The organism is Trichodesmium erythraeum IMS101, from assembly GCF_000014265.1.
GTDB lineage: Bacteria > Cyanobacteriota > Cyanobacteriia > Cyanobacteriales > Microcoleaceae > Trichodesmium > Trichodesmium erythraeum.
On record NC_008312.1, the window covers coordinates 7,137,548 to 7,195,218 of the forward strand.

Below are 57,671 nucleotides of genomic sequence, written 5' to 3' on the forward strand. Positions count from 1 at the left end.
TGCTAGCTTCTAAGTAAAATAATTTATAACACTAATCATGAGACTTCTCTTCCAAAAGGTTCTCAAACCTTTATGCTCCATTTCAAAAACTGGTGTTTTTGGAGAGGTCTATAGATAAAAATGAAGCTTTGTAGGAGTTTGTCAAGCAAACTCCCACCATATTTAATTAATTATCAGGAAATACCCAGGTAGGGGCAAAAAAATTGGGGTCTGGAAACCAAACCCGCTTTTCAAATTGATGAACTACATCACTATAACCAAAGCCTTGTAGGAACGTTGCATTCAACGTCCCTACTGTGCTCTGCCGACATGAAAACTGCTGTCAGTAGCGATCGCCCAACTCAAGTTATTCCCAGTCATCTTGAAGAAGACTTCTGCTGTGAGCCGAGAAATTTATTTATGGAGGGAAACACAGTACGCTATATATAGCGTAACTGCGTAAGTCCTGGACTATACAAAATTGAACTGATTTGTATCTAAATCCATACCTTTTAGCCCTCTAACAATAGCAATTAGTTCATTATCACCGTTGTCATTGTTACTATAAATAGCTTTTCCAGTAGGTAATCCAGAAACATTGTTCTCAATAGTATAGTCAGAAATACTACCATATAGTTGAATCCGATCCCCTTGAGCACCATTAAAACCAAGAATCATAGCGTAATCTTCTGTACCATTATCATCATAGTAAACCTGACCAACCTGAGCATGACCTAAGATAAATGAATCAGCACCAGAACCGCCATGCAAAATATCTATCTCACTATTGCCAGGTTGAGTAGCAGTTAAATCGACTCCTATAAGAGTATCTGCACCCTTTCCACCCTTAAGAATATCGTTACCAGTACCACCAGTGAGTACATCGTTACCAAGTTGCCCGTATAATTCGTCATTGCCTGCATCACCGTTCAGTGCGTCGGCATCCTTTCCTCCTTTAAGGGTATCATCATTATCTCCACCATTGAGAGTATCAATACCATTACCACCATTGAGGGTATCATTACCATTGCCTCCGTTCAGTTCGTCGGCATCGTTTCCTCCTTTAAGGATATCATCATTATCTCCACCATTGAGAGTATCAATACCATTACCACCTTCGAGGATATCATGACCACTACCTCCGTTAAGTTGATCGTTACCAGGTTGCCCGTATAATTGGTCATTGCCTGCATCACCGTTCAGTTCGTCGGCATCGTTTCCTCCTTTAAGGATATCATCATTATCTCCACCATTGAGAGTATCAATACCATTACCACCATTGAGGGTATCACTACCGCTACCTCCGTTAAGTTGATCGTTACCAGGTTGCCCGTATAATTGGTCATTGCCTGCATCACCGTTCAGTTGGTCGGCATCTTTTCCTCCTTTAAGGGTATCATCATTATCTCCACCATTGAGAGTATCAATACCATTACCACCTTTGAGGGTATCATTACCACTACCTCCGTTAAGTTGATCGTTACCAGTGGAGCCCATCAGTGAGTCATTGTCCACTTCACCATTGAGAACATCGTCACCAGCTCCACCATTAATAGTGTCCTGGCCGTCGCCTCCAGACACAGTATCATCACCTGCTAAAGCTTTAATGTTGTTAGCAGTAGAATCTCCAGTGAGGTTATCGTCACCAGAAGTAGGAACATTTGGAGTAGGCTCTGGTGTAGGTGCGGGAGTAGGCTCTGGTGTAGGCGCGGGAGTAGGCTCTGGTGTAGGTGCGGGAGTAGGCTCTGGTGTAGGTGCGGGAGTAGGCTCTGGTGTAGGCGCGGGAGTAGGCTCTGGTGTAGGTGCGGGAGTAGGCTCTGGTGTAGGTGCGGGAGTAGGCTCTGGTGTAGGTGCGGGAGTAGGCTCTGGTGTAGGTGCGGGAGTAGGCTCTGGTGTAGGTGCGGGAGTAGGCTCTGGTGTAGGTGCGGGAGTAGGCTCTGGTGTAGGTGCGGGAGTAGGCTCTGGTGTAGGTGCGGGAGTAGGCTCTGGTGTAGGTGCGGGAGTAGGCTCTGGTGTAGGTGCGGGAGTAGGCTCTGGTGTAGGTGCGGGAGTAGGCTCTGGTGTAGGTGCGGGAGTAGGCTCTGGTGTAGGTGCGGGAGTAGGCTCTGGTGTAGGTGCGGGAGTAGGCTCTGGTGTAGGTGCGGGAGTAAGCTCTGGTAATTCGTCACTGACTACATCTAGTTTGACGTTTTCGGAATTAACTTGAACTTGATAAGTTGCTGTATCGCCTGCCTGACCATTCTGATCTAGATCACCAGAGAAGGTGACATCGTAAGTTACATTTGGGTCTACATCTAAACTATAACCACCTGCATCTAGAGTAGTGGTAGTAAAAGTATTAGCACTATTAGTAGTATCAACTGCCGTAACTGTTATCCCTTTTATTCCTTCACCGACTGTATAGAAATCGTCATTATTAACAGCATCAGTATAGGCCACACCTGTAATAAATGGGCCACGATCCCCAGAAAAAGCAAATTTTTGGGTAGTCATGACTGCGTTGTAATTTTCGAATTGTCCCTGTAGCGAAGAGATTCCGACTTCCTTAAAGTTACCACTCATCAGGTTTCTCCGATGACCCGGACTGACGAATAGGTTTTTGTGGTTACCCTCCACAAAAGTGGTTAAGTCTGGCGTACCTGTTGTTCCCCTGTAAGCGATATTTTCCCCAGTAGACCAGGGAGGTGCGAGGACATACCCCGCAGCCTGCATACGTTGGGTGGGGCTGCTACCACCTTCTCCTGTGTGACTAAATACGTTATTATTTAGCATCCATTGACTATGATCTTGAGCAGCACTATGGAGTTCGAAATTAAATACTAGAGGTTGTTTGGCATCGGTGGAAATTGTATTTGAAGGAAGTCCTTGATTTAGGTCTCCATTTAGATATAAATCAGCTTCTCCTTGAGGATTTGCTCGACCTCTGTTTACCAATTCGAGCATATATTGGTCTTGAGCAGTGGGTTGTGTCATGGTTTGTATTTAAATATAAACGATTGTAATTGACAAAGCAGGAATTATTTTCCAATAGACTCGCAGAACTAAATCACATATATAGTAGGGGCTTTTTGGCGTTTGCCCTCTACAGATAGGTTATTATTTATAAGTTTGAGTAGACCCCGATTAATTTAATGTTAGCATTTGAATCAACAAAAAGTCAATGAAAAATTACTTAATTTCAGCTAAATATTCGGAAAATGCCAAAATAGCCGTACCCTAGTCCCTTATTATCTTGGGCTAATTGGAAAATGCTAAAAGAGGCGATCGCTAATCCCTCATCACCTTGCACTCCACTCACCGATGATAAGGGAGAAGGAGGCGATCGCTAGTTCTTCTCTTCTGTACAGAAGCAAATTTATGAGAGTTTGGGTGGTACAAAAGAACAGGACTTACGCAAATTCACCTTAAAAACACCAAATGTAGGGGCTTTCTGGCATTCGCCTTCACTAGATATAGTGCCCGTGCGTAAGTCCTGAGGAATATGATTACGAGGTTTAGAAAAAGTTCGTAGACTGGCAGAAGATGGCATAAAGGGGGGAGTGGTTCTCCGGTGTTAACTTGTAATGATAAGCTTGTATGGGGAACCTGCCCAGTTTATTTCAGTTTGTATTTCGGTTTGGAACCGCGCGGATAGATGTTGGGCGATCCTTCTTCTTTCGTACGTGGGCTTGTAGCTACTAACATATAGTTATAGTAGTTGTCAATGAAGAAATTTGGGTTATGTTTTTTCCGGAAGTTTCCTTAACTCTACAGAAAAGAATTTTAAAACTAGTTTGAGTTTGAAGACCTCAAAAATTATCGTGACAACCAAAACCTTGTACAGACATTCCATGGAACCTACCTACTGTACCCGACTAAAATGAAAAACGCTGTAATTATCGGGATATTTTTCAGGTTCAAGCCCTACTACAGACTAGATTTTTTTGTAGGGGGTTTGGAAACTAAACGCAAACATTCAGCTATCAGCAGTCAGCTCGAACACTTTACCTAGGTCATGCTGGGAAAAAAACACATAAAAGTAACAAAATACTTGCATAAAGCTGATCATCTTTTTTGTGTCCGACCTTTAATTATTCAGGACTTACGCAAATTCACCTTAAAAACACCAAATGTAGGGGCTTTCTGGCATTCCCCCTCACTGGGTGTAGTGCTCGTACGTAAGTCCTGTTATTATTGGAGGCATTTCACCTCCTTCTAGCTAATAGCTGAATGCTTACAACTAAACCCCTAAAATTTAATCTACTAATTCGATAGCCCGCTTAGTCAAAGTTTCAGCAGTAATACCATTAAAAGCCATCACCTCACCAGCACTAGAAGCAGTCTCCCCTCGACGCCAAGCAAAGGTATCCCGCTTAACCTGACTCCGTAACATAATTGGTTCTAACATCAAACTGGCGCCACCAGTCACAGCAATTAAAGCATCACCACCGAATAATTCCTCAAAACCAGCATCATCCAAAAAACCGCCATCAGCTTCAGAACAAGTATTCCAACCTGTATCCTGGGGACGGTACAAGCGCCGGGGATTAATTACTGAAACTATCCGTACCCCAATACCTTTAGTTTCCAAATAGGCAGCAGCTTCAAATACTGGAATTAATGGCAGATCTCCCAGTACTGCAAACACAACAGTCTGACCCCCTTTAACCTCTTGAAGAATAACAGCACCATCCTTTAACCCTTGTCTTGCCTGTTCAAAAGTAGTCCGAATAGGTAAAGGTGACTTACTAGCAGTAATAGTCACACCCTTATTTTTAGTACTCAGCGCCCAGTCATAACAAACTTGAATACTATTAGCATCAGGTGGGAAAAGGGCGAACACATTTCCATTCCGCATCATCGCAGCAAAATAAGCTTCAATTTCCGGGCGTTGGTGAGTCCAACCATTGCGCCCCTGTTCCAATGCTCCAGCAGTAAATAATGTAATTGTCGAAGGAGTCAGGTGACGTAACTCCGCCATTGCTTGAGTAACAGTTTGCCAAATAGGTACCCCGTTAATAGCAAAAGATTCATAAGAACACCAAACTGTCCGGGCTCCCATCAATGCTAAAGCAGCAGCCATTCCAGCACAAGCGTCTTCGCTCAAAGGTTCATAAACCTGACCTCCTGGACCTTGGAAATAAATATCGTCAGGGGTGGGGTGAATAATTTTCAATGCTTGGTTAACATTATTAATACCTGATGCAGCGTTACCATCAGCATTTGTTAGCAAGAAATGAGGGTCTTTTTGACCGACATGAGCTATTAATGCTCCCATGGCAGTTGTGGCAACTTTGGGGTCCCCACCAACTGTATATTCTTCTAAAGGTAGTTGACCTAATTCTGTTAGTGGATACTCAAATTCAGTCACAACAGTCTTAGATGCCGGACCTCCACCAGCACGTTCGCAATTTTTTCGTACTAACTCCCAAGCTGCTACTGATAAGGCACGTTCTTTGAGAGTATTGATAATTTGGGGACTATCGAGGGTGTCTTTAGGATAGAGGTTGTGAGATTTTGAACCTCTGGCGTGAACCCCGGCCCCCTTGAGTTGTTTGATAATAAAAATCGTGAGTTTACCATCAAGAGCAGATTTTGCTGCTTTGTCAACATTTTCTAATACCGCTTTGGTAAATTCTAGGCGTTTTTCTAAAGAGAAGGCACTACTGTCAATATAGTCTCCTGGTTGGTTTTGGTCGTCGAAGTCCTTAGCATCTACCAGTATGACTTCTGCAAAACCGTTGCCTTTCCAGTAGCTAATCATTTCTGCATTACTTTTTGTGGAAACCATGCTGTGGTGTTCTTGACTATAACCGTTCCATACTAATACTGGTAAAAAGTTGGTAACATTAGGATAGGCAGTGTTAAAGTGCATCATACTGCTGACTGGATATGGTTCTCCCATACCACCGTCCCCTAAGGTGAAAGGAAATAGGGTGTTTTGATGTAATAATGCTGCTGCCATGGCGAAATGTTGACCTTGTCCCAGTGGCCCGGCAGGGTTGAGTAAACCAGGAATATAGCCAGATAGGTGTCCGAGGAGTCCGTGCATTTCCCGGAAGCGATCGCGCATTTGTTGGACACTGAAGATTTTCATATCTTCTAGGGAGCGGTCAAGAAATACAGCGCTATAAAATCCGGGGGCGTGGTGTCCGACCTCTGTGAGAATATTTTTGTAGCCTAACATTACTAGGGCTGCATAAGCTTCGGCTTGACTGGCAAAACCGCCTGGGTGTCCTGATGCTTTGCTGCCTGTTACTTGTAACATTAAATAACGCAGAGCATCAGCGTAGAGGAGGGTTTGATATATGCCAGTAGGGTCACTTGGTGAAGCGATCGCTTTACTTCCTTCTGCTATTGCTGGTGTTTTACCGTAGGTTTCAAAATCAGGCCAAGCTTTTCCAAAATATTGGATACCTTCACAAAAATCCGGGACTGTTGTTGGTTTTGGAGTTGTTGTAGTCATAGCAATTTTCCTGTATTTTGCTCTTTTTATCTCAATTTAACATCTACGGGGATCGATTTTAATTTCTTTTGACTAATTATTTGATGTAGTAATAATACTAATTCACTTTTAATATGTCACAAATAAATAGTTTGCAACTTTAAATTTCAAATGATTTCCTGAAAGTAGTGTATAATTAAGTGTTTGAGCAGATATAACCCCTACAGGTATCTTTTCGGTCCAAGGTTATACTAAGTAGCAATATAGCTGCCGCCACCATCCTCCGCCAAAGCAAATTATTTAACTAAGAGGTTGGTCAATGCCATATTCTGGTAGTTTAGCAGATAAAGAATGGGTTCTGATTGAACCATTGTTGCCAAAAAAAAAGAAAACTTGCCCCATACATAGGGAGTAAAAGATAAATATTGGACGGTATACTTTCTTAACTGAAAAACGGTTGTTATTGGTCTAATAGAATAAAGATTTAAGTCCTTACTCCATCGTATTTTGGCATTATAAACAGTGGCGAGAATCAGGAATAATAGAACAGACTAGAGATGTATTACACTCTCAAGTACATCAACATGTAGAAAAAACGCTCCGGGACAACTCTAATAAATTAATTCCCAGATAGTAAAAAAATACCTGTAATGTTAGTGTCAAGTTCAAGGGATTCAGTTTCAAGTAGACTACTAATGGAATTTATAAGGCACTTAGCAGAAAATATCTGGGCTTTCCTTTTTTTGCTTCGTAGCACATGCATCGTCAAAAACTGATAATATGGATTAATTGAAATGTTGTCAGACAACATTGACTACTTTAAGTCCAAACCTGTAAAAATTCGTAAAATCACTATTTTACTTGATAATTGATACTACCTCGAAAAAATTATACAGTAGTTAAAGACAGTTTATCCAGCAATTATGACCAAGATCAGGTTTCAACTTTCCGCTCAACCATCAAAAGTTGAGAAAGAAAAACAAGGAAACACGATATTTGTTACAATTCAAGCTAGATGGGTCATAGAAAGAACTAACTCTTGGATGGAAAGATATAAAAGCTTGACTAAAAAAATTGATGCGAACCCTAGAAAATACCACCGCCAAGATTAATCTTTGTTTTATCCAAACTAATGCTCAAAAAATTGGCGTTAGCGGAGGATGGTGGCAACAGCTATATCGCCTAATTCTCTAGAGAAACCTGTAGGGGTTCTATAAAATCTAGCTTTTAACTTTTAACTTTTGAGTTTTGACTTTCGTGAAACGGTTAAGTCTGGGTAATATTGGTAAAGTTGTAGACAATCAAATAAAAATTAATACTTATAATAATTAGTATAAGTAAAAAATCACTCAATTAAGAATATGACAATGAGGCAACTGCCAGGTCCAAAAGCTCCTACTGTGATTAAACTGCTCCAGTTGGTTGCTTAACCATTGACATTTATACAAAAATGTGCATAGCAATATAGCGACATATTTGAAGTAAAATTGGATTACCTAACAGTATTTATCAAGCATCCAAAGGCCATTGAATAAATTTTCCAGGCTAACCCAAAACAGCTCGACTATGGTGTAGAAAATCAATTGTTGCTAGCATTGCTAGGAGAGCGATCGCTCTCGTTGCTAGACATTACTCCAAAACTTAAGGTTAACTATTGATGCCATCTTTTCATGGGGAAAGGATGCAAGCTTGTAGGTAGAACAAATCGCACTTTTTTATCCTTATTAAACCATTTTTCTGCCATTCCCCCTACTATTCTCAAACGGTCTGTATTTTGGATAAATAAGGCAACTAATAGTTCTTTTATTCTTTTTCTTTTTGTTTACTTGATTCTTATTATTGTACAAATAAAAACCCTTAAATGATTATCTGAAAATTATTTAAGGCTTGAGGGTCAACAAAATTAACTCTGGTATAAAATGTTCTTCAAGATCTGCCCAGTGTGAGCTATAATTAAATTATATTGTGGTTTATATGTTTGAGGATAATGCTTCAATTATGGAAATGTAAATGGTATAATATTACTTATATTCACAAATAATTATAGATAGTACCTATACTTTGCATAAAACAAAAAATACTTGTGGAGAGATGTACTAAAAAAAATATGAAACTTAATCAAGATTCATTGCTAAGGAGAGCTTTGAAGCCTACTTTTTACAAAAAGTATTGGCTCAATTTGGCAGAGTATGCTAGTGTAGCCTTCTCTGTATTTGGTGCTTTTGGAGTAGCAGCTTCGGGGCAAGCATTTTATGCAGTTGCCCCTATAACATTAGCCTTATCTCTGAATATGGCTAACAGATACAGACTTGAACAGCAAATGCAATTATCTCAAATCTCTGAGATAGAAAAAATTCAAAGCTCAGTAGAAAGGTTAGAAAACAATGCTGTAAAGGTAATAGTTAAACTTCGTCAACAGCTTTCTATCGAAATTGAATCAGTTCGTGAACAATTTTCTACTGAATTAACACAAGCTGTAAATTCAGAAATACAACAGCAACTAACTGCACTAGAATACTCAGTTTCTTCTGTACAAAAAAGTTTAGCATCTGTGGATCAAAAATCTCTGAGTAAATCTGATTGGGAAATAGTAAATGGACGTATTTTGGTGATTGAAGAAGCGATGGCCAATCTACAAAGGGATACGGAAATATTGGTTAAAGAAGCATCTGTAGATATATCCCAGCTTCACACCAAAATTGACGATCTGGAAACACAGAATACACAGGTAATAAAACCTCACTTGAAACGCCTAATTATACTTATCAGGCAGTTACAACAAAAAAATTATTCTAGCCCATCATCTCATCATCATTCTATAATTTCAAAACAACCCATTAGAGAACATACTGGGGAATCAGTAAAACAATCTGAAGGTATATTTTAAATATATAATAATTTAATATAAAATTTCCGGCTGGAAAAATAATAACAGTTTATAGCTTATAGATATTAAATAAACTTGACCAGAAAACAAGGTTAATTTTTTCCCTTTCCAGGGTATAAAAAAAATAAAATTTAGTATTTCAACCCTCCTTTTTCCAAAAGGTAATTTTTCGCGACGGGATGTGAAAAACCCAGTTTCCCCTCTGGAAGCTAACTGATAACTCAAATCCAATCTGAAGGTAGGTTTTAAGTATATTATGATTGCATTTAAAATTTGCTTTATAAAAAATAGTAATAGCTAATAAATATCAAATAAACTTGACCAGGAAAGAAACTAAATAATCTTCTATTTAAAGGTAATAAAAAAAATAAAATTCAGTATTTAAATACTCCCTATTCCAGGAGTTACTTTTTGACTGTGGGATATAACCCAGTTATTACTCATAAGGCTTATAATATTTATTAAAACAATTTAAACTTGACTATTGAGTAGTAGATTAAGGTCGGGACTTGGCATGCAAGATCCATAAAATATAAGAATAATTAAGATTGAATTATCTTAATTGTGCGAAAAAGTAATTCACTTTGTGTTAATTATTTAATAACTAATAACTGAAGTGACAAACTAATATGAAAATTATTACAGTTTTAACTAAATGATTGAACAGTTTACCCTAATATTTGATGTTGATGGCACAATAGCCGATACAGAAAGAGATGGCCATAGAGTAGCTTTTAATCAAGCTTTTGCTGAAGCAGGTTTAGATTGGGAATGGTCAGTTTCCTTATATGGAGAATTACTGGCGATCTCTGGTGGCAAAGAACGAATTAACTTTTATATTAGTCAGTATAAACCAAAGCTTAAATCGTCAATTCCACTGCTAGAATTGATTTCTAATCTACACTCAAGTAAAACAAATTATTACCGAAAATTATTAAGTACAGGTGCTATACCATTACGGCCAGGAATAAAAAGATTATTAACAGAGGCACGAAATAATAAAATGCGTTTAGCGATCGCTACTACTAGTACTATTACAAATGTGACAGCATTATTAGAGAATACCTTGGGAAAAGAAAGTATTTCTTGGTTTGAAATAATTGCGGCAGGGGATATAGTTCCGGCTAAGAAACCTGCACCAGATATTTACTATTATGTATTAGAAAAAATGAATATTCAAAGCAATAATTGTATAGTATTTGAAGATTCACACCATGGTTTACAAGCTGCTTTGCAAACAGGATTAAAAACAATTGTAACTGTTAATAATTATACTATTAATCAAAATTTTACTGGCGCAACTCTAGTATTAAATCATTTAGGAGAACCAGAAAAACCATTTACTATTTTGGCTGGAAATGCTCTAGGTAGAAATTATTGCGATCTAAAGTTAATAGAGCTTCTCCAAGATTGAAAAAATGTTTTATCTAAATGGTTTTGTTCCTAATAATTTTTACAAAATACAGCTGTACATAATCTGCTCTGTATCTGCTATAAATATAAATAGCTGGGAATAGATGCTTATATCAACTAGGAAACTTTTGTCACATAATCAGTAAAAAAACATGAGATAAGAGAGAATAAAATTATATAATTAATTTTGTTAACCACTTCAAAATGTCCCCTTGAATAAATAGTTATAATTAAAGTTTCTATTGGGGTAATCTCTCTATCTGTATTGTTGATCAAGCTCTACTACAAACGGTATACTTATTTCTCTAAACATGATATAATTTAGTACTATATATTGTAGTTAAGCTACAATATTTTTAGACAAAAAAATGATGAGGATATCAAGATAATCAGTCTATGAGCCCTAATACAACAGTTACAAAAAAAACATTACTAATTGGTAAGGGATTACCCCCTTTTGAATCTATAAAACCAGAAGATGTAGTACCCGCAATAACAGAATTACTGACAGAATTAGAAAAAGAACTAATCAACTTAGAATTAATAGTTAAACCAACTTGGAATGACCTAGTAGAACCTCTACAAAAATTAGAAGATCGTTTAACCTGGAGTTGGGGAATAGTAGGACATTTAATGGGAGTTAAAAATAATCCTGAACTACGAAAAGCTTATGATCAAGTACAACCCAAAATAGTAGAGTTTATTAATAAACTAAATCAAAGTAAACCTCTTTATCAAACCTTTAAAAATTTAAGTAATAGTGATAGCTGGCAAAACCTAGATTCAGGACAAAAACGTATAGTTGAAGCTGCCATCAAAGATGCAGAACTTTCAGGAGTAGGTTTAAAAGGAGAAAAACGAGAACACTTCAATGCTATTGAACTAGAACTAGCAGAACTTTCTACTAAATTTTCTAATAATGTTCTTGATGCTACCAAAGCTTTTAGCCTAATTTTAACTGAAAAAGAAGAAGTAGACGGTTTACCACCCAGTTTGTTAAGTCTAGCTGCTCAAGCTGCCAGAGATAATGGATCCGAGAATGCTACACCAGAAAACGGACCTTGGCGGATAACCCTCGACTCTCCCAGTTTTTTACCCTTCATGCAACACTGCAAAAGACGGCAGTTGCGAGAACAACTTTATAAAGCCTTTATTAGTCGTGCTTCTAGTGAGAAGTTAAACAACTATCCTTTAATTGAACGTATTCTGGAGCTACGTCAGCAAAAAACAGAAATTTTGGGCTTTAATAGTTATGCAGAATTGAGTCTTGCCAGTAAAATGGCTCCTAGTGTGGAAGCAGTAGAAAAGTTATTAGAAGAATTACGCAGTGTTAGTTATGATGCTGCAGTTAAAGACTTAGAAGAACTAAAACAGTTTGCTGCCAGCCAAAATGCACCAGAGGCCAAGGAGTTTAAACCCTGGGATATGAGCTTTTGGTCAGAAAGACTGCGAGAAGAAAAATTTTCCTTTACTACAGAAGAGTTGCGACCATATTTCCCCCTGCCACAGGTTCTTGATGGGTTATTTAGTTTAGTCAAGCGTATATTTGGCATTAATATTACTGCCGCAGATGGGGAAGCTCCAGTATGGCATGAAGATGTGCGCTATTTTAAAATTAGTGATGAAACAAACAGACCCATTGCCTATTTTTACCTTGATGCTTATAGTCGTCCTGCTGAAAAACGAGGTGGTGCATGGATGGATGACTGTATAAATCGTGCTAAAATTGTAGAGAATGGTCAAACTACTTTGCGTTTACCTGTAGCTTATTTACAATGTAATCAAACACCGCCTGTAGATGGTAAACCTAGTTTGATGAATTTTAGTGAGGTAGAAACTCTGTTCCATGAATTTGGACATGGTTTACAACATATGCTGACAACAGTTGACTATGGAGGTGCTTCAGGTATTAATAACGTAGAGTGGGATGCGGTAGAGTTACCTAGTCAGTTTATGGAAAATTGGTGTTATGACCGCTCCACTTTATTCGGAATGGCGAAACATTATGAAACAGGGGAGGTTTTGCCAGAACATTATTATCAGAAACTTTTGGCTGCTAGAAATTATATGAGCGGTAGTGCGATGTTGCGCCAGTTGCATTTTGCTTTAGTTGATATTGAGCTCCATCACCGTTATCGACCAGCTGGGGAAGAAACAGTGCTAGATGTGCGTAAGCGTGTTGCTGAAACTACTACTGTTTTGGAACTATTGCCAGAAGACTCATTTTTATGTGCATTTGGGCATATTTTTGCTGGTGGTTATGCTGCCGGTTATTATAGTTATAAGTGGGCGGAGGTATTGAGTGCTGATGCTTTTGCCGCTTTTGAAGAGGCTGGTTTGGAAAATGAACAGGCGATCGCTACTTGTGGTCAGCAGTTTAGGGATACAGTTTTAGCTTTGGGCGGGAGTCTGCATCCGATGGAGGTATTTAAAACTTTCCGAGGTCGAGAACCTAGTACTGAACCTTTGTTAAGGCATAGTGGTTTGGTAGCTACAGCTTAAATTATAGAGCTTAAGAGCAAGTTTAGAACACACTCCTAAGAACAAAAACCTTTATAGAGATTTTCAATAGAACGTCTCTACTATAGTTTACTTCAGTGAAAACTGCTATAATTTAAAATTTATAGGGTGTGTGACGGCATCTTTTGTTAGATGTTGGTTTTTTTAGCTGTCTTTAACGTCACACACCATTAAAATCATTATGTGTCAGGGTTTTTCAATTAAGTTAACTATAAAACCTTTATTGCTTTAGGGAGACCTTAAACTTTTTGTTTGTAGTAGGGTCTTAGTCCTCGAAATATCTATCTTAGGGTTAAAACTTTATTTGAGCAGAGCAAGTGCAGCAGCTATATCGCCACAGAGTAGTCGCGATCAATTAATAATTTTATAGTTATTCTATTGTAACAATATTTTGGGAAATTGGTATAACAGACAAAAAGAGACTGAATTTTTTCGTGTAAGGTGAACCATAGTTTGGAGGTAATTTATATTTAAAAGACATATTATTGGTTCCAAGCGATCGCTCCTTCAATGTAGGAATTTTTAACCTTTGGCTGAGAATTTTCAGGACTTTTGCATGCTACACTATATTTGGCGGATAACAATTTGACAATTTTATAACTTTATGGGTGCCCTGCTAACGCCACTGGGAGTTAATACTTAACTATTTTTATTCTAAAAACCTTCAGTTATTCAAGTTAAAATTTATCTCATTTTAATTCAAAGACATTTCAATTCTGAGGTCAGAGCGATATAATAAGAATCCTTTTTATCATGTTTTTAAAGACTCTTTAGCAGTTGGCAACAGTTGAAATAGACACCTCTGAAAACTAATTGTCAACAGAGGTAGTCTAAGGGTTTGAAATTAATTATCGGACATATCTAATAGTCTTAGGGTAGACTTTACCTTAAATTTAACAAAATATTAACAGTCTCATCTAAATCTTTTCCAAAACAAATAATCCCATCCTCATGACCAGCCATTACTAATATTTTTTCTACTCCTAAATTCTCTTCATCAAATAAACGAAATATTTCTTTTGCCATTTGTGGAGTACCATAAGGAACATCTGGACTAGAAGTAGGAACTTTAAACATAAGTTTTTGCCAAAGCTGATAATTATGAATATGAATAATACCCATAATTTCAGGTTTATAATAATATATAGCGGCATGAGTTAAAGACTCAGAAGAAGCCTTAATAGGTCCGCAACAAGTTAGGCTATTTTCCTCTATATTAAAATCAGTAACAACTGTATAATATTCCGGTTTTAAAGTTGAGATATGACCAGTTTGAGTCCCAGAAATTATAAACTGATTGGAATTATTTATTCTCTGACTAACATTACCAAAACCAATGCCATTGTCATAAATACCAATTAATCCTAAGGAATGCATTAAGTCGCGTTTTTTCATTAAATCAGTGATAGGAGCGATCGCCACAGATTCTCCTTTTATCCAATCACAATGATATTTAATTACTCCCTCATCCATAACCATAAACTTAATAATTAAAATAATGTAGATTTGGTCTCAGAAAAAAACCCAATAAATTCGAGTAAAAAGCCAGCTTATAGTTAGGTTTTAGCCCACTTTAATGTATCATATCAATTGTTAGTATAAACGAAATATAATACTTGTTAGATTAATAAGCTATTTTATAGTTTAGCTTTAACCAAGTCTAGTGTATCATATTAATAGGGATATCTATTAGCCTGATTTTTTATTAATTAGGAATTTTTAGTTATTTATGCATAATTCCTTTCTTTTAAGAAATATTTAAACTACTCTAGAGTTAAACTTTTGAGCCCATAATAAAATCTTAAAATTTTAAATTTTGACTGTTAACTTCCGTGAAATGAGATAAGTCAATGTTCTTCACCATTGTGAGAATTGCTATATAACAGTTTTAATTTAGAATATTTTCTACTCCAACTACATTTTTTATTACTGCCTGAACAATAATTATTCTATACTGTAATCTCCATTATAGAGCATTAGAAATATTAATATAACCCTGCTGTGGAGGTTGCCTAATTATTTTCTCAGCTAGAACTTTACGTCCTATTTAATCTAAAGGGAGATTACTATATTCCAAAAATCCTATTACATCATCTTGATTACCATTACCACTGATAATTTCTATTAAACCCCGTATAGTTTGATAATTTCCCGTTCTTGCCTTTGCTACAAAAATCGCGTTTTGAATATTAAAACTTCCTGCCTGTAATTCGCAATTATCTATTTTTTTAGATACAAAAATAAGTAAATTATAACCTAACCCATAAACTTTTTGACTAGCATCTTAAAACGGACAAGATGATTGTGGTTGTCCTATATATTTTACCTTTAAATCTACTTCTAATTCCGGAAAATCTATGCCACTAGCTGCACTGCCTGGAGTATATAAATACTTCTTTCCTAAATAGTTAGTTCCCACTGCTTTACCATCAGTAATACCATACAAATCAAAAATTATAGTAACACTTAAATCTCTCACAAAAGTTATGGTCTCCGTTTTAAATAATAATAGAGTAAGTTCTTTCATATATTGATAAATATTGAATTAACTAAATAACGTTAACTGTTGCCAAGTTTGAGGCTTAAATCTAAAGTTTTGTCTGCCAATTCTTTTACATATCCATTCTACACAATCAGGCACAACCGAATTACCATATAAAGCATATTGGTGATAAATTTTAACAACTCGACACCAATTATCAGGAAATCCCATTAAACGAGCATATTCAATATTAGTTAAACGACGAAATTTATTACCTACTTGATATCTTTCATAATGCCTAGAAGTAGAAGAAGTTAATGTAGAAGTAACTCCATTAATGCCAAATATTGTATAGCCAAGACGCGCTCCTCCACCTTGATTATATAATATTTCCACACCATTATAATATCTATTTACTGCTTTACTCTGTTTGATTCTTTCTAGGGTTTCAGAAGTAAAATAAAATTGTGGGTTTATTTCTGATTCATATTGTAGAATATCTTTAAGTTTTTGTCTGGGTTTTATATCAGCCATTAAAGGCAAAGATTGACTATACATTTGATTTTGATAAGCAATACCCCAGTGATAGTTTTTACTACTAAAATCAATAATAGCCTTCATATATTGTTCTATTTCGCTATTTTCATTCCAAGGTAAACTCTGAATATCATTATCTGTTAAAAATACAGAAAGGTTTTCTAGATCGAGAGTTTTTTGTGTAGACTTAATACAAGTACCAAAAATAAAAATTCTGTCTCGGTTCTGGGGAATACTAAAATTTATAGGGTTAATGATTCGCCATTCAATAAAGTAGTCTAACGAAGCAAGGGCATTTAAAATAATTCGGAAATGATACCCTTTTTCCATAGTCAAAATTCTTTTAACATTTTCTAATAAAAAATATTTCGGCTTTTTAGCTTGGATAATTTCAATAATTCGTTCAAAAAGTGTTCCCCTGAGTCTATCTCTAATTCCCATTTTTTTACCAGCTTGACTAAATGGTTGACAGGGAAATCCCGCTGTTAAAATATCGTGTTCTGGAATTTCTAATAAATTAATTTTATTAATATCATCTAAGACTATTGAACTACTACCAAAATTACTTTGATAAACTTGACAACAAAGTTTACTAACATCATTCGCCCAAATAGTCTTAATATTCGCAGCCCTCATTCCCAAACAAAAGCCACCTATTCCAGCAAATAATTCTATGGCTTTTAGTCTATTTTGAGTCAACTTTATTCTCCCTTTTAGCCAGACAGAAATATAAAAAGCCCTGTAAATGTAGAGTATAAATTTCTCCATTTTTTACACACTTTGATACCAACGAGACTTACGGACTCCTCCAACAAAGTGTTCATGAGCTTTGTCCTTATATACTTCAGTAAAGGTGCTAAGAGCAAGGATTGAAATGCTTGATCATTTAATCAGAGTTAATACCCTTAGTAACTTATCCTGTTTTAAGGCCCGTTCAATATTTAGTATTTCTAAGCGCTAATTTTTTCTTGACATATGTTACTTTTTTTCCAAACAATTCTATTATATAGAACCTGCTTAGGAGCTATGTAAAATTTGAAATAAATTGTTAAATCTAGCTTCTATCAAAAAAACTTTTCAGGTTATTTTGATACGATTCCTTATATAATATATATTTATAACTCTATAGTAATTTCAATATTTTATCTCCTTAACTCCCTCTTTTCCCAGGATCTCCAACAACTCTAATAAGTATTAAACAAATTTGAGTCAGAGATTACTTCTAAGTTATGAGTTATAAGTTATGAGTTCTCAATTCTAATTCTATTAAAAGCGCTCACCAATACCAAAGTGGAAACGAGTGTCACCTTCATCATTAATAGCATAATCAATTCTAATCGGACCCAGAGGAGAATTCACCCGGAGACCACCACCATAACCTATGCCATCTCCTGGCTTCTCCCGCACACCTCCAGGATTACCAATAACAGATCTTTGACTATCAAATACTGTTGCAGCATCAACAAATAAAGCACCACCAAGAAATTTAAATACAGGAAAGCGATACTCAACAGTTCCTAAGACAAAAGTACGACCTGCTGCCACCGAACCCTCATCATATCCACGGACTGTATTAGTACCACCCAGAGCAAAAGCTTCATAAGGAGGTAAGTCTCCTATTATATGGCCTGCTTGTATATTAAAAGCTAAAGCTTGAGGTCCATCAGTAAAGTTAATAAAACTTACTGGAATAAAATAACTGAAATTACCCCGCAAACGATTCAAACCAATTTCTCCTGAGCCTACAGGAATAGACTGTTCTGCACCAAACCGCAACAAACTACCAGAAGTAGGTTGTCGGGGATTATTGCGTCGATCATTGACAATACCAAATTGAATAGTGAATAGATCATCTTTCCCAGAATCATCGACTGTCAATTTATTGCCCAACTCATCTCTAGGTTCAACTTCACCATCACGATCCTGAATTTCCACCCGTTCATATTTTAATCCCAGAGAAGCAGTCCAATCTGGATCAACAAATGGATTAGGGATAAACGGACGAGTAAAACTAACCCCACCTCCTGTACGAATAACTCGTGGGTTATCACCATTAGGCAAATCGACATCACGCTGATCGTCATCATCGGAATCAAAAATCACTGAAATAGTTCGCCGTCTGAAGGCATTCACCGTGTAAGAGAGTCGATGATCGTCTCCACCGATCCAAGGATCTGTAAAACTAACATCTGCTAATACTAATCGTTCACCAACCTGAAATTCACCACCTAATTTTTGGTTATTACCACCAATATTTTGTTGTTGATAACTTACTGTACCAAACAACCCACTTGCAGAACTAACCCCACCACCAAATGCAAGAGAACCGGTACTTTTCTCTACAATATTCACAACAATAACTGCCGTATTAGGATCATCTGGTGCTGGTTCTAACCCCAATCTCACATCTTCAAAAATTCCTAAATCAAACACTCTTCTAATGTCTTTTTCTGCAGTCTGTCGCTGAAATATATCTCCTGTTTTCAGTTCAATTTCTCTAGTGATAATATATTCACGAGTACGACCTTTTATGACATTACCTTCTTCATCTACTGTTTCTCCTTCTGAATTTAGGAAGCGTACCTGAATATCTTTAATTTTTCCCTCTGCAACTTCTAAGGTAACTGTACCATCATCACCAACTTGGGGCGCACCAATAACTTGTCCAAGAACATAACCATTGTCTTGATACCATTGGTCGACTTGTTCAACACCTTGTTCAAAAACTTTCAAGTTCAAAGTTTCACCATATTGCTCATTGAATATTCTCTCTGTTTCACTCTCAGGAAATACTTCTGCACCCTCTATTATTACAGAAGTCAATATAGGGTTTGGTTCGACTTTAAAAATAATTCTTACACCTAGAGGAGTATCTTCAGGTATTGCTTTCACATTTTGGAAGAAACCAGTAGCAAAAATAGCGTTAATATCTTTTTGTAGTTGAGAGCGAGTGGTTGTTTCTCCTGGTTGAGTGTTAATGACTCGGTAAACTTCATCTTGGAGTTCTCCGTCTACTCCAGTAACTACAACTTCGGCTACTAGCACTAGGGGTTCTTCTTCCTCTGTAGAGGTTTGTGCTTGTTGTGATTGAGGGGAAATATATTTTTCTGATTCTGTAACTATTTCCGTAGTGGGAATATTGGCAGTAAACTGTTTATTTACTAAAGGTTCAGATTTAGTTTCTGTTGATTTTGACAAAACCACATTCTGAGAATCAAGACTCTCCTTCTCAACTATTTTTCCTTGAGGAATATTGGCAATAAACTGTTTATTTACTAAAGGTTCAGATTTAGTTTCTGTTGATTTTGATAAAACCACATTCTGAGAATCAAGACTCTCCTTCTCAACTATTTTTCCTTGAGGAATATTGGCAATAAACTGTTTATTTACTAAAGGTTCAGATTTAGTTTCTGTTGATTTTGACAAAACCATATTCTGAGAATCAAGACTCTCCTTCTCAACTATTTTTCCTTGAGGAATATTGGCAATAAACTGTTTATTTACTAAAGGTTCAGATTTAGTTTCTGTTGATTTTGACAAAACCATATTCTGAGAATCAAGACTCTCCTTCTCAACTATTTTTCCTTGAGGAATATTGGCAATAAACTGTTTATTTACTAAAGATTCAGATTTAGTTTCTGTTGATTTTGACAAAACCACATTCTGAGAATTTTGACTATTATTCTCAACTATTTTTCCTTGAGGAATAGTTGCAGTAAATTGTTTATTTATTAAAGGTTCAGATTTAGTTTCTGTTGATTTTGACAAAACCAATTTCTGAAAATTTTGATTCCTATTGTTAAACATTTCCAGATTAGAAATGCTGACAGAAAATTGTTTATTTACTAAAAATTCAGATTTAGTTTTTGTTGATTTATTAGTTAGGATTAGTTGAGGATTTTCTAGATTTTCCAAAACATACAAATCCCAAAAATTAGCCAATTCTTTCTTATAAATAGAAGATGATTTTGTAATTTCTTTGATCTTTAATAAATTATCAAAATCTAACTTTATTTCTGCCTCCGACCAAGACTTACTCAACAAGTTATTCCTACTAACAAATAATTTTTGTGAAGGGAAACTTGATCCTAAATCTAAAAAAGATTTGGTAGAAAAAAGTTTAGCAAACTGTGTTTTTGAATTAACTGATATAAAAACTAAATCAGTATCTACACTACTCCCAAATATTTGAGCATTAGCAGACTTTGAGATTCCAAAAGTTGTTAAAGCCGCAAAAATGGCCACTAAAAACGGATACAAGCACATATAATTACTATCCCGTACAATCCACACACCATTGACATCCTCCCAGGCCTAAAGACACGGGAATTACTACTGAGCCCTAGCTCCTCGGGAGGTTGACGTTTCCTTGACTGCTTCACTCACCCTTTTTGGGGGTAGGTTAAGCTGACCTCCACGTCCATTTAATACCTCGGACTGCCCGCCCGCGACTAATATATCTATTGCTTTATGTTTATCTACGGTAGTTTTTGTATTAGTTGTTTAAGAAATTCCTATTCTCTAACTGAAAGGTCTAACTTATCGCCTATAAACCTAAAGTATAAAAAAGTTTGAGATTTTAATTCTCAACGACTAATTACTTTTAAATCACGACCGTATTTTTTTGTTTTTCCTTCCTTATAAAAAATTCCTACATGTTATTCAACATATCATCAGATACCTAACCCTTTTGCTCCCCTTCTAGAAGGAGATGGGAATGGGTTGCAATGTTTACCATACTAAAAATATTCCAAGATTTCAAAAAAATTGTTTAGTTTTTACTGGTTTTTACCAATTATTTCAGTAGATAATTTATGCAGAAATTCTGTCCTTATCTATTTTGATTTTGTTTTAAATTTATCCCTCCTAATTCGTGCATTTTCATATTATTTAGACACCCTAGTTTCGTGAGAAAAAGACTTGCTTAATGTTCAACACTTCTCAATCCGTTTTTTCAACAGTTTTGGGGTATCAATTTTTTGATCATGTACGGACATTTTATGCAATATCCCTACCGTAATCTATACCTACTGAATTATCAGTTTGAGGTAAGTTTTCTGGATTTATTTATACTATAAAAATTCAGAAATATCTATCAGCTTAGTTTTTAATAATAGTAGCTTATAATGGTTCACTAGGCAACTCAAAAAAGCCAAATATTTTGAGTTTGTCAACTTTAGCTACATAGACTTTATGTTGATTAAACTTAAACCCTCCTTTTGTAAACATTGGCGTTGGTGCATGACTTTCTAGTTTTGAATTTAGGAGGTAAAATATATCTACTTTTCCTCTCACCTTTGGTTGACTTAGAAAAGCTTTTATCAGCTTAGTTTAAATCATTCAAAGATTGCTACAAAGGCGCTGCAAAGATGTAGCAGAAACTTCTGATAACCATTCTCTATTTTCAGTCTTTTTAGTTTGAGTAATAAACTGTTTTTGTGGCGAGGGAGTTAGCAGGTTTTTTCTCTCCTAAATTGTGTTTTTTCAAGCCAGAAAGCTAAACTGTCATTCCAGAAAACACGAACAGAACCAAATAGCTTGGCCAATCGGTATTTTTGTCCCATTATTTGGATATGTGCAATGCTTAAATTTAGCTTTCATCATAAGAATTTAAGAATAACATTTAGAATGACATATTTATTCAAACAGAATCAACTAAAAAGTTACCCTAAAAGGGCAATGCTTCAGACCCAGTTTTTATGTAGAATTGTACACTGTTGAGGGTTCTCTCAACCTTGATGAGCTAAAATCCTTTCTAGGACTTGTTGATACCCAGTTTCTACTTTACCAAGATCCCGACGAAATCGGTCTTTGTCCATAACTCGCTGGTTTGGGTCGGTTTGATATTGGTCCCAAAGTCGGCAGCTATCTGGACTTATTTCATCCGCTAGAATTAGATTCTCATGCTTATCTAGGCCAAATTCGATTTTGAAGTCCACAAGAGTAATTTGGCACTGGTTAAAGAAATTTATCAGAATATCATTAATTTTCACCGCAAAAGTTCGTATTTGCTCTAATTGTTCTGGGGTAGCTAATTCTAGTATTAAGAGGCGATCGCGTGTCAGAAGTGGGTCTTGTAGAGTATCATTTTTGTAACAATATTCTACTAAGGGAAATTTCAAGATAGTTCCTTCTGTTAAGAGAGTTTGTCTGCAAAGACTACCAGCAGCAATATTTCTCACAATGACTTCTATTGGTAGAATTTTCACCCTTCGGACTCGCATTTTATCTGATGCGGGACAATCAATAAAATGAGTAGGTATCTCATTAGTTTCTAATAGTTTAAATATATGACTGGAAATAGTACAGTTAATCTTACCTTTCCCTGTTATTGTGCCTTTTTTTTGAGCATTAAATGCTGTAGCATCATCTTTAAAATAAGTTAGCAATATTTCTGGATCGTCAGTAGTATAGAGAATTTTAGCTTTACCTTCGTAAAGTTTTTGATGAGATGACATAAAATTTTTGACTAAAGAATAAAAATAGAGTAGTGATAAAAAATTAGTATGAAGCTATCATATTATGAATTTAATGTCAATATTTTGACAGAGATTTTAGAGCCACATAATGTTTTGATTTTGATGTAGAGTTTATGTAACAAAGAATAAGTTAGAGAAAAAAAATACTATACCCCATTAACTTGAGTTCCACTATTTATAGTAAGCACCATTACAGTCATTATTTAACTATACAAGGTTTGAGTTGTGGTATGTAGTGTAAGAATTTAAGGCCTATACAAAATATGTAATTAATTATGTAATTAATTCTGTGTACTTGTTTAGTTTATTGCTAAGTTATTTTTGTGGGTCCATTATGACTAAAATAGGGACAAAAAAACATAGATGACAGCATCAAAAGAAAATATCTTGTTCAATGGACAGATAACAACATTTGATTAAATAAAATTAATATTAAATGTCATGTCTTAGGTCATCTTTTCTGAGAGGATAAATAAGAAAAGTAAGATATTGTGAAATCATAATTGAAGAGTAGAAAATGAAACACATGATGAGTTGGACAAAATCTGTAGCAATGAGTACTATTATATCTATTGCTGCTGTTTCTGGTATTAGTCTTACTTCTACAGCAGCAGTATCATCTCAAAAGACTCCCATTGTTGATGAGTCAGTAACTAAAGTTCCTGCTGAAACTAAAGCAGAAGATAAACTCGCTCACCGATATCATGGTAGGTATCATGGCGGGTCTTATAGGAGATCTTATGGCAGGTGTCGTCGAGTAACAACTCGTTACAAAAATTTGCGGGTGAGAACATATCCTTGGGGTCGGGTTATAAATGCATTATATCCTGGTACCCATGTCCGTGTTACTGGTTACCATGATGGTTGGGCAAGAATTTCATATCCTTGTTATGGTTATGTATATGCTAGTTATTTGAGACATTGCTAGACATTAATTATCTTATCTATCTTAAAAAGAGGCGATCGCGGATGAGTGAGAGATATTAGAAAAATAATCTGCATCTTTACCGCGATCACTTAACTATTGTTAATTTCCTAAATCAAAACAAAAGTAGTTAAGCATTAATCAAAACCATAATTTTCTATCTTTAATACAGAAATAATAACTCAATATAAATCAAAAAAAATACCTGTAACTGTGCCAAAATTTTTCACAAAAAAACAGGTAAAGTTTACTGTATCTAAATTAATTAGGATTTACGCAAAGAAACCCGGTTTCTACGATAAATCCTTGTTTTGAGCAATAGATGTCTACGAGAAACTGGGTTTTTGGGTTCACCTGCATAACTGCTGTTAATCAAATAATTTCAGAATGCTAAGAATTCTATCAAAAAAACTTTGCTGACAAGACCAATATACAATCAATAATAATAAAGTAGCTCAAATGCAAACTATTAAAAAAAAAGAAAGAAGTGAAAAATGAGCGATTCAATTATTGAATTACTGAATGAACTACCAAGTGATAATTTAACGGTAAAAACACTCAATGCTCTAGATTTTGTAGTTCCGGGAGAGTGGGAAAACGTAATAGGTTTTCACCAAACTATTGAAATAATTACAGGGGAGTCTGATGCAGACAGAATTCTAGATATCGGCAACAAAGCGCTCGAACTATACAATGACGGGGATAATGGATACCAGGGAGCTATGTGGTATTACAACCTAGTTGATAATGTAGACAGCGCCCTTGCTGCAGCAGCTATGGCCGAAATAGTCAGTGAAAAAATCCCCTTTTTAAGCTTTTTAGGTGGCTTAACTCCCAAAGCTGACACCATTCAATCTGTTGACCTGTGCCTAAAAATTGTAGCAGAATTGATAGCTTATAGTAAACTTAATGGCCTGCCCATTCTTCAGCCAGGAGAATTTGTCACAAACCTAACTGAGGAATATAGTGGTCCATCTCTAATGCGAATGGCAGCTTTAGTTTCTCTTGATGGTTTAATACCTTTGGGTCCAGACTTCCTGCAAAAAGTACAAGATACCCTTGACGGAGAGGGTGAAAGTGCTTTTGCAGGTAATGCAGTTTTTGGAGCAATTAGCGATGCTATTCCTGGAGATGACAAATTTGGCTTTATTACTAATACTTTTGGAGCTGTTCAAGGATGGATGGATAACTTGGTCGGGTCAGTTGGTTTAACGCCAGAAAGTATTTTTGGCAGTATTGGTGGCTTTATCGACTTTTCCGATGACGCTTTAGATATTGTAGCTGCATTTCTAGATAAGACTACAACCTACTTCAAGCATACAGGCACTCAGTCCGTTGCTCGAAAGTTGATGCAGCGTGCAGCAGAAGAAGTATAGATTTAACGAGGTTGTATCAAAGTTGGTTTCATAATAGTCAAGACTTATGTAAACAACCAAAAAACCGGGTTTATTGCCCTAATTATTACGCGGTTTGCAGCTTTATCTGAAAATACCAAGGCTTATAGATATAAGGCTAAAAAGGTTATTTTCAGAACTCCCTAAATTTCGTAAGTTAGGAAAAGTTGTACATCGCGTTAATTATTGTCTGTCAAACAACAAATTTTGGTGGATAAAACTGATTTCTGTCTAAGTCGTGACTATTTTTTGTAATTTACTCATTCAGTTTATAGAAAGGAAAATGAGCAATCAATATACGGGGTTCACTGAGTATTACGATATGTGGGTTACTTCTGGTTATTATGACTACCAGAATATCGCTAAGGAAATACATTCTTGTATTGGGAATGGTTGTCAGACGCTTCGCCATTTACAAAAAGCAATAGTTAACTTTTATCCGGAAAACTTCCTTGCTCAAGCTTAGTAATGTAAAAAGACTATCCATGACCATTTCCATTCAGCCGGTTAGTACCTCTGAGCAACTAAACCTTTGTTACCAGATGCAAACAGCAATCTTTCATCACGAACTAAATTTGTTGGGGATGCAGATACCGGACAACTATGATCGCTTATCACTTTATGTGCAAATTATTGACTCTAAAGTTGTTGTTGGAACTTACCGAATTGTCCCTAATACATCTCTTGGATTACCAATAGAAGAAACTGGATTTAACTTTAACCAAATTGATCAAAATAAGGTCTGTGAAATGTCACGCCTAGTCTTAGTAAAAGAAAATTGAGGTAAAATTCCTTTTAGCAAGGTTTTTTCTTTTGCTCGTAAGGTTGCTAAAGAGCATTACAATGCTTCTACTCTAGTTGTTGCCATTCTATCACAATTTGTCTCTATTGAAGCGGTATGGTTTCTCAAGGGTGGGAGAAGCACTATATGATCCAACTCTTAAGTCTACCGACAAGAAAGAGTCAGTAATTATCCCCATGCAAATGCCTATTTAACAAGCAATGTTTCTGATAAAGATGGACTTCAGCAAAACAAAAAAACTGGGTTTCTTTGTGTAAGTCCTAATAATGTGGTATTTGCCAGTTCTGCAAATATTTTCAAGACTTAAGCGAAATGACCTATTTCTGTGTAAGTCCTGTTCAAAAAAATAGCATTGGATATGGCGTTACTGTGATAATATAAAATATTAGCCTTTTTACAGTAAAATTATGCTCCTCAATAATTTTAGGAGTGCAGTTTTCTGTTGGTTATCAAATAAAGTCAGTAGACCTATACATATAGCACCTGCCAGGTACTAATTATGAATGATTCAATTCGCTTTCTCTTATGTGCCCCTGACCACTATGATGTGGACTATGTAATTAATCCTTGGATGGAGGGCAACATCCATAAATCCTCGCGCGATCGCTCTGTCGAACAATGGTATAAACTCCACGACATTATCAAAGAACACGCTATTGTAGACCTAGTAACACCCCAAAAAGGTTGGCCTGATATGGTATTTACTGCCAATGCAGGTCTAGTTCTAGGAAAGACAGTAGTTCTGAGTCGTTTCTACCACAAAGAACGCCAAGGAGAAGAACCCCACTTCAAAGAATGGTTCCTCAGCCAAGGTTTCATCGTTCACGAACTCCCCAAAGACCTGCCCTTTGAAGGAGCAGGGGATGCTCTCCTAGACAGAGAAGGTCGTTATCTCTGGGCAGGATATGGTTTCCGTTCGGAATTAGACTCTCACCCACTTTTGGCAAAATGGCTTGATATTGAAGTGCTATCCCTGCGACTCATAGACGAGCGTTTCTATCACCTCGATACTTGCTTCTGTCCTCTAACTGGCGGTTACTTACTCTATTATCCACCCGCATTCGACTCTTATTCTAATCGTCTAATTGAAATGCGAGTACCCCCAGAAAAACGGATTATAGTAGCAGAAGCAGATGCAGTGAACTTTGCTTGCAATGCAGTTAATATTAATCAAACCATTATAATGAACAAGGTTAGTGATGACTTGAAATCAGGTATTACTGAAGCAGGTTTCAAGATCATAGAAACACCTCTAACTGAATTCCTCAAAGCAGGTGGTGCAGCTAAATGTCTCACTCTTCGAGTCACAGAACCAATTATACCAGATAGCTATGCCAGTGTACAGGTCGAAAGTCGCACTATTCGCATGGAAGGACATTTGCTTGATGCTGGCTTAATTAACCAAGCTTTAGACTTAATAGTTGAAGGTGGTGGTAGTTTTAAAGTCCTTAACTTTAATCTGGGAGAACAACGTCAAAGCACTTCCCTTGCTGAAGTCAAAGTTTCTGCCCCATCCCATGGAATCATGGAAGAAATAATGAGCCAGCTTATTGATATCGGTGCAGTAATTCCTACTGAAAATGTTCAGGATGCTAAATTGGAGCCAGTAGAACAAGATGGTGTAGCTCCTGATGATTTTTATGTTACTACTATTTATCCCACTGAAGTTAGAGTAAAAGGTCAGTGGATACAGGTACAAAATCAAAGAATGGATGGAGCGATAGCTATTACGGAAGCCGATGGTCATATTCAAGCTAAATGCAAGGTGATAAGGGATCTAAAAATTGACGAAAAAGCAGTTGTGGATGTGGCAGGTATACGCACTATTCGTAAAACTGAATCCCGTGAAAAACGAAATAAAGAAGAGTTCAGTTTTATGTCTGCTGGTGTTTCTAGTGAACGTCGTGTAGAATTAGTAGTTGAACAAGTAGCTTGGGAATTACGGCAAATACGCGATCGCGGAGGCAAAGTAGTAGTGACCGCAGGACCAGTTGTTATTCATACTGGCGGTAGCAAGCATTTAGCAAGTTTGATTCGTCAGGGATATGTACAAGCTTTGTTAGGTGGTAATGCGATCGCAGTTCACGATATTGAACAATCACTAATGGGAACTTCTCTCGGTGTAGATATGACACAGGGAGTTGCTGTTCATGGTGGACACCGACATCATTTGAATACTATTAATACTATTCGGCGTTGTGGTAGTATTGCTACAGCAGTAGAGAAGGGCGTTCTGACGAATGGGGTGATGTATGAGTGTGTTAAAAATAATGTGCCGTTTGTTTTAGCTGGTTCAATTCGTGATGACGGACCTTTACCTGATACTCAGATGGATTTGATTAAGGCACAAGAAGAATACACTGAGTTGTTGAAAGGTGTTGACATGGTTTTGATGTTGTCAACTATGTTGCATTCTATTGGGGTAGGGAATATGACACCTGCTGGAGTGAAGATGGTTTGTGTAGATATTAATCCAGCAGTGGTGACTAAATTGAGTGATCGAGGTTCCGTTGAGTCTATAGGTGTGGTGACAGATGTTGGTTTATTCCTCAGTTTATTGATAACACAATTGGATCAGTTGACCAGTCCTTATTTTGTAGGAAAAGTGTAAGTTTAGGGTGATAGTAGGGTATAAGGGCTAAAGTTTTGAGCGAGCGAGCATTCTCTCGTTCCTAGAAGACATGAATAATTAGACTCGTAGTCGGACTTTAGTCCTAAAACCTACTATATTTTTGCCCAAGCTTAACTACAAACATAGATTTTAATTATAGCTAATTATCGAAACATCATGTAGCTTCCCAAATTTTGTGTTGAAGATCGATAATATTTATCTTCGCTGTCAATTTTCGACCTAGCTTTAATTAGCTTTTGCTATACTTTCCTTGGTTGTAGATAATAGCAGTAATCGTATTTTTTCCCCCACGAAGTTTTTGTTCTTTGAGAAGCCTCCCCCGTTCATAACAGCTGGGAAAGATTTTAAAAAGGTGTTTCTACATTTAATCTAATTGGGCTAAGTAGATAGGTGTGAAAAAACTTAGCTATATTAAAATTTGTGTACTGACTCCAAGCTTCTGCACACAATTGATTTGAGGTTAATCTACATTGTGTTACATAGCGACAAATTTCAACACTAACCTACTTATATAGCAATCCTATCTGATCTGAAAAGTGAAAGAGATAGGCGACTAGAAGACACTTATGCTGAAAGCAGAAAACAAAAGGAGCAGGGGTTGGAGTTATTTTCAAGAAAACTAGCAATAAAACTAGCAATTGTCACTAATGATTTAGGATTACTATATATAAAATAGCTCATTATCAATTCAAAGCTCAACTTAAAATTAAAATGCCACCTCCAGTGAATATTAAACAAGGAAAAGATACGATAAATAACTTTAAAAAAACTCCCAGAGCTAATTGAATATATGTTCAATAAAAATCAAAATTTGCTCAAAGATGCTCAACAAATCTGCTACTAGTATCAGTATGAAAGTCGTTTTAAATTAAAAACTATTTCGAGGTAAAAAATAACCTCTTTTAGGGTAAAGCCTTTTGGAAAATAGCAATTGAAGTTTCTTTATCGATAGTTATACAGCTTAATAGAACTATCAACTGGTGAAAGTTTTTGTGGGGAATTTACTCATTTAAATAGTGTTTTTTTGATCATTTTTTATAATTATTTACAGGAAAGTTTAGCCATAAAATCTACATAATTAAACTAGATAATGGTAGACTGTATAAGGCTTTAAACTTAAATATTCCTAGACAATATTATTTGACTATTTCAACCTGCTTATAGCCAGAAAATTAATCCAATTGAGAAGTTATACCAATACATTAAGAAATATTTGAGGTGAATTAAATTTGACAACATAGAGGAGTTAAAAAATGCTCTGACTAAAAGTTTAAATAAGTTAACCCAAAAAGTGGTACATCAAATAAATGGATGGGAATTTATCGTTAATGCTTGATAAATAACCAATATTTAGGTTATTTCTATAGTACTATGGCCAAAATATATATTTTTTATACATTTTTTTACATCAAAAGAACCGCACCCATCTTCGTAATGCTATATAAGTACGAACAGAAATAAATTAACAACCAAAAGAAACTGAGTTCTCTTGGTTGCTCCAAATTAAATATTATTTGGTAATCAAAAGTCTATAGAGACTTATGAAGCTGTAGCTAATAACTGTGGACTAAATGCTTGCTTTAATAACTCCACTTTATCTGTTTGCTCCCAAGGTAAATCTAGATCGGTACGTCCCAAGTGACCATAAGCAGCAACATCTTGATAAAAACGACCTCCTCTTTCTCCAGGCAAGTTCCGAAGGTTAAAATTCTGAATAATTCCTGCTGGACGGAGTTCAAAGTTTTCTTTCACTACTTCTAATAACTTATCTTCATCAACCTTAGAAGTACCAAAAGTTTCAATCATCATACTAACAGGTTTTGCTACACCAATCGCATAACTAATTTGAACCTCACACTTTTCTGCTAGATCTGCTGCAACAATATTTTTAGCTATATAGCGACAAGCATAAGCTGCTGAGCGGTCTACCTTAGTGGGATCTTTTCCTGAAAAAGCACCGCCTCCATGACGGGAATAACCACCATAAGTATCTATTATGATTTTACGTCCTGTCAGACCACAATCTCCCTGTGGACCGCCAATAACAAATTTACCAGTGGGGTTGACAAGAAAACGAGTTTGTGAATTAGGTTTAATCTCTGCGTCTTTAAATATTGGCTCAACAACATACTTCCAGAGGTCTTCTTTAATCTTAGCTTGAATATCTGATAATTCTGTGATTTCCCCAATTTTAGCAGTATGTTGGGTAGAAATTAAGATTGTATCGATACCAACAGGACGGCCATCTTCATAAGTAATAGTGACTTGACTTTTGCCATCTGGCCTTAAATAGGGAAGTTGACCTGTTTTTCTCACCGCAGTTAGTTGCCGGCAAACTCGATGTGCTAAACTTATAGGTAAAGGCATTAATTCAGGAGTTTCATTACAAGCAAAACCAAACATTAAGCCCTGGTCTCCTGCTCCCACTGCATCAAGTTCTTCTTCACTTAAGAGTTCACGAGTTTCTTGAGCTTTGTCTACTCCTTGAGCAATATCTGCTGATTGCTCATCAAGAGCTACTAAAACGGAACAACTATCAGCAGAAAAACCATTTTCGGCATGGACATAGCCAATGTCAGCAATTTTTTTTCTGGCCAATTCTATATAATTTACTTGGGCCTTGGTTGTAATTTCACCAGTAATTAGTACTAACCCTGTGTTCACTACTACTTCAGCAGCTACACGACTTTGAGGATCTTGGGCTAGTATAGCATCTATAATTGTGTCTGAAATTTGGTCGCAAATTTTATCTGGATGTCCTTCTGTAACAGACTCAGAAGTGAATAAGTAACGACTAGACAATAGTAATTCCTCCTTATATTTTTCCACGAATTAGCCGAACAGGTAATAAACTTTAACTTAGGGATAATATTTATCCAGAATAACTACTTTTTTCTACTGTCTACTTTCTGTGTCATCGAATATTGTGAACTACTCAACTGCAAACTTAGTTTCCAGTAAGCTATTGTGCCTCTTCTAGCATTACCTTTCTGTAGGAAATAGCCTAAGTTAAACTTTAAGCTGAAAACTGTCTCATTTTATCCCATTTGACATTATATTCTTTGGTCCATAACAAATTTTGACCAGAAGCAGAAAATTCTGAATTATTTTTTTACTCTCCCTGAGTTAATAGCTTACTTGACTATATCAAAGATTGTATGCAAATACACAAATAAATAATTAATTAATTTTCTAGATAAGACCAAGAATTTTGGAGTTATACCATGTCCAATTCAAGATTTTTGATCAATAATTAGGCAAATCCTAATTAAACCGAAAGCTGTCATTTACAACACTTTAATTTCTTCTAACTTAGCGATCGCCACATCTGCTAGTTGTAGATGCTCAGCTTCGCTTTTCCCAAAAAAAATACCAATACAACCTGCTGCTCCTGCTTTTCTCCCCATTTCTATATCTGTGGGAGAATCTCCCACAATTAATGTCCTAACTGGTTTACACCCTAATTTATGACAAGCTTGTAAAAATAGTTCTGGATCTGGTTTACTAAGACCATCATCAACCCCCATTTCTAGTTGGATATAATCGTTAAGTTGATAGTATTTAACAAAATTTTGCACTGCTGTTGTATTATCTGCAGACAATATACCCAGTTGTATACCTGCTTGAGAGAGATACTTTAATACTTCTTGGCTACCCTTAAACAGAGAACCAGGAGTAGACTTTGGCAGTATTTGGTCAGCTTCTGTAAAAGCTTCTTTGGCAATAGTTAATGATTCTAACCAACCCCGACCAGTCTCAGCAATATAAGCTGCTGCTGCAATTTCGTTTTCTCGTCTACTGCCAACCGCCATTAATCCTGTAGAGTTAATATTATTGTCATTAATCCCAAAAGCCATGAGTAGTGGTTCTCCTATCCCAGGAATTTTAGCATCAATAAGGCGAGCTCGCTTTTGTCCTAAATTTCTTAAAAACTCTTGAGAGTCTTCTAGGGTACCATCTTTATCAAAAATAATTGCTTGAATATCATGGAAAATTAGACCTCCACAGTTAATAGCTACCATTTTGTTATATATGCAATATTTTATGCTACTCTTGTGTCATACAGCAGATTCCAAGTCTATGAGGTACAATTATTAATAATAATACCTTTGTATCACAGATATCTTATCGGCGAGGGCTGTACCTCACCCTTGATGAAATCTACTGTATTTTTTGATTTGTGAATATTAAGAAAGCAAAATACGAGGTTTATTCTAAAGCTGCTGCTGATGTCTCTTCATCTACGATAGCTATTTCTACTGTAGTCTCAGTCTCCTCTGTTTTTTGCGATGCTTCTGTTGCTAACTCTTCTGGCACTTCTAGCGCTTCTGATGTTATTACCTCTTCCGGTACTTTTAGTGCTTCTGATGTTGCTACCTCTTCCGGTGCTTCTAGCGCTTCTGCTGTTGCCACCCCTTCCGGTGCTTCTGTCGCTTCTGCTATTACTCCAACTTCAGGTGTTTCTACTGCTGTTTCCCCTCCCTGAGGAGCCATCATTTTTTCCCTAAACTTAGCAGCCATTTCTTCTGCTTGGTCATATACCATTTGTGGATTTTTCACCATCGCCCCTGGTTCTGGTTCTAGTTGCTTTGTTGACAAAGATATACGACCTCTGTCAGCATCTAGATCGATGATCATAACTTTCAGTTCATCATTAACTTTTAGTACACTGCTAGGAGTTTCTATATGGTCATGAGAAATTTCTGATATATGGAGTAGGCCACTTACTCCTCCAATATCAATAAAAGCTCCATAAGGCTTAATACCACGAACTGCGCCTATCACTACTTCCCCTACCTCTAGGCGGTTCATCTTCCGCTCAACTAGGGCGCGACGATGACTTAAAACCAGACGGTTACGTTCTTCGTCTACTTCTAGGAATTTTAAAGGTAATTCTTCATTAAGTAAATCTTCTTTTGGTTTGCGTGTACTAATATGTGAACCAGGAATAAATCCACGCAAACCTTCTATCCTAACTAATGCCCCACCACGATTTGTTGCAAATACTTGTGACCGCACAGTTGCATCTTCTGCTTGTAATTGTCGGACTCTTTCCCAGGCCCGCATATATTCTATTCTTCGGATGGACAAAGTTAACTGTCCATCTTCATTTTCATCTGTGAGAATAAAAAATTCTCTTGTTTCATTAGACTGTAGAACTTCTTCAGGGTTTTCTACTCTATTAATTGACATTTCTTGGATGGGAATATAAGCAGCAGTTTTAGCTCCAATGTCAATTAATGCTCCCCTTGGTTCTAAGCTAAATACTGTCCCTGCTACAATATCTCCAGGACTAAAGTGATAGTCATATTTATCTAGTAGGGCTGCAAAATCTTCGTGAGTAAAGCCGACTTCCTTGGCTGGTGTTTTCAAATTTGTCATGCGTGTATTTTCTTGGGATTTCTCTCCTTAATGTTTTTTACTTGTCTTGATAGTTTCCCTGCTACATAAAACTGGTATAAAACGTTACAAATTGTTACATTTTAATATTTACTTCCTGGTTCTACGGTTACTCTAAGCAGCAATATCTCCACAGGCATCAACGGTTAAGCAAACCGCATTTGTATACTTGTACTTTAGTAACTTATATATAATACCAATCCGGTTTGATCAGGAGATATTCACCAAATTTAACACTGTTGTATGATCAGGATTTGGTTACTTAAGTAACTAACCCAATAATAACCGGATTTAGTATGAGACGAAACTTTCCTTTACAAGAACTATGGTTTTATAGAAAAACCAATTTTTTCGTATAATTTACGCAAGTAACTGTTAATTTTTCGGCCATTAGAGCTTTTGTAAAAAATACCATTTTCCTATTTAAGGCTTGGACATTTACCTCATTTTTCTGACTTACACTCGATGTGTTAATTTACCCTAGTGAGGTCGGAATAATTAGTAGAATGGAAATTTTACCAAGTCAAGGTTAGTTTCTATACTTCTACTTAGGCCATTAAAACTTTTGTAAAAAATACTACTTCCCTAGTTAAGGTTTGGATATTTACTTCATTTTTTTGATCACTCTAATTGAGAACCTGACATACACTCAACGTGTTAATTTAGTCTAGTCAGGTCAAAATAATTAGTAGAATGGAAATTTTACCAAGTCAAGACAAGTTTCTAGAATTCAATTATGATTCAAAATATTTAATTTTACCACAAATCTACAATTATGACATTAGGTACAATTTCTACCATTTGTTACTAAGTAAATTTCGAAATCTATGTTTTTGTTATATCATTTCTAAATCAAATAACTACCTTCTGTGGGAAACCTTTCGGAATGACTAGAAAGTAGACAGCAGAAGGAGACTTCGCAGCAATGTATTCCAAACAGAAAAGATACTCTGTTAACAGAGAAAAACATTTTTATTATGACTAATTAACAATAATTAATATTATATCAGAAAAAATTATCCAACTCATGTTTCACCGTAACTAATTTCTATTTCTAACTTTCTATCTTTACATTAGGCACAAGGCCTATTCCATAAACTATGCTATGTTTGAAATAAATTCTGAATAATATCTTGCGTATCGTGCCAACTAAATGTTAAAACTTTTTTACCATACAGTCGCTATAACTTTTAGGACATTCCCAAATTGTAAAATATAGTCAAAGCAAGAATTTAATTTATAACTTTAGCTGTTTTACACATTAATTACATCTTGTTGTAGAGAAATTTCAGAATTTTGTGGCACAGTCGCAGTAAACTCTAAATTCTCTTTTTGATTTTGCAGATGATTTAAGGTATCTACAAAATCTCGAATACCTTGAAATTTACGATAAACAGAAGCGAAACGGATATAGGCAACTTCACTAATGCCACTCAATTTGCTAAGAACAATTTCACCAATCTCAGCACTAGTAATTTCTCTCTGGCATTTACCTTGTAATTCAACCTCTATTTGATTGACAAAAGCTTCAAGCTGACTAACTTCAATACCAGTTTTTTCACAGGAACGAATAATACCTCGAAGTAATTTCGACTTGTCAAAAGACTCCTTTTTTCCATCCCTTTTAATTATTGTTATTGTCAGAAACTCTATTCTCTCATAAGTAGTGAAACGATGCTGGCAATTCATACATTCTCGCCGACGTCGGATGCTCTTGCCAGATTCAGCTGAACGAGATTCTAGAACACGACTATTTGTATCTTGGCAAATTGGACATAGCATACTTTAAATTTTTCATACAATACATGAATAAATTTCCCCTATTTGGGGTGATGGCCACTAAATACAGGTAATAGATATGAATGCTGGGATCAAACTCAGCACTCATAACTAATTAAAAAGGTAATTTGTTAGAGAGGAAACTAATCAAGAATAATTACTTTCCAATCCTAGGTGGATCACGGAAGGCGATGGCAAAAAATATTACGCCTAAGGCCAAAGCTAGTACCAAAATGTAAGCTGCACTTTCCATAAGCTAATTTCCTGAAAATCCAGTTCTTTATTAGTTTACCAGTTCATAGTAAATAAAAGTCCAACTAAAATACTTTGTAAATTTTTTCAAAGTAATCGTTGGACTTTTATCAAATTTTAAGATTAATTAATTGGACAACACTCAGCACTCAGGAATCAGTAGGATAATTTTTTTTTAGATTTAGAAAAATATCTCTTGCCGTCCTAAACAATTTATCCTTTGGAGTTCTCGGGTATTTTAACCCCAAGCTGCTAAAAGATATTAACTTAATTTCGACCCAAGAGACTAGCTGTTTGTGTTTTTGGCTCTCACCGACGTGAAACCCTGAGTAAAGTGAATGAATAGTATTCCGTTACGGAAATCCTAAAAGTTGATAACTATTTAAAGATAGTAGTTTAGCCTTGTAGCCAAACTTTAGTACTTATTTTGTTTGTTATGTTTCCTTCCTACGGGTACTCAAGTCACCCAGTTTTTGGAATAAACCAAACTCTACTTGTTCCTCTAGGTCTGGGTCAATACCTGCAAACACATCGCGGAATAAGGTCCGGCATCCATGCCAAATATGACCGAAGAAGAATAGGAGAGCAAAACAAGCATGACCAAAAGTAAACCAACCACGAGTACTAGTTCGGAACACACCATCAGAGCCTAAAGTTTCTTGGTCAAATTCAAAAGGTTCACCAGTTTGGGCTTTACGAGCATACTTTTTAACATCGGCTGGGTTAGTAAAGGTTTGACTATCAAGTTCACCACCCAAGAAGCTAACTGTTACCCCCCGTTCCTCAAAACTATATTTTGACTCTGAACGACGAAAAGGAATATCAGCCTTTACTACACCTTCAGAATTGGTCAAAACTACTGGGAAAGTTTCAAAAAAGTTAGGTAAGCGACGTACAAATAATTCTTCACCATCCCTATCCTCAAATATAGGATGACCAAGCCAAGCTTGAGCTAAACCATCTCCATTATTCATAGGACCAACACGGAAAAGACCGCCTTTTGCTGGACTATTACCAACGTAGTCATAAAAGGCTAATTTTTCGGGGATAGTTAACCAAGCTTCAGAGGGAGTTTTTCCTGCTACTATTTCAGCTTGAACACGACGATCAATTTCTTGCTGAAAGTAACTATTATCCCACTGATAACGAGTAGGGCCAAATAATTCTATAGGAGTAGCTGCACAGCCATACCACATTGTACCAGCTACAACAAAAGCTGCAAAGAAAACTGCTGCAATACTACTGGAAAGAACTGTTTCAATATTACCCATCCGCAAGGCTCTGTAGAGACGTTCTGGCGGTCTTACTGATAAGTGGAATAAACCAGCAATAATTCCCACAATTCCAGCAGCAATGTGGTGAGCAACAATTCCACCAGCATTAAATGGGTTAAATCCTTCTGGTCCCCATGATGGTGCTACTGGCTGGATCGAGCCTGTTAACCCATAAGGATCTGATACCCACATTCCTGGACCAAATACTCCGGTCAAATGGAAGGCCCCAAAGCCAAAGCAAAGTAAACCAGATAAGAATAAGTGAATGCCAAACATTTTTGGCAGGTCTAGAGCAGGATCTCCTGTACGTTGGTCAAAGAATAAATCTAAATCCCAGAAAACCCAATGCCATACAGCAGCTAGGAATAGCAAACCAGAAAGAACGATATGAGCTGCTGCTACACCTTCAAAAGACCAGAAACCAGGGTTTGAAGCTACTTCTCCTGTAACACTCCAACCACCCCAAGATTGGGTAACACCTAGACGGGCCATGAATGGCATAACAAACATTCCCTGACGCCACATAGGGTTTAGCACTGGATCGCTAGGATCAAAGATTGCCAGTTCATAAAGGGCCATTGATCCGGCCCAACCTGCTACAAGAGCAGTGTGCATTAAATGCACGGATATTAGTCGTCCTGGATCATTCAGAACAACTGTATGTACACGATACCAAGGTAATCCCATTTACTACACTCCTCCTAGAAATGATGTCTACTGCTTTGTAAAACTGACACAAAGCGTTCAGTAAAGTAACTGTTTGATTTTTACTTCCTGCTTCTACGGTCACTGTCGGCAGCAGGACCTCCACAGGTAGTGACGGTCAAGCAGACCATACCAATATTTCTGAAAACTTTTTTCTTTTGCTTGTTATGCTCTCCGAAAAATAAATCGTCCCAAACATTAGTCCTATTATCAAGATTATTTCGGACAACAATATGGCCAAACTTACTAGATGAGGGCATAAAAATTAATACTTTTTCAAGAATTGTATAAAGTTTTGAAGTTAATAGCAAGTGAATTGAAAAAGCATTTAGGGCACGGACATTGGTAAATCCTGTTTGCAGAGTATGGACCTATGGCAGTTTAAGTGCTTATGGCTTTATGGTTGTGTCCATCTCTAATCAGAAGATACCAATTAATAGAGTGTTGGTTGACAAAGTTTGGGTCAGAGATACTTGGCAATTGATATTTCGTTTTAATCGTAAAATTTTAGCCTACAGTGTTTGTGTTTGGTTAAATAATCATGGCCATTTTCCTTTAAGGTTTGAATAAATTGTTAGTTAATAAGTTTTACATTACGTAATACTTAATATTTTTCACAAAAAAACCCCCTACTAAAAGCAGGAGGTTTAACTTAATCTAACCTACTAAAAAAGAGTTCAGCTAGTCTCTAAAAATTAACCAAACTTACCAGCAGTAGAAGCTATCAAAAATGCGGCGTAAGTCAGAACATAGCCAATAGTAAAGTGAGCTAAGCCAACAACACGAGCTTGAACAATAGAAAGAGCAACAGGCTTATCTTTCCAGCGAACCAAGTTAGCTAGAGGAGTACGCTCATGTGCCCAAACAATAGTTTCGATTAGCTCTTGCCAGTAACCACGCCAAGAGATGAGGAACATGAAACCAGTTGCCCAAACTAGGTGTCCGAATAAGAACATCCAAGCCCAAACAGACAAGTTACTAGTTCCATAAGGGTTATAACCGTTAATTAACTGGGAAGAGTTCAACCACAGATAATCACGCAACCAACCCATCAAATAAGTAGAAGATTGATTAAACTGAGCCAAGTTCTCTTGCCATACAGACAAGTTTTTCCAGTGCCAGTAAAATGTTACCCAACCAATGGTGTTTAACATCCAGAACATAGCTAGATAGAAGGAGTCCCAAGCAGAGATATCGCAAGTACCACCACGACCAGGGCCATCACAAGGGAATGCATAACCGAAGTCTTTCTTGTCTGGCATTAACTTAGAACCACGAGCATCCAATGCACCTTTAACCAAAATTAAAGTTGTTGTATGCAAACCTAGAGCAATGGCATGGTGAACCAAGAAATCTCCGGGTCCAATGGTTAAAAACAGAGAATTTGTACCACTATTGATAGCTTCTAACCAATTTGGTAACCATACAGCACCAGCAGTGGAAGCAAGACTATCAGAGTTAGATAACAGAACATCCATGCCATATAAAGCCTTCCCGGAAGCAGCCTGAACGAACTGAGCAAATACCGGTTCAATCAAGATTTGCTTTTCAGGAGTGCCGAAAGCTACCATTACATCATTATGGACATAAAGACCTAGAGTATGGAATCCTAAGAATAAAGAAACCCAACTCAAGTGAGATATGATAGCCTCTTTGTGATTCAAGACACGATCGAGAACATTACCTTTATTTTGCTCAGGATCGTAATCCCGTACTAGGAAAATCGCACCATGAGCAAATGCACCTACCATAATGAAACCAGCAATATACTGATGGTGGGTGTAAAGTGCTGCCATTGTAGTGTAATCCCTTGCCATAAAAGCATAAGGAGGCAGAGCATACATGTGCTGTGCTACCAAGGAAGTAATTACACCAAGAGAAGCTAGAGCTAATGCTAACTGGAAATGTAGAGAGTTATTTAGAGTTTCATATAACCCTTGGTGAGGCAAGTTAAACTGACCTTGACTTTTTCCACCAATTAAACCAGCTTTGGAATCAAGCATTTCTTTGATACTGTGACCAATACCAAAGTTAGTGCGGTACATATGACCAGCAATTATGAAGATAACTGCGATCGCCAAGTGGTGATGAGCCATATCAGTCAACCACAGGGACTCAGTTTGAGGATGGAAACCACCCAAGAAAGTCAAAATTGCAGTTCCCGCACCTTCAGAAGTACCAAACACATGGTTAACGGTATCAGGATTTTGAGCATAAACGCCCCAATTTCCTGTAAAGAAGGGACCTAAACCTGCTGGGTGAGGCATAGTCGTCAGGAAGTTATCCCAACCAACGTGCTGTCCACGAGATTCAGGAATTGCAACGTGAACCAAGTGACCAGTCCAAGCTAAGGAACTAACACCGAATAGACCTGCCAAATGGTGATTGAGGCGGGACTCAGCATTTTTGAACCATGCTAGGCTAGGACTAAACTTAGGCTGGAGGTGTAACCAACCAGCAAACAGCATGATGGATGCTAATATCAGGAGAAAAATAGAACCCTGATATAAGTCTCCATTTGTTCTCATGCCGATAGTGTACCACCAATGGTAAACACCAGAATAGGCTATATTTACTGGATTAGAGGCTCCAGCTTGGGTGAAGGCATCTACGGCCTCTTGACCAAATTGAGGATCCCAAATCGCATGAGCGATGGGACGTACATTCAGAGGATCTTTAATCCACTGTTCAAAGTTTCCTTGCCAAGCCACGTGGAAGAGGCTACCAGAAGTCCAGAGGAAAATGATTGCTAGATGGCCAAAGTGAGAAGCAAAAATCTTTTGATAAAGATTTTCCTCTGTCATGCCATCGTGGGTTTCAAAGTCATGGGCTGTAGCAATTCCATACCAGATCCGACGGGTGGTTGGATCTTGTGCCAGGTCTTGGCTAAATTTTGGGAATTTTGTTGCCATAGATCTTTATATCTAAGTCTCGCAGATATTTAAGAGAATTTAGATTGAATTAGGGTTTTGCCACCGTTAAATCGTAAAAGGTATAATGGTATTTTTCTCAATCTCACTGATAGTAGCTTTCTGCCTCAATAGCTCAGGAATATCTAAGCTTGGACAAGCAGTAAGGATGAGACCCACGCCGTTTTTTACTAGTACTTTATAACGGGAGACCCCTTGAAAGATTAAGTTGGGGATTGAGGATAAGTCAATCCCCAAGGAAGAATCTTAATATGCTATTGCATTCTATCCTACTGCAATTATTCGAGCTAGGAAGAATGCCCAGGTTGTGACAATTCCGCCGAGGAGATAATGAGCTACTCCTACTGCTCTACCCTGGGTTATGCTTAAAGCACGAGGCTGAATTGCTGGAGCAACCTTTAACTTATTATGAGCCCAAACTATAGACTCTATCAACTCTTGCCAGTACCCACGACCACTAAACAAGAACATTAAGCTAAATGCCCAAATAAAGTGTGCGCCAAGGAATAACAAACCGTATGCAGATAATTCTGAACCGTATGATGTAATTACGTTTGAAGCTTGTGCCCACAAGAAGTCACGCAACCAACCATTGATAGTAACTGCACTTTGGGCAAAGTTGCCGTAAGTAATGTGACTCACTGTACCATCTGGATCTACTGTTCCCCAGACATCTGACTGCATCTTCCAACTAAAGTGAAAAATCACAATTGACAGTGAATTATACATCCAGAAAAGACCCAAGAATACATGGTCCCAACCAGAAACTTGACAAGTACCACCACGACCAGGACCATCACAAGGGAATCGGAAGCCTAGTTCACTCTTATCTGGAATTAGTCGAGAGTTACGAGCATACAGTACACCTTTAAGAAGAATCAGGGCTGTAACATGGATTGTAAAGGCATGGATATGGTGCACCATAAAGTCCGCCGTACCCAAGGTCATTGGCATCATTGCCACTTTGCCACCTACTGCTAATACATCGCCACCAAAAATTGGGCTGACGGATGCTAAAGCATTAGGAGCAGTATTGCCAGGAGCTAAACTATGAAGATTTTGTACCCACTGAGCAAAGATTGGCTGTAGTTGAATACCAGTATCAGAGAACATATCCTGGGGACGACCTAAAGCCCGCAGAGTATCATTATGAACGTATAATCCGAAGCTATGGAAGCCCAGGAAAATACAAACCCAGTTCAGGTGAGAGATAATTGCATCCCGGTGACGAATGACTCGATCCAACACGTTGTTAACATTCTTTGCTGGATCATAATCCCGCACCATAAAAATAGCACCATGAGCTCCAGCTCCCACAATCAGGAATCCTCCAATCCACATATGGTGAGTGAACAGAGATAACTGAGTTGGGTAGTCAGTCGCAATATAGGGATACGGTGGCATTGCATACATGTGATGTGCCACAATGATGCTAAGAGATCCTAGCATAGCCAAGTTAATTGCTAACTGGGCGTGCCAGGAAGTTGTTAAAGCTTCATATAGACCTTTATGACCTTCACCACCAATTATGAGTGGATCTTTATGAGCTTCTAAAATTTCTTTCATGCTGTGACCAATGCCCCAATTTGTCCGGTACATATGGCCAGCAACTATGAATAATACTGCTAGTGCTAAATGATGATGAGCTGTATCAGATAACCACAAGCCACCTGTTACAGGGTTTAAACCACCTTTAAAGGTCAGGAAATCAGCATATTCACCCCAATTCAATGTAAAGAATGGGGTTAAACCTTTGGCAAAACTAGGGTACAACTCTGCCATCAAGCTTTTATTAAATAGAAATTCATGAGGTAGAGGAATATCCTCTGGTGCTACCCCAGAATCTAATAACTTATTAATAGGCAAAGAAACATGAATCTGGTGGCCTGCCCAAGACAGGCAACCTAAACCTAGTAAGCCTGCTAAGTGATGGTTCATCATTGATTCCACATTCTGGAACCATTCCAATTTCGGTGCTTTCTTATGATAATGGAACCAACCTGCAAACATCATCAGGGCTGCCATTACTAAGCCACCGATAGCCGTGCAGTATAGTTGGTACTCATTAGTGATGCCAGAAGCGCGCCATAATTGGAATAATCCGGAAGTAATTTGGATGCCATGGAAACCACCACCCATATCACCATTTAAGATGCCCTGGCCTAAAACTGGCCATACAACTTGAGCACTTGGTTTAATTCCTGTAGGGTCTGCTAACCAAGCTTCATAGTTGGAAAATTTAGCGCCATGAAAATATGCGCCACTCAACCAGACAAAGATTATGGCCAGGTGACCAAAGTGTGCGCTGAAGATTTTGCGCGATACATCTTCTAAATCAGAAGTGTGACTATCAAAGTCGTGAGCGTCAGCATGGAGGTTCCAAATCCAGGTAGTGGTTTTTGGTCCTCTGGCTAGAGACCGACTGAAGTGACCAGGTTTCCCCCACTTTTCAAAAGAAGTAGGTACAGGGTCAGTATCAACAGTTACTCTTACTTTTGCCTCACGCTCTGGAGGACTTATGGTCATGAAGACTCTCCTCTCCCAAAGACAATTAACTAAATTATTGATGTTGTAGAAGCTGATAAAAGTTGTAAAGAATTATCAATATCTTTTGCAAGTTTACAGATTGTAACTGCTTTTTGCTAGAGTGCAACATCACACTCCAAGTTTTCTGCCAACTATAATACTTAAATTTGGCTAAATTCTTAGAAATACATAGATTGGGTTTTACCAATTACCTGTAAATGCTAAGTTCTTTAGGTGATTATAGACTTGCTTGAGATGTTTAAGTTATATGTTTACAATTATTCAAGTTTCTTGATCAAGGATTATAGAGTAAATTCACATTCTCTCAAGATTAAGAAAGCTATAGTCTTTGATTTGAATTGGTTACGGCAAAAAGTTAAAATTTAGCTATCAAGAATATACATTGTCGGACTACCCACCCTAATGGACTGACACACCTTAAATTTTGCATAATAAAAATGGTCAAATCTTTCTCTTTTCAATAATTATACGAAAAAAATCTGATGCAAGGTTTTAGCTGTCTCAATCTACTAGAATAAAATTTAATATTCTTTTAACAAATAGTCTCTTAATCAAGTATTTTTTATAACTCACAGCAGAGAAAAAAAGTCAAAATATATCGGTTCAAATTTTACAAAACTTAAAGTTAATTAGCTATCAGCTTTTATAGCTCTGAGTATCCCCAGCAACTATCTATTGCGCCAGATCTTTAAAAGCAGTTGAAATCTTGTGCTCGTCACTAAAAAAAATGGTCCTACTGAGTTGTGACCATTGACTACTTCTTTAAATTAATTTTTAAATTTTATCGTAGTTCATAAGGATATTTTGGTATTTTCTCAAGTTCAATAAGTCCATCTAGTATGTTATTAAAGACGTAGTTTAATACTAAATCTAGTTTATAAAGTATCCCTTTGCGCAGATAGTGAGATGGGGGAGAACTCGGTGACAAGGGAGAAATCAACCGTGGACATTAAGAAATATTTACACAAAACTCAAGAATAGAGGTACTCTATTCCATGGGAAGCTGTGGGTGCGATGATCAAAAATTATCATTGCTGCATTAATTGTTTGGGTGATAAATTTGTCTTCTATATTATGAGTTTTAATCCTCCAAATTTCTACTTCCTTGTCCACTTTATCTTCTTGCCTACTAAGTCTTACCCATTGCTGCATTAATTGTTTGGGTGATAAATTTGTCTTCTATATTATGAGTTTTAATCCTCCAAATTTCTACTTCCTTGTCCACTTTATCTTCTTGCCTACTAAGTCTTACCCCATGATCTCTTTATTACCCTTGTGAGGTAAGGGAGCAGGTGAGATACTTAGAGAAGATTTTGACAAAGTACATGCATTGAAAAACAGATTTGGTATCAATTATATCTGCGACTGAATTACAAGACTTTCGTACTTAAGTATAGATAAAATGTATTTAATTCCTTAATTTATTCTAAGTAAAACCCTTTATTTTTGGTTGAAAATTCTAGGAGTATCATCAGTGTTTGCCATAAATTTGCATTTCAAATATCTCAGAAAAATTATCACATTCCTAATTACAGTAGTGATAATATCAGGCTTAGTCAGTTGTAGCGATGACTTATATGAATCATCTCAAGTTCATTCTCAAAAATCTGTAACCACCTCTACCACCTCTAAAATATCTGAAGTTTCCCCACCGGAGATAATTCAACAACTGCGCCAAGGGATCAACAGATACAAACCCCAATTAGCAATACAAAGTCCGCAGCCGGAGCAAATATTTGAAGACAACTATATTACTGTGCAACTCCAAGTCCAAGACTTACCTATATTCAAATCAGACCTAGGCATAGGACCTTATATAGAAATTATCTTAGATAACAAACATTACACAAAAATCTATAATCTTAATGAATCCATTGTACTATCAGACTTAGAAGCAGGAACCCATACCCTCAGAGTTTTTGCCTGTAGTCCCTGGGATGAAAGTTTTAAGAATGAAGGTGCTTACGCTCAAACTACATTTCACATCTTTACGAAAACTGCAAATAATAATCCCGCTCCAGACCTACCTTTGTTAACTTACAATAGTCCGGTAGGTACCTATGGTGCTGAACCTATCATGCTTGACTACTACCTTACTAATATACAATTGCCCTCAATAGGGGGAGAATATCCTCAAGATGAAATAACTGATGGGCATCTTCGTGTTACTGTTAATGGGACTAGTTTCATAACTGATCAGTGGCAAACAATATATTTACAAGGGTTCTATCCAGGAAAAAATTGGGTTAAGTTAGAATATATTGATAAATTAGGTAATCCAATTAATAATGTTTATAACAATACTGCTCATTTGATTACCTACAAACCAGATGGGGAAGATACTCTAAGCAAAATAATTCGAGGAGAAATTTCACTTAAGGAAGCGCTTAGTATAGTTGATCAGGAATACATTTATAAGGAACCACAACTAGAAATAACTTCAGAAACAGAAGAAATATCTAGCGATGAGAAATTAGAAGTAGAAGACACTTTTGAATTAAAAACAGAAACTCCTATTGACCAGGAAGTAGAAGTAGAAGAAGTTTCTGTTGAACCAGAATTAGAAGAAGTTCCTACTAATGAAGAATTAGAGGAAATTCCCAACATGGAACCTACTACTGAGGAATTAGATGTAGAAGAAATTTTTGTTGAACCAGAATTAGAAGAAGTTCTTACAATTGAGCCTAAAACTGAGGAATTAGAATTAGAAGAAACTTTTTTTGAACTAGAAACAGAAAAAAATACTACTGATGAGTAGTTAGAAGTTGAAGAAGCAAACTCACAGACTCAAGCTCTTGAATCTGACAAACCAAACACATCGAAAGAAAAAATAGGTAAATTAATAGATTATGTATAAGGTATGTTTAAAGATATAAATCAAGTTACTAACAAACTGGAAAAACAAACTGTTTTAGCAACTTTAAATATTACAAAAAAGAATTGATATAAAAGAATAAACTCATAAAAATGAGCCTCTTTATCTACTATAAATAGTATAGGAATTAGTAAAGCTAGGGTTAGTAGAATAAATGCCTCTGCAATAAACTTCTAACCTAACTTCAAATTTAGAATAATTTACTGATTCAAGAGAAGATTACTATATTAATACCAGCGCCAATTATCAATAATAATAAACAACGATATAATCATAATAAATTATCTATAAAAAAGTCTGATTTTTTGGTGGATTTTACTTTGCAAAAAAGTTATGATTTTGCATTAAGTATTCATGAATAAATTGAACATGATTATCTTTTTTAATCCATATAATTACAAGAAATTAGTCAAGATAAATCTGTATTTTTTTTCAAATTTATACCATTAAAAATTTATAATTCGGCATCAGATATTATTCAATAAATTGAAATGGAAAATATTTTTATTTCAGTTGAAGATATAACAAAATTCAATTATATTTAAGTTACAAAAATAGGTTTATAAAAATCCAGTTTTCTTCTAGAGAATTGGTTTTTTATTCGTAAAATAAATAGTTAACTGATGTCTAAAGTTTTTGAGTGTAATCTCCTAAATCTTTTGGGTTCTATAACTTATGAGTTAGCTGTCAAAAAATGGTTCAAACAATTGAATTGGTAATATCTTTTTGAGTAACTTGTGATATATCTCATGGGTTCCCATTGATTAAATCTGGATATTTTATGAGAATAATATTTTTTTGAGAATAGCTAAAACCTAGAGGATGTTTATATATGGTTACAGTACTAAAAAAACTAACCTAATATTTAAGATGGCAAAAAATATAAAATCTAGAATCAGGTATTAGTACTTTCAAACAACCTGAGAATTATTTCTACATTATCAAATTCCCCAACAATTCTACGGACGGGAAGAGGCCAAACTCTTATCAAAGTAGGAGTTGCAGTAATTAGTTCTACTTCAGCTTGTTCAGGATGTTGAAGGACATCTATTACTTTTAAAGTATAAGGAAGAGAAAGATATTCCTCTAATATTTGGTGAAGACTTTGAAGAGTCTGTTCAGTAGCAAAACTTTTACCAGATACAAATAAGTGGAGAACATAACCTTGAAACTTTGATTGTGAATCAATAGTAGACGTTGAGACTACCTGTGAAGTAGAATTGAGATTAATATCTTGTCGTTCAAGACATATAACAAAGTTATGATTTTCCCAGAGTTGAGGAAACTTGTCATAATAAGAAGAAACTACTATTGGATTACAAAATTCCTCTGACCATGGAGCACATTGCCAAATCATCTCACCAGTATAAAAAATTGCATTAAGTAATGCCTGATATCTTAAGACTGGCATATAAGCTTCGGCAAAAACTTGGACTTCTTGAGTGTGAGGGTTTAGCCATTTATCAATAGTTGCAGTGTATCCAGGTATTAAGAAATGGGGTGGTTCAGTTAGTCCCAATACTGCTTGTAGCTCTAGACATAGGTGTAGATGCCATCGTTTTTTTTTGCTTGGGTCTATACAATAAATTAGATCTCCCCCTGGTGTAAACAAGGCAATACCTTTGAATAACTGGGGAAATTTTAAAGGAGTCAGCTTCAAGAAAATAAATGTAAAATCAACTGCAAACTTTGGGGTATTTCGGTTAAGCTAGCCGAGTTAAGACATCTGCTTTAGTTAACTTAGCTATATCTTAGCAAAGATTTAGCTGTTGTTAGAACTTACCAAACAATTGGGTTTAAAGCCTCGCAGGCCAATCGTGGGATTTTTGGTAGTGCATCAAGAAAGTGTGGGAATGGTAATATAATAGTTGTCCTTAAATACTTTCTATTATCATAGAATTTCCTCTATGTGGCCATCAGAAATCTCATAAACATGGCCAGTAATGTTGTCAACGATATTATTGTCATGAATGCCTACAAACTTTCACCGATACTTTTGACACTCTCTACTATCGTAACAATTCAACCTGAACAAATGCCCATGGTTCTATAGGCTCACGTTGAGGGCAGTAGTTGAAGAGGGATTAGTCGAACAGTGAATTTGGCCTATAATACGGTAGTTAGTTTGGTGAGAGCCGCCTCTGAAAAAGGACAAGTGATTCATAATGCTCATGTCCAAAATATCAATACCTCAAAAATCAGAAGTGATGAGTTTTGGTCATTGGTCCAAAAAAACGAAAACAGTGCCAGTATCAGGAATTGACAGAAGGGAATTCTTGGGTTGGCAAGCCCCTACGAATCAAACTTATTTAAGTATAAGAACTGAATATTTTTTAATGAGTAGTCAATGGTTCGCGCAAAACTATAGTAAAGATAACTCTTATTTATCATGTATTATATGTAGTATTTTTCCGTAACTCCTGAACATTTTAAATTCTGCCGCGTAGCATTTGAGACATTTCGTTTGGGGAAGGTGACTGATTTATTGCTATCTCTTCAGTGATTCTACCATCTCGATAAAGATCATACAAAGACCTGTTCATAGTAGTCATGCCTTCATAAGTATCTTTAAGCATGATCTGCTGAATGTCTTCATACTGGTCTTTGAGAATATACTCTTTCACTACATCAGTATTAATCAAAATGTCATGGAAAGCTGCTCGTTTACCATCAGTAGTTTTACACAACAACTGAGCAATAATCGCTACCAGAATTTCTGAAAGAGCTAATTTAATTGCTGGTTGTTCTTCAGCAGAAAACATATCCAGAATACGAGTTATAGTTTTAACTGCACTGTTAGTGTGCAAAGTTCCCATCACCAAGTGTCCTGTAGATGCTGCCTTAATGGCTATTCCTACGGTTTCCTTATCCCGAATTTCTCCAACTAGCATCAGGTCAGGATCTTGACGAAGAGCACCTTTAAGGGCATTGAAGAATTTCAGAGTATGTCTACCTACTTCTCGGTGCTTGATCAAAGATTTCCGACTTTCGTGGACAAATTCTACAGGGTCTTCAACAGTTATGATGTGATAAGGAAAAGTATCATTCATATAATCAATCATGGCTGCCATGGTAGTAGATTTACCAGAACCTGTTGGTCCTGTTACCAAAAGTAATCCTTTATGGTAGTGGCAAACTTTCTTAAAAACTTCTGGCAGCCTGAGTTGATCCATCTTGAGAATTGTTGCACCAATAAGTCTTAAGACCATGGCCGGGCCGGCAAGAGAATCAAACAAGCTAATCCGTATTCGGACAAAACCTAGGTCAGCGGCACCGTCAAAGTCTAAATTTTCCTGAAAGACGCGAATTTCTTCATCTTTGAGAATTTCTCGCAGCCAACTCATAAAAGTGCCTAAGTCAGTCTCTGGATACTCAATTGGTATGAGGTCACCACGCTTGCGAAATCTTGGTATTTCATTTACACCCAAGTGAATATCTGAAATTCCCTCTTTTTCAGCCCGCCGGACAATTTCTGTCAATCTTACTTGTCCAGGTGCAAGTTCTGGACTTAGAGGAGTTGCTCGTTGCTTTGGTACAGTTTCCTTTTGAGGAATGATTTCCCTAGAACTTGGAGGTGATGCTGGTGAAGAATTGGAAGGTTTTAGAGAAACTGCTGATTGTTTTTTTACTCTTGGAGGTGGTGGAGCTGGGGGACGATATGTTAGATCACGGCTTCCTGATCGTGATGTAGGGGGAGGAGGTGGCGGTGTTTGTGTCATTTCAGTTATTAGTTATTAGTTATTAGTTATCATATCAAATCTGGTTGAATACTTTTGATTATAGTTGGAGGAGATGGGGAGATTGAATGTTGAAGTAATTATATAATTATCAAAATATATTATTCTGCCTATTTGTTGTGGCAAAATTCCATACTGAAAAAGTTGGGGAAAGTTGAATATTTGACAAGAGCACAAAGAACTTAAAATAACTTAACTATTCTAAAAGAACTGCAAGGATAATCAAGTTGTCTTATGCAATTTTGGGCTGGTTACCAAGTATCTTCAACGAGGTTTTGCTCTGAGGCATTAGGAGCAAATTTTGTACAATTTATCTACCATTCTACTTTGGATTTTTCAGCTATTTTTTTGTTATTAAATCTTATCGAAATTCTGTCAAATTATGATCATTGGCTCTATCCCGAAATATTGCTCATCTTTTTCTCTGCCTTGGATGCTGTAAATATTTCAATATTTTTCATGGTATTTTCAGTATTTCCACTTCTTTTAAATATCAATAAATTCTTGGGCTTGATATTCTAAGCCACCAGAATAAGTAAGGCTTTTTTTTATTAGTGAAGTAGAATTTCTATTCTTCTATCTGTTGCTCCCCAATCATAACCTCAAAGGTTTCCCTATATTAGATAACATTCAAAGGTCATAAACAATGTAGGCTTTCTGGGTTATATTTCTGGTTGCTATTTTGTCAATTTATCCTGTCTAATTTTTTTTGCTTTCACTAATTAATTATTTTTATTGGCGTTCTTTTTGGGAGTTTTTTCAACTTCTAACCGCATTTTTCAGAGTCGTTATAATAACTTTGTAAAATATCACAAACTATATTAGGTGTATCATTTATGTAAATAGTTTTTTTCAGTCTCAAGTGTAAAATATTTACTTGTGCTCAATACCCATAAATCGTTTTATCTTTTTATACTGGCATTAATGTGATATGTTTATTCTTGATAGCTAAATTCTTAAACTTTCTATCCCTATAAAAAGTGCTAGGGGTTTCAATTTTACGCTAGAAACTGTTATAAATATTTAATATTTATTTGACTTTATATAAGGATTTATATACAAAATAATTTTTACTGCCAAGACTCTTTTAATTTTTTTTGCTATCGATGTTTGACTTGTAAAATTATCTACTTCATCTATAATATTTATTTTTTGTATTTTTTCTAGATATGTTCTTCTTACTATTATATCTTTTGCGACCAATATGAGATTAGTATATATATGGTAAGAAATGGTATTAAACCTCTGATATATACGAGTTATATATTTATTAAGACTGACTTAACTACAGTTTTGTTTGATTTTGAGGTTCATACCATTTCTTAATCTCAAGCTTTTGATGATACAGCCATCTTTAAATACTACTATTCCATTTTTCGTGTATGTGTTTGAATGTTGATTTATATTTTTTTTGACAGACGGAGTTTTGTTAAGTGTAAATATCTGATTTTCATTAGCTGATTTTTTCTGATTTTTAGTATAGTTTTTTGATGAAGAAGGATACTCAAAAAATATAGTTAAAGATAAAAGGATAAACGTCACAAAACATAGTTTTTTTAATAATAAAATAATCATTCTAAGAACCTGGATTAAATTAATTTAACTGAATATTAATTACCTTAACTAATAATTGGCCTGACTTTAAAGTAGGCCTATAAAGGATTTATTTCTATCAATATACTCTATCCCTTTTTCACCTATTTTATCTACGATAATAATACCTAAAAATAAAAGCTATCTAGGTATATTAATATAACTTTTCTACGAAACATTCTCTAAAAAAAAATATTTTTAAGAGACTCTCTTAGAGATTTTTTTGTCACTCAATATGAAAGAGAAAGTATGAACAGCAAGCAATATAGACTATTGCATATATTAAGTGCATAAGCAAAATTAATTACATATTCTGTTCGATGTGTGATCAAGCACTTTTTTTTAGCTTTTGAAGTCATATTTTTCAGTATTCAGGCATCTCCTACTTCAATTGATTGATATTTAATAAATTTCCTATTTCTATTATATTTGATTTTGTTGAGTATGTCGACAACCAAAATATTTATAGTTTTATAAATTCTATTTATCTAATTTATTCAGTAAAACATTCCTAGTACTAATTTACACTTTAAAAATAAAAAATATAGTTTTTTAATAAAAATAAAAAATAGATTATTATCAAAATTAATCAATATTTAAATATTAATATTTACCTTTGCTATTCTATAAATTAATTCTTCTTTTTGAATTTATTAATCTTCTACTATTTATTTGTTTATTTATGCTTAAAAAGCTGACAAGTTATTGTTGTTTTTTTGAATGGCTATCTATAAAACAAGTAATGCTTTAAATAAAATCAATTTTTATATAAAATATTCAAGTAATTACTTTTTTATTATTTATTTTTTAGTGATTATAGTCTATTTTTTTACCTATTACTCCCATTAATTATAAATTTAATTCTTCTTATTTTCATCCTTTATTACCTCATTTATAATTTTTTTTATTTTTTTGTTGTCTATTTGCGCATATTTATTTCCTAAGTATGATGCATAAAATTAATAAATTACTAAGTTTAGCTGATCATCTTTTTCCTGTCTGGCTTCCAATAATAATTGGAACCTAATTCCTCTTTCTAGCTGATAGCTAATAGCTGATACTTGAATACTTACTTTATTTTATATATTTTGAATTTTTATTTTTAGTTATATTAAGTATTTTAGGCTCCAATTTTATCCAGATTTTAACTTGTTTTTTTTTCATAAGTTTAATTTTTTCTGCCTTTTATTCTTTGATTATATAGTCCTAATATTCTTTGTTATGTCCATCAATTTAGCAAATTTAAACAGTTTTTATACTAACTTTAAATATTTTAATTAATTCCTTAAGAGGAAATCCTTAACTGCTCAATATTATATATTTAGCTTGATCTCTAACTTAATTACAATTACTATAGTTTTATTTATAGATATCTTCTAAGAGATAGTTAAACAGTGATAATTTCAAGTTTCTTAGGTTTAATATAAAATGCTTAAGTACTAGATTTTTTGCTTAGTACTGAGGAGTTTGGTTTGTAAGGGAATAGGGAATAGAAAATAGACCACAGAGAAATGCCCTAGGGTATTTCCGTAGTGCTATATTTAAAACTTTTAAATATACTTAACCTAAAATTAATATCTCGGATAAATGGTTAAAAATTTATTATTTATTTTGGTTATTTAGGAATTTATAAATTATTAATATATTAGCTAATTTTTGGGGATTTTAATTAAAAATCAAAATAATCTCTCACTATAACAGTATGAAATTATTTGTGAAAAAACTATAGGGCTTTGGTTGTATAAATGCTATTTTTGCCCTTAGTTTGGAGACAAAAGTCCCTAGGATCAAGTCTGAAAACTGATTCAGGATTGCTATATTTTAAATATTTGGTTTATCAAAGGTATTTCAAGCTATAATTTTTTTAAATATTCAACAACCTAACTAAAAAAAATATGCCAGTCAAGCGAAAATCTACTAATAGTAAACCCCAAATAACTAACAAACAAAAAGAAGCTGCTGAAGCTGAGATTAGGGAAAAGCAAAAAGTTATTGATTATCGAACAACAGAATATCCAGTAGAAGTTCTTGTTCAGAAATATATGGAAGGAAGAGAAAATGATACTAACGAGTTATTTATTCCTGATTATCAAAGAGAAGAAGCCTGGCAGGAAAAAGAGCAGTCAAAGTTTATTGAATCTGTACTTTTAGGATTACCAGTACCTCCTATATTTGTTGCAGATATTTACGACCAAGAAAATGACTTAGGGCGCTTAGAAATAGTAGATGGTACGCAACGCATTCGAACTCTATCTAAATTTTCTAATAATGAACTGACTTTAAGAGGATTAGAAAAATTAGATAAGCTGAATGATTTCACTTTTACTGATTTACCACTTCCTCGTCAAAGACGTTTCAATAGAAGTACCATTAGGATGATTCAACTAACAGAGAAAGCGGATGAGGAAGCACGACGAGATATGTTTGAAAGAATTAATACTGGTAGTGTTGTTTTAAATGACATGGAAAAACGTAGAGGAATACAACGCGGACCTGTTCTAAATTGGATTGATAAATTATCAAAGAATCCCAAATTTCTAGAGCTATGTCCGTTTTCTGAAGCTCTAATTCGGAGGCGAGAACCTGAAGAATTTGTATTGCGTTTTTTCGCATATCTAAATAAATATCAGGAGTTTGAACACAGAGTAAATGTATTCCTCAATGATTATTTAAAAGAACAGGATGAGAAGAATAAGAATAATAAATTTTACCAGAATAAAATGGAGAAGGAATTTAAGTTAATGCTAGATTTTGTGGAAAAGTATTTCCCTGATGGGTTTAAAAAAGGCAAAAACTATAACTCAGTTCCCCGGATTAGGTTTGAAAGTATTTCTGTAGGTGTTGCACTTGCTTTAAGGGAAGAAAAAAATCTTAAACCAAAATCAACCGACGAGTGGCTAAATTCCCAAGAGTTTAAAAAATACACTACTTCTGATAGTAGTAACTCTAGAGTGAAAGTTATTCGACGTATTGAATATGTTAGAGATCAACTATTAGGTAAATAATGGGAAGAATATCATTTGTAATTCAAGATTTTAATGAACTTTCTGAAGAGGTAAGTAAATATTTTATTTTCTTGCAAGATTTAGAGCAAGGAAAAGTAAAATTAATCAAAGAAATTCAAGGAAATAATAAAGCTAACAAAATAGACGTTGAGTTAGAAAATACTCTAAAAGCAAGTGCTTATTTATTACTTTACAATTTAATAGAATCTACTATGAAAAATGCTATAGAAGCAATCTTTCAGGAACTACAAGAGAAAGATGTTTCTTTTGATAAGATTAGACCTGAATTAAAGAAAATTATTTTGGTTAATCTGAAAGGTAGAAACCCTGATAAAATTTTAGAAAAAATTCAGGACATATCTCTTGATATTGTTTCCATTGGATTTAATAAAGAAGAACTATTTACTGGAAATATTGATAGTAAATTGATTAGAGAAACAGCTAAAAAATATGGATTTGATTCGCAAACAGATGACAAAAAAAGAACTAATGATAAAAATTCATATCTACTTCTAATTAAGAATAATAGAAATGATTTAGCTCATGGAAATAGACCTTTTGGCGATGTAGGAAAGTCGAAAACTGCTGATGAACTGATAGAAATTAAAAAGACAATAGTCGAATATTTAAAAGGAATATTGGAGAATATTGAAACATATATAGATAATGAGGAATACTTAGACTCAACAAATACTCCCTAACTTATTTCTTGAACATGTTTAAGAATACTTTTTGCTACTACTTGACCTAACTTTACAGGGACAGCATTCCCAATTAAACGCCCTATATCTGTAAAAACAAATGATTTATTAGGAGGAAAAAATTGGTATTTATGAGGAAAAGTTTGCAACAATGCTGCTTCTCTGAGGGATATGGCTCTATCTTGTTCGGGGTGTCCAAATCGACCATTACCAAAACCAAAGCACTGAGTCGTTATAGTTGGACTGGGACTATCCCATTCCATCCTGCCGTAAACCGATGGATATGATTTACCACTACTCTTAGTATGGCATTTAGCTATTAAGTTTTTGGGCCAGTCTCGCCAAGTGCCTCCTGGTTTAGAAGCACGAATACGACGTAGATTCAGTGCTGAAAGTTTGCTACATTGATGAAGTGGATCTATTTTCGATGATTGACCTGCACTCAGAGCTTCAAGATGCTCAATAGTCTTTCGTACAGTTTTGTAATTATCCTGATCGCAATTTGGGGGAATTAAATCTATATTGCCAAACTTGGAGGCAAAAAGTACTAACCGTTTACGATTTTGAGGTATACCGTAGTCTTGACAGTTAACACGATAAAATGTGATGAAGTATTTGAACTTTTTGAGTTTAGTAATAAATTCCTCAAAAACTTGATTTTGTTGCAACTGTGGTACATTTTCCATAGTCACAATATCTGGCATACATTGTTTGATAAGACGGGCAAAATAATAGAGAAGCTTCCATTTTGAGGAGCTGTTTCTGTAGCGCTTGGAGTAATTAGAAAATGGTTGGCATGGAGAGCATCCGGCTAAAACTTTAAGGTGACATATTGGAAAATGCTTTGCTAGCTCCATACTCTCAATGTCTTCAACGCTTTTTAGTATAAACTTGGCTTTATTGTTATACTCATAAGGAAACTTACATACGGGATCAATATCATAACCAACATTTACAGGAAGACCAGCTTTCTCAAAGCCATGAGTTAACCCACCTGCTCCGCAAAATAAGTCTATCGCAGAAATGCCAATCATTATTTACCTCTACAGATTTTATATAAGTCAGGCTTAAATTATAATTCAATCAAGTTACTAATTTCAAGTTCAAATAAGAGGGAAGGTAATTAGAAAACTGCCTCATTCAATCATAAGTAATTTTTTCATACTGTATTTTTACAACATAAAATGCTTGATAAGTAGCGGCACATTCGTAGTTTTGTTTCTGAGAGTGAAAAGCTTGAGAATATAAAGTTTATTCTCAAAAAACGATCAGCTTATCTGAGTGAAAAGTATTACAGAAATTTCCTGACAACATCTACAGTTCTTTGGAGAAAGTTTCTGATATTGAGGTTCCTGAAAGCCAAATCTCACAATAGTTATTCCCATAATTTCCCACTGCGGGTGTAAAAGGAATTTACTTATAAATATAATTATATCTACAGGACTACCAAATAATCTATATTACTCCTACTAACGACCAGAACGAAGAATACTAATAATTAACCACAACCTAAGAAAACTAGTTGTTGCAAATAAAGCTTCACTTAATACAGATAGCTGACTACTTTGAGAACCGATAGTTACAATGGCAACAACAATAGTTAATTAACTTACAACTACACTAAAGGATAATCTATTGGCTGAATTATCTATACTATGACGCAAAGGTTCAATTCTTGTAGAGTCAAATTCCACTTTAATGTTTCGGAAGTAAGTCTATCTAAAAATAAGTCTAGCTCGCGAGGGAACTTTAAAGATAAATTCTTCAGATCAATAGCTGTTCTTAAGAAAGTTTGTACCAGATCATCCCCTAATAACTGTCGGCAAAATAAATCAGTCATTAATGGTTTAATCTCATCTAAAAGATTAAGTTGGAAATAAAAACTATGAGCGATCCCTTCTAAGTTTGCTAAAGTTTTGGAAAATAAACCTAAATTACTTGGTAATTTAATTTTGTTGTGACAACATAATTTTAATATGTCATAAAATACTTGATAAAGGTTGATTTCAGACAAGCTGAGGTTATAATATTTTCGCAATATTTTGCTGTAATCATTTTTCAATTTAGCTAAGTTTGAGCCAATATCTACTTCTACCATTTGTAGAGTTAACTGAGTACACCTTTGAGCATCTAAGTCAATGATCCCCAATAGTAGTTCTGTTAAATGCTGTTGACTCTTAGGGTCGAAGCGACTGAGTATTCCACAGTCTAGCAGAGCAATACACCCATCTTCTAAATAAAATATATTGCTTTGATGGGGGTCGACTTGAAAAAAACTGTTGAAATAAAGTTGTTGAAAGAAAGCACGGCATAATAAATGGGAAAGTGCTTGCTTTTCTGAATTTATACCCCCATTATAGTTAGCACCTTTGACTTTTGTCGATAAAATTGGTTGATCA

35 protein-coding genes and 1 pseudogene (1 of these 36 cut by a window edge) are annotated in these 57,671 nt (G+C 35.6%); 13 read left to right on the top strand and 23 right to left on the bottom strand.

Translation table 11 applies throughout. The features are described 5' to 3' along the window. Nucleotides 1–450: 450 nt before the first annotated feature. The 3 genes from TERY_RS33925 to TERY_RS22440 all read right to left on the bottom strand — a co-directional run bounded on the left by TERY_RS33925 (nucleotide 451) and on the right by TERY_RS22440 (nucleotide 6,424). Nucleotides 451–2,952, bottom strand: coding sequence for a CAP domain-containing protein (locus TERY_RS33925; protein ID WP_011613932.1), 2,502 nt, complete (start codon nucleotides 2,950–2,952; stop codon nucleotides 451–453). 382 nt (nucleotides 2,953–3,334) lie between these two features. After that, complete coding sequence (locus tag TERY_RS33930; protein WP_155994583.1) at nucleotides 3,335–3,508, bottom strand: hypothetical protein; 174 nt, start codon at nucleotides 3,506–3,508, stop codon at nucleotides 3,335–3,337. Between the two features lie 705 nt (nucleotides 3,509–4,213). After that, the gene (locus TERY_RS22440) at nucleotides 4,214–6,424 is read right to left on the bottom strand and encodes a transketolase (RefSeq protein ID WP_011613933.1); all 2,211 of its coding nucleotides are present in this window, start codon (nucleotides 6,422–6,424) and stop codon (nucleotides 4,214–4,216) included. A gap of 902 nt (nucleotides 6,425–7,326) precedes the next feature. On the opposite strand from TERY_RS22440, the gene TERY_RS37715 reads away from it, so the two are divergent. The 4 genes from TERY_RS37715 (at nucleotide 7,327) to TERY_RS22465 (ending at nucleotide 13,205) form a co-directional block, all read left to right on the top strand. After that, a complete protein-coding gene (locus tag TERY_RS37715) occupies nucleotides 7,327–7,515 on the top strand; it encodes a hypothetical protein (RefSeq protein ID WP_370496129.1) in 189 nt (62 codons plus the stop codon). 995 nt (nucleotides 7,516–8,510) lie between these two features. Continuing rightward, a complete protein-coding gene (locus TERY_RS22450) occupies nucleotides 8,511–9,290 on the top strand; it encodes a hypothetical protein (RefSeq protein ID WP_011613934.1) in 780 nt (259 codons plus the stop codon). A 655-nt stretch (nucleotides 9,291–9,945) separates the two neighbouring features. Further along, the gene (locus tag TERY_RS22460; RefSeq protein ID WP_011613935.1) at nucleotides 9,946–10,704 is read left to right on the top strand and encodes an HAD-IA family hydrolase; all 759 of its coding nucleotides are present in this window, start codon (nucleotides 9,946–9,948) and stop codon (nucleotides 10,702–10,704) included. A 395-nt stretch (nucleotides 10,705–11,099) separates the two neighbouring features. After that, nucleotides 11,100–13,205: a M3 family metallopeptidase gene (locus TERY_RS22465; RefSeq protein WP_011613936.1), complete on the top strand. Its 2,106-nt coding sequence runs from the start codon at nucleotides 11,100–11,102 to the stop codon at nucleotides 13,203–13,205. Between the two features lie 900 nt (nucleotides 13,206–14,105). Here TERY_RS22465 and TERY_RS22470 read toward each other — a convergent pair. The 6 genes from TERY_RS22470 to purC all read right to left on the bottom strand — a co-directional run bounded on the left by TERY_RS22470 (nucleotide 14,106) and on the right by purC (nucleotide 22,700). After that, on the bottom strand, nucleotides 14,106–14,702 hold the full coding sequence (locus tag TERY_RS22470; RefSeq protein ID WP_011613937.1) for a class II aldolase/adducin family protein: 597 nt from the start codon (nucleotides 14,700–14,702) through the stop codon (nucleotides 14,106–14,108). Nucleotides 14,703–15,507: 805 nt separating this feature from the next. Then, nucleotides 15,508–15,702 (bottom strand): hypothetical protein, encoded by a 195-nt coding sequence (locus TERY_RS37720; RefSeq protein WP_370496132.1) that lies wholly within the window; start codon nucleotides 15,700–15,702, stop codon nucleotides 15,508–15,510. Nucleotides 15,703–15,768: 66 nt separating this feature from the next. After that, nucleotides 15,769–16,941, bottom strand: a complete 1,173-nt coding sequence (locus TERY_RS22480) for a DNA cytosine methyltransferase (protein WP_044137957.1) — start codon at nucleotides 16,939–16,941, stop codon at nucleotides 15,769–15,771. A 567-nt stretch (nucleotides 16,942–17,508) separates the two neighbouring features. Then, nucleotides 17,509–20,535, bottom strand: a complete 3,027-nt coding sequence (locus tag TERY_RS22485) for a BamA/TamA family outer membrane protein (RefSeq protein WP_370496134.1) — start codon at nucleotides 20,533–20,535, stop codon at nucleotides 17,509–17,511. Nucleotides 20,536–21,692: 1,157 nt separating this feature from the next. Further along, nucleotides 21,693–21,806, bottom strand: a complete 114-nt coding sequence (locus tag TERY_RS33940; RefSeq protein WP_155994585.1) for a helix-turn-helix domain-containing protein — start codon at nucleotides 21,804–21,806, stop codon at nucleotides 21,693–21,695. 165 nt (nucleotides 21,807–21,971) lie between these two features. Continuing rightward, nucleotides 21,972–22,700: a phosphoribosylaminoimidazolesuccinocarboxamide synthase gene (gene purC / locus TERY_RS22490; protein WP_011613941.1), complete on the bottom strand. Its 729-nt coding sequence runs from the start codon at nucleotides 22,698–22,700 to the stop codon at nucleotides 21,972–21,974. A gap of 574 nt (nucleotides 22,701–23,274) precedes the next feature. Here purC and TERY_RS22495 point away from each other — a divergent pair. From TERY_RS22495 to TERY_RS22515, 5 genes are all read left to right on the top strand, one after another. Continuing rightward, nucleotides 23,275–23,649 (top strand): hypothetical protein, encoded by a 375-nt coding sequence (locus TERY_RS22495; protein ID WP_196797142.1) that lies wholly within the window; start codon nucleotides 23,275–23,277, stop codon nucleotides 23,647–23,649. 491 nt (nucleotides 23,650–24,140) lie between these two features. Continuing rightward, nucleotides 24,141–25,022 carry a hypothetical protein gene (locus TERY_RS22500; RefSeq protein ID WP_011613943.1) on the top strand — a complete coding sequence of 294 codons (882 nt, stop codon included), beginning with the start codon at nucleotides 24,141–24,143 and terminating at the stop codon, nucleotides 25,020–25,022. Between the two features lie 301 nt (nucleotides 25,023–25,323). Then, nucleotides 25,324–25,506: a hypothetical protein gene (locus TERY_RS22505; protein WP_044137014.1), complete on the top strand. Its 183-nt coding sequence runs from the start codon at nucleotides 25,324–25,326 to the stop codon at nucleotides 25,504–25,506. 19 nt (nucleotides 25,507–25,525) lie between these two features. Then, a complete protein-coding gene (locus tag TERY_RS22510) occupies nucleotides 25,526–25,822 on the top strand; it encodes a GNAT family N-acyltransferase (protein WP_047155897.1) in 297 nt (98 codons plus the stop codon). Between the two features lie 519 nt (nucleotides 25,823–26,341). Then, nucleotides 26,342–28,453: a TIGR00300 family protein gene (locus TERY_RS22515; protein WP_011613945.1), complete on the top strand. Its 2,112-nt coding sequence runs from the start codon at nucleotides 26,342–26,344 to the stop codon at nucleotides 28,451–28,453. 1,560 nt (nucleotides 28,454–30,013) lie between these two features. Here TERY_RS22515 and metK read toward each other — a convergent pair. The 7 genes from metK to TERY_RS22545 all read right to left on the bottom strand — a co-directional run bounded on the left by metK (nucleotide 30,014) and on the right by TERY_RS22545 (nucleotide 38,144). Beyond that, entirely contained in the window at nucleotides 30,014–31,276 is a 1,263-nt protein-coding gene (gene metK / locus TERY_RS22520) for a methionine adenosyltransferase (protein WP_011613946.1), read from the bottom strand. A 485-nt stretch (nucleotides 31,277–31,761) separates the two neighbouring features. Beyond that, complete coding sequence (locus tag TERY_RS22525; RefSeq protein WP_011613947.1) at nucleotides 31,762–32,496, bottom strand: HAD-IA family hydrolase; 735 nt, start codon at nucleotides 32,494–32,496, stop codon at nucleotides 31,762–31,764. Between the two features lie 187 nt (nucleotides 32,497–32,683). Beyond that, nucleotides 32,684–33,856, bottom strand: coding sequence for a S1 RNA-binding domain-containing protein (locus TERY_RS22530; RefSeq protein ID WP_011613948.1), 1,173 nt, complete (start codon nucleotides 33,854–33,856; stop codon nucleotides 32,684–32,686). 1,272 nt (nucleotides 33,857–35,128) lie between these two features. Continuing rightward, nucleotides 35,129–35,656: a transcriptional regulator NrdR gene (nrdR, locus tag TERY_RS22535; RefSeq protein ID WP_011613949.1), complete on the bottom strand. Its 528-nt coding sequence runs from the start codon at nucleotides 35,654–35,656 to the stop codon at nucleotides 35,129–35,131. A 154-nt stretch (nucleotides 35,657–35,810) separates the two neighbouring features. Then, nucleotides 35,811–35,906, bottom strand: a complete 96-nt coding sequence (locus TERY_RS29005) for a photosystem II reaction center protein T (protein ID WP_011613950.1) — start codon at nucleotides 35,904–35,906, stop codon at nucleotides 35,811–35,813. A gap of 433 nt (nucleotides 35,907–36,339) precedes the next feature. Beyond that, on the bottom strand, nucleotides 36,340–37,866 hold the full coding sequence (gene psbB, locus TERY_RS22540; protein ID WP_011613951.1) for a photosystem II chlorophyll-binding protein CP47: 1,527 nt from the start codon (nucleotides 37,864–37,866) through the stop codon (nucleotides 36,340–36,342). 80 nt (nucleotides 37,867–37,946) lie between these two features. Next, nucleotides 37,947–38,144 (bottom strand): hypothetical protein, encoded by a 198-nt coding sequence (locus TERY_RS22545; protein WP_044137016.1) that lies wholly within the window; start codon nucleotides 38,142–38,144, stop codon nucleotides 37,947–37,949. Nucleotides 38,145–38,283: 139 nt separating this feature from the next. On the opposite strand from TERY_RS22545, the gene TERY_RS22550 reads away from it, so the two are divergent. Beyond that, on the top strand, nucleotides 38,284–38,454 hold the full coding sequence (locus tag TERY_RS22550; protein ID WP_155994587.1) for a hypothetical protein: 171 nt from the start codon (nucleotides 38,284–38,286) through the stop codon (nucleotides 38,452–38,454). A gap of 125 nt (nucleotides 38,455–38,579) precedes the next feature. On the opposite strand, the gene psaB is transcribed toward TERY_RS22550, so the two are convergent. From psaB to TERY_RS22565, 3 genes are all read right to left on the bottom strand, one after another. Further along, entirely contained in the window at nucleotides 38,580–40,796 is a 2,217-nt protein-coding gene (psaB, locus tag TERY_RS22555; protein ID WP_011613953.1) for a photosystem I core protein PsaB, read from the bottom strand. Between the two features lie 282 nt (nucleotides 40,797–41,078). Further along, the gene (gene psaA / locus TERY_RS22560; RefSeq protein WP_011613954.1) at nucleotides 41,079–43,340 is read right to left on the bottom strand and encodes a photosystem I core protein PsaA; all 2,262 of its coding nucleotides are present in this window, start codon (nucleotides 43,338–43,340) and stop codon (nucleotides 41,079–41,081) included. Nucleotides 43,341–44,321: 981 nt separating this feature from the next. Then, entirely contained in the window at nucleotides 44,322–44,513 is a 192-nt protein-coding gene (locus tag TERY_RS22565; protein WP_044137017.1) for a hypothetical protein, read from the bottom strand. Between the two features lie 322 nt (nucleotides 44,514–44,835). Between TERY_RS22565 and TERY_RS22570 the strand changes: the two genes are divergently transcribed. After that, nucleotides 44,836–46,119 carry a hypothetical protein gene (locus TERY_RS22570; protein ID WP_011613955.1) on the top strand — a complete coding sequence of 428 codons (1,284 nt, stop codon included), beginning with the start codon at nucleotides 44,836–44,838 and terminating at the stop codon, nucleotides 46,117–46,119. 1,012 nt (nucleotides 46,120–47,131) lie between these two features. Here the strand turns inward: TERY_RS22570 and TERY_RS22575 are convergent. Both TERY_RS22575 and TERY_RS22585 read right to left on the bottom strand, forming a co-directional pair. Continuing rightward, nucleotides 47,132–47,896: a circadian clock KaiB family protein gene (locus TERY_RS22575; RefSeq protein ID WP_011613956.1), complete on the bottom strand. Its 765-nt coding sequence runs from the start codon at nucleotides 47,894–47,896 to the stop codon at nucleotides 47,132–47,134. A 769-nt stretch (nucleotides 47,897–48,665) separates the two neighbouring features. Then, nucleotides 48,666–49,955, bottom strand: a complete 1,290-nt coding sequence (locus TERY_RS22585; RefSeq protein ID WP_011613957.1) for a PilT/PilU family type 4a pilus ATPase — start codon at nucleotides 49,953–49,955, stop codon at nucleotides 48,666–48,668. 3,506 nt (nucleotides 49,956–53,461) lie between these two features. On the opposite strand from TERY_RS22585, the gene TERY_RS22595 reads away from it, so the two are divergent. After that, complete coding sequence (locus TERY_RS22595; RefSeq protein WP_011613959.1) at nucleotides 53,462–54,571, top strand: GmrSD restriction endonuclease domain-containing protein; 1,110 nt, start codon at nucleotides 53,462–53,464, stop codon at nucleotides 54,569–54,571. Next, nucleotides 54,571–55,272 (top strand): MAE_28990/MAE_18760 family HEPN-like nuclease, encoded by a 702-nt coding sequence (locus tag TERY_RS22600; RefSeq protein ID WP_011613960.1) that lies wholly within the window; start codon nucleotides 54,571–54,573, stop codon nucleotides 55,270–55,272. Before TERY_RS22595 ends, TERY_RS22600 begins: the two co-directional genes overlap by 1 nt. Here the strand turns inward: TERY_RS22600 and TERY_RS22605 are convergent. Both TERY_RS22605 and TERY_RS22610 read right to left on the bottom strand, forming a co-directional pair. Continuing rightward, nucleotides 55,269–56,306: a DNA (cytosine-5-)-methyltransferase gene (locus TERY_RS22605; protein WP_011613961.1), complete on the bottom strand. Its 1,038-nt coding sequence runs from the start codon at nucleotides 56,304–56,306 to the stop codon at nucleotides 55,269–55,271. The genes TERY_RS22600 and TERY_RS22605 overlap by 4 nt on opposite strands. A 614-nt stretch (nucleotides 56,307–56,920) precedes the next feature. After that, a pseudogene (locus tag TERY_RS22610) lies at nucleotides 56,921–57,671 on the bottom strand (ABC1 kinase family protein); it runs 347 nt beyond the window's last position.

Bases quoted from the DNA above. Each gene is read 5' to 3' on its own strand.
- TERY_RS33925 (WP_011613932.1), bottom strand. From the start codon at position 2,952: ATGACACAACCCACTGCTCAAGACCAATATATGCTCGAATTGGTAAAC.
- TERY_RS33930 (WP_155994583.1), bottom strand. From the start codon at position 3,508: ATGCCATCTTCTGCCAGTCTACGAACTTTTTCTAAACCTCGTAATCAT.
- TERY_RS22440 (WP_011613933.1), bottom strand. From the start codon at position 6,424: ATGACTACAACAACTCCAAAACCAACAACAGTCCCGGATTTTTGTGAA.
- TERY_RS37715 (WP_370496129.1), top strand. From the start codon at position 7,327: ATGACCAAGATCAGGTTTCAACTTTCCGCTCAACCATCAAAAGTTGAG.
- TERY_RS22450 (WP_011613934.1), top strand. From the start codon at position 8,511: ATGAAACTTAATCAAGATTCATTGCTAAGGAGAGCTTTGAAGCCTACT.
- TERY_RS22460 (WP_011613935.1), top strand. From the start codon at position 9,946: ATGATTGAACAGTTTACCCTAATATTTGATGTTGATGGCACAATAGCC.
- TERY_RS22465 (WP_011613936.1), top strand. From the start codon at position 11,100: ATGAGCCCTAATACAACAGTTACAAAAAAAACATTACTAATTGGTAAG.
- TERY_RS22470 (WP_011613937.1), bottom strand. From the start codon at position 14,702: ATGGTTATGGATGAGGGAGTAATTAAATATCATTGTGATTGGATAAAA.
- TERY_RS33940 (WP_155994585.1), bottom strand. From the start codon at position 21,806: ATGGGACAAAAATACCGATTGGCCAAGCTATTTGGTTCTGTTCGTGTT.
- purC (WP_011613941.1), bottom strand. From the start codon at position 22,700: ATGTCATCTCATCAAAAACTTTACGAAGGTAAAGCTAAAATTCTCTAT.
- TERY_RS22495 (WP_196797142.1), top strand. From the start codon at position 23,275: ATGAGTACTATTATATCTATTGCTGCTGTTTCTGGTATTAGTCTTACT.
- TERY_RS22500 (WP_011613943.1), top strand. From the start codon at position 24,141: ATGAGCGATTCAATTATTGAATTACTGAATGAACTACCAAGTGATAAT.
- TERY_RS22505 (WP_044137014.1), top strand. From the start codon at position 25,324: ATGAGCAATCAATATACGGGGTTCACTGAGTATTACGATATGTGGGTT.
- TERY_RS22510 (WP_047155897.1), top strand. From the start codon at position 25,526: ATGACCATTTCCATTCAGCCGGTTAGTACCTCTGAGCAACTAAACCTT.
- TERY_RS22515 (WP_011613945.1), top strand. From the start codon at position 26,342: ATGAATGATTCAATTCGCTTTCTCTTATGTGCCCCTGACCACTATGAT.
- TERY_RS22525 (WP_011613947.1), bottom strand. From the start codon at position 32,496: ATGGTAGCTATTAACTGTGGAGGTCTAATTTTCCATGATATTCAAGCA.
- TERY_RS22530 (WP_011613948.1), bottom strand. From the start codon at position 33,856: ATGACAAATTTGAAAACACCAGCCAAGGAAGTCGGCTTTACTCACGAA.
- nrdR (WP_011613949.1), bottom strand. From the start codon at position 35,656: ATGCTATGTCCAATTTGCCAAGATACAAATAGTCGTGTTCTAGAATCT.
- TERY_RS29005 (WP_011613950.1), bottom strand. From the start codon at position 35,906: ATGGAAAGTGCAGCTTACATTTTGGTACTAGCTTTGGCCTTAGGCGTA.
- psbB (WP_011613951.1), bottom strand. From the start codon at position 37,866: ATGGGATTACCTTGGTATCGTGTACATACAGTTGTTCTGAATGATCCA.
- TERY_RS22545 (WP_044137016.1), bottom strand. From the start codon at position 38,144: ATGCCCTCATCTAGTAAGTTTGGCCATATTGTTGTCCGAAATAATCTT.
- TERY_RS22550 (WP_155994587.1), top strand. From the start codon at position 38,284: ATGGTTGTGTCCATCTCTAATCAGAAGATACCAATTAATAGAGTGTTG.
- psaB (WP_011613953.1), bottom strand. From the start codon at position 40,796: ATGGCAACAAAATTCCCAAAATTTAGCCAAGACCTGGCACAAGATCCA.
- psaA (WP_011613954.1), bottom strand. From the start codon at position 43,340: ATGACCATAAGTCCTCCAGAGCGTGAGGCAAAAGTAAGAGTAACTGTT.
- TERY_RS22565 (WP_044137017.1), bottom strand. From the start codon at position 44,513: ATGCAGCAATGGGTAAGACTTAGTAGGCAAGAAGATAAAGTGGACAAG.
- TERY_RS22585 (WP_011613957.1), bottom strand. From the start codon at position 49,955: ATGACACAAACACCGCCACCTCCTCCCCCTACATCACGATCAGGAAGC.
- TERY_RS22595 (WP_011613959.1), top strand. From the start codon at position 53,462: ATGCCAGTCAAGCGAAAATCTACTAATAGTAAACCCCAAATAACTAAC.
- TERY_RS22600 (WP_011613960.1), top strand. From the start codon at position 54,571: ATGGGAAGAATATCATTTGTAATTCAAGATTTTAATGAACTTTCTGAA.
- TERY_RS22605 (WP_011613961.1), bottom strand. From the start codon at position 56,306: ATGATTGGCATTTCTGCGATAGACTTATTTTGCGGAGCAGGTGGGTTA.